Source organism: Flagellimonas sp., from assembly GCF_965222555.1.
Lineage (GTDB): Bacteria > Bacteroidota > Bacteroidia > Flavobacteriales > Flavobacteriaceae > Flagellimonas.
The window spans coordinates 691,590-749,260 of sequence record NZ_CBDCUG010000004.1; the positions used below are offsets into that span (position 1 = coordinate 691,590).

General features: G+C 39.8%; 31 protein-coding genes and 1 tRNA gene (2 of these 32 cut by a window edge). 20 read left to right on the forward strand and 12 right to left on the reverse strand.

Features of this window, described 5'->3' with window-relative positions; translation table 11 throughout:
• Nucleotides 1-1,281, forward strand: the 3' portion of a protein-coding gene (locus ACOQO1_RS07535; protein ID WP_420602253.1) for an arylsulfatase. Its footprint begins 333 nt before the window's first position; the window shows 1,281 of its 1,614 coding nt (coding positions 334-1,614); its start codon lies beyond the left edge, outside the window; the stop codon is at nucleotides 1,279-1,281.
• A gap of 12 nt (nucleotides 1,282-1,293) precedes the next feature.
• Here the strand turns inward: ACOQO1_RS07535 and ACOQO1_RS07540 are convergent, their stop codons facing one another.
• The 6 genes from ACOQO1_RS07540 to ACOQO1_RS07565 all read right to left on the reverse strand — a co-directional run bounded on the left by ACOQO1_RS07540 (nucleotide 1,294) and on the right by ACOQO1_RS07565 (nucleotide 14,025).
• Nucleotides 1,294-4,623, reverse strand: a complete 3,330-nt coding sequence (locus ACOQO1_RS07540; protein WP_420602254.1) for a VCBS repeat-containing protein — start codon at nucleotides 4,621-4,623, stop codon at nucleotides 1,294-1,296.
• A 12-nt stretch (nucleotides 4,624-4,635) separates the two neighbouring features.
• Nucleotides 4,636-6,939 carry a TIM-barrel domain-containing protein gene (locus ACOQO1_RS07545; protein ID WP_420602255.1) on the reverse strand — a complete coding sequence of 768 codons (2,304 nt, stop codon included), beginning with the start codon at nucleotides 6,937-6,939 and terminating at the stop codon, nucleotides 4,636-4,638.
• A gap of 115 nt (nucleotides 6,940-7,054) precedes the next feature.
• Complete coding sequence (locus tag ACOQO1_RS07550) at nucleotides 7,055-8,575, reverse strand: RagB/SusD family nutrient uptake outer membrane protein (protein ID WP_420602256.1); 1,521 nt, start codon at nucleotides 8,573-8,575, stop codon at nucleotides 7,055-7,057.
• 30 nt (nucleotides 8,576-8,605) lie between these two features.
• Nucleotides 8,606-11,962, reverse strand: coding sequence for a SusC/RagA family TonB-linked outer membrane protein (locus ACOQO1_RS07555; protein WP_420602257.1), 3,357 nt, complete (start codon nucleotides 11,960-11,962; stop codon nucleotides 8,606-8,608).
• A 108-nt stretch (nucleotides 11,963-12,070) separates the two neighbouring features.
• Complete coding sequence (locus ACOQO1_RS07560; protein ID WP_420602258.1) at nucleotides 12,071-13,207, reverse strand: FecR family protein; 1,137 nt, start codon at nucleotides 13,205-13,207, stop codon at nucleotides 12,071-12,073.
• Nucleotides 13,208-13,446: 239 nt separating this feature from the next.
• Nucleotides 13,447-14,025 carry an RNA polymerase sigma factor gene (locus tag ACOQO1_RS07565; RefSeq protein ID WP_420602259.1) on the reverse strand — a complete coding sequence of 193 codons (579 nt, stop codon included), beginning with the start codon at nucleotides 14,023-14,025 and terminating at the stop codon, nucleotides 13,447-13,449.
• Nucleotides 14,026-14,291: 266 nt separating this feature from the next.
• Between ACOQO1_RS07565 and ACOQO1_RS07570 the strand changes: the two genes are divergently transcribed.
• From ACOQO1_RS07570 to ACOQO1_RS07580, 3 genes are read left to right on the forward strand one after another with little or no spacing between them, the layout of a single operon-like run.
• Entirely contained in the window at nucleotides 14,292-16,322 is a 2,031-nt protein-coding gene (locus ACOQO1_RS07570; RefSeq protein WP_420602260.1) for an MGH1-like glycoside hydrolase domain-containing protein, read from the forward strand.
• Between the two features lie 2 nt (nucleotides 16,323-16,324).
• On the forward strand, nucleotides 16,325-19,354 hold the full coding sequence (locus ACOQO1_RS07575; protein ID WP_420602261.1) for an aminotransferase class III-fold pyridoxal phosphate-dependent enzyme: 3,030 nt from the start codon (nucleotides 16,325-16,327) through the stop codon (nucleotides 19,352-19,354).
• A 22-nt stretch (nucleotides 19,355-19,376) separates the two neighbouring features.
• The gene (locus tag ACOQO1_RS07580) at nucleotides 19,377-22,508 is read left to right on the forward strand and encodes a glycoside hydrolase family 2 TIM barrel-domain containing protein (RefSeq protein WP_420602262.1); all 3,132 of its coding nucleotides are present in this window, start codon (nucleotides 19,377-19,379) and stop codon (nucleotides 22,506-22,508) included.
• A gap of 8 nt (nucleotides 22,509-22,516) precedes the next feature.
• Here ACOQO1_RS07580 and ACOQO1_RS07585 read toward each other — a convergent pair whose 3' ends face one another.
• Nucleotides 22,517-22,978 (reverse strand): Lrp/AsnC family transcriptional regulator, encoded by a 462-nt coding sequence (locus tag ACOQO1_RS07585; RefSeq protein WP_420602263.1) that lies wholly within the window; start codon nucleotides 22,976-22,978, stop codon nucleotides 22,517-22,519.
• A 176-nt stretch (nucleotides 22,979-23,154) separates the two neighbouring features.
• On the opposite strand from ACOQO1_RS07585, the gene ACOQO1_RS07590 reads away from it, so the two are divergent.
• The 11 genes from ACOQO1_RS07590 (at nucleotide 23,155) to ACOQO1_RS07640 (ending at nucleotide 43,442) form a co-directional block, all read left to right on the forward strand.
• The gene (locus ACOQO1_RS07590; protein WP_420602264.1) at nucleotides 23,155-24,105 is read left to right on the forward strand and encodes an NAD-dependent epimerase/dehydratase family protein; all 951 of its coding nucleotides are present in this window, start codon (nucleotides 23,155-23,157) and stop codon (nucleotides 24,103-24,105) included.
• 89 nt (nucleotides 24,106-24,194) lie between these two features.
• Nucleotides 24,195-24,809: an RNA polymerase sigma-70 factor gene (locus tag ACOQO1_RS07595; RefSeq protein WP_420602265.1), complete on the forward strand. Its 615-nt coding sequence runs from the start codon at nucleotides 24,195-24,197 to the stop codon at nucleotides 24,807-24,809.
• Nucleotides 24,810-25,034: 225 nt separating this feature from the next.
• The gene (locus ACOQO1_RS07600; RefSeq protein ID WP_420602266.1) at nucleotides 25,035-26,150 is read left to right on the forward strand and encodes a FecR family protein; all 1,116 of its coding nucleotides are present in this window, start codon (nucleotides 25,035-25,037) and stop codon (nucleotides 26,148-26,150) included.
• 487 nt (nucleotides 26,151-26,637) lie between these two features.
• Entirely contained in the window at nucleotides 26,638-27,753 is a 1,116-nt protein-coding gene (locus ACOQO1_RS07605; protein WP_420602267.1) for a FecR family protein, read from the forward strand.
• A 185-nt stretch (nucleotides 27,754-27,938) separates the two neighbouring features.
• The gene (locus tag ACOQO1_RS07610) at nucleotides 27,939-31,415 is read left to right on the forward strand and encodes a TonB-dependent receptor (protein ID WP_420602268.1); all 3,477 of its coding nucleotides are present in this window, start codon (nucleotides 27,939-27,941) and stop codon (nucleotides 31,413-31,415) included.
• A 7-nt stretch (nucleotides 31,416-31,422) separates the two neighbouring features.
• On the forward strand, nucleotides 31,423-33,294 hold the full coding sequence (locus ACOQO1_RS07615; RefSeq protein ID WP_420602269.1) for a RagB/SusD family nutrient uptake outer membrane protein: 1,872 nt from the start codon (nucleotides 31,423-31,425) through the stop codon (nucleotides 33,292-33,294).
• 163 nt (nucleotides 33,295-33,457) lie between these two features.
• Entirely contained in the window at nucleotides 33,458-36,700 is a 3,243-nt protein-coding gene (locus ACOQO1_RS07620; protein WP_420602270.1) for a VCBS repeat-containing protein, read from the forward strand.
• A 231-nt stretch (nucleotides 36,701-36,931) separates the two neighbouring features.
• Nucleotides 36,932-38,758 carry a glycoside hydrolase family 36 protein gene (locus tag ACOQO1_RS07625; protein ID WP_420602271.1) on the forward strand — a complete coding sequence of 609 codons (1,827 nt, stop codon included), beginning with the start codon at nucleotides 36,932-36,934 and terminating at the stop codon, nucleotides 38,756-38,758.
• 10 nt (nucleotides 38,759-38,768) lie between these two features.
• Nucleotides 38,769-40,742, forward strand: coding sequence for a glycoside hydrolase family 97 protein (locus tag ACOQO1_RS07630; RefSeq protein WP_420602272.1), 1,974 nt, complete (start codon nucleotides 38,769-38,771; stop codon nucleotides 40,740-40,742).
• A 10-nt stretch (nucleotides 40,743-40,752) separates the two neighbouring features.
• Nucleotides 40,753-42,369: a sulfatase gene (locus ACOQO1_RS07635; protein WP_420602273.1), complete on the forward strand. Its 1,617-nt coding sequence runs from the start codon at nucleotides 40,753-40,755 to the stop codon at nucleotides 42,367-42,369.
• A gap of 65 nt (nucleotides 42,370-42,434) precedes the next feature.
• Nucleotides 42,435-43,442 carry a metallophosphoesterase family protein gene (locus ACOQO1_RS07640; RefSeq protein ID WP_420602274.1) on the forward strand — a complete coding sequence of 336 codons (1,008 nt, stop codon included), beginning with the start codon at nucleotides 42,435-42,437 and terminating at the stop codon, nucleotides 43,440-43,442.
• A 28-nt stretch (nucleotides 43,443-43,470) separates the two neighbouring features.
• Here ACOQO1_RS07640 and ACOQO1_RS07645 read toward each other — a convergent pair whose 3' ends face one another.
• Nucleotides 43,471-44,184: an NUDIX hydrolase gene (locus ACOQO1_RS07645; RefSeq protein ID WP_420602275.1), complete on the reverse strand. Its 714-nt coding sequence runs from the start codon at nucleotides 44,182-44,184 to the stop codon at nucleotides 43,471-43,473.
• 283 nt (nucleotides 44,185-44,467) lie between these two features.
• Between ACOQO1_RS07645 and galK the strand changes: the two genes are divergently transcribed.
• Genes galK through ACOQO1_RS07660 form a run of 3 tightly spaced genes read left to right on the forward strand, consistent with a single transcriptional unit; the run spans nucleotide 44,468 to nucleotide 47,670 of the window.
• Nucleotides 44,468-45,619, forward strand: coding sequence for a galactokinase (galK, locus tag ACOQO1_RS07650; RefSeq protein ID WP_420602276.1), 1,152 nt, complete (start codon nucleotides 44,468-44,470; stop codon nucleotides 45,617-45,619).
• A complete protein-coding gene (locus tag ACOQO1_RS07655; protein WP_420602277.1) occupies nucleotides 45,603-46,649 on the forward strand; it encodes a UDP-glucose--hexose-1-phosphate uridylyltransferase in 1,047 nt (348 codons plus the stop codon). Before galK ends, ACOQO1_RS07655 begins: the two co-directional genes overlap by 17 nt.
• A gap of 10 nt (nucleotides 46,650-46,659) precedes the next feature.
• Nucleotides 46,660-47,670, forward strand: a complete 1,011-nt coding sequence (locus ACOQO1_RS07660; protein ID WP_420602278.1) for a LacI family DNA-binding transcriptional regulator — start codon at nucleotides 46,660-46,662, stop codon at nucleotides 47,668-47,670.
• Between the two features lie 78 nt (nucleotides 47,671-47,748).
• Here ACOQO1_RS07660 and ACOQO1_RS07665 read toward each other — a convergent pair whose 3' ends face one another.
• The 4 genes from ACOQO1_RS07665 to ACOQO1_RS07680 form a co-directional block, all read right to left on the reverse strand.
• A complete protein-coding gene (locus ACOQO1_RS07665; RefSeq protein WP_420602279.1) occupies nucleotides 47,749-49,230 on the reverse strand; it encodes an alpha-L-fucosidase in 1,482 nt (493 codons plus the stop codon).
• A 40-nt stretch (nucleotides 49,231-49,270) separates the two neighbouring features.
• Complete coding sequence (locus ACOQO1_RS07670) at nucleotides 49,271-51,565, reverse strand: beta-N-acetylhexosaminidase (protein ID WP_420602280.1); 2,295 nt, start codon at nucleotides 51,563-51,565, stop codon at nucleotides 49,271-49,273.
• A 20-nt stretch (nucleotides 51,566-51,585) separates the two neighbouring features.
• Nucleotides 51,586-52,434, reverse strand: coding sequence for a fumarylacetoacetate hydrolase family protein (locus ACOQO1_RS07675; protein WP_420602281.1), 849 nt, complete (start codon nucleotides 52,432-52,434; stop codon nucleotides 51,586-51,588).
• Nucleotides 52,435-52,622: 188 nt separating this feature from the next.
• A tRNA-Pro gene (locus tag ACOQO1_RS07680) sits at nucleotides 52,623-52,696 on the reverse strand.
• A gap of 210 nt (nucleotides 52,697-52,906) precedes the next feature.
• Between ACOQO1_RS07680 and ACOQO1_RS07685 the strand changes: the two genes are divergently transcribed.
• Both ACOQO1_RS07685 and ACOQO1_RS07690 read left to right on the forward strand, forming a co-directional pair.
• Nucleotides 52,907-55,651, forward strand: a complete 2,745-nt coding sequence (locus tag ACOQO1_RS07685) for a T9SS type B sorting domain-containing protein (RefSeq protein ID WP_420602282.1) — start codon at nucleotides 52,907-52,909, stop codon at nucleotides 55,649-55,651.
• 208 nt (nucleotides 55,652-55,859) lie between these two features.
• A protein-coding gene (locus ACOQO1_RS07690; protein WP_420602283.1) for a T9SS type B sorting domain-containing protein crosses the window boundary here: on the forward strand, nucleotides 55,860-57,671 show its 5' portion. 933 nt of this gene lie beyond the right edge of the window; 1,812 of the gene's 2,745 nt are visible here — the first part of the coding sequence; its start codon is at nucleotides 55,860-55,862; its stop codon lies off the right edge, out of view.

The following is a 57,671-nucleotide window of genomic DNA, read 5'->3' on the forward strand; positions in this document are numbered from 1 at the left end:
ATCAGGGGGAATGATGAATGGAGGGAAAGAGGAAATGTTTGGGACTACAAAGCAGCGGTTTTGGATTCAACCTTGGAAGGGCAAAGACCTATTCCTTCATCAACCGTATTGTTCCCGCAATTATTGAAAAAACAAGGTTACGCCACGGGAATGGTTGGTAAATGGGGCCTTGGAGCACCACATACCGATGCCATACCAACAAAAATGGGCTTTGACTTTTTCTATGGATACAATTGTCAGCGACAAGCGCATACGTATTACCCCGTTCATTTGTACCGAAACGAGAATAGGGTTCACCTTAACAATGACACCATTCCTCCAAGCAAAAAATTACCAGAAGGAGCCGACCCGAATGATCCGGCCAGTTACAAGGAATATAATTTGAACGATTATACCCCGGACCTCATGTTTGATGAAATGCTGGGTTTCATCTCTGAAAACAAAGAAAACCCCTTCTTTTTCTACTGGGCCTCACCTATACCCCACAACCCAATTCAAGCTCCAAAAAGATGGGTGGATCATTATGTAGAAAAATTTGGCGAGGAAGAGCCTTATTTGGGAGGAGCCGGTTATTATCCCCATCAAAATCCAAAGGCTGGATACGCTGCCATGATTTCATATTTGGATGAAAATGTGGGCAAACTTGTGGATTATTTAAAGGAAAACGGGCTTTATGAAAACACCATCATCATGTTCACTTCGGACAATGGGGTAACTTTTTCTGGTGGAACCGATGGAGAGTTTTTTAACAGCTCAGGAATTTTTGGTGAGGAATATGGAAGAGGCAAGGGTTTTGTATATGAAGGTGGAATCAGGGTGCCTATGATCGCCTCCTGGCCCAATCGTATAAAACCGGGTAGTAGAACCAATCACATTTCCGCACATTATGATGTAATGGCGACATTGTTGGACTTGAACAACATGGAAAACCCAGAACAAACTGATGGCATCAGTTTTTTACCCACCCTTTTGGGAGAAGAAAACCAGGAGCAACATGATTTTCTATTTTGGGAATATCCGGAGTACGGGGGACAAGTTGCGATACGTATGGGTGATTGGAAACTGATCAGACAAAACCTCAAGAATCCAAAGAAAGATCCAACCGTGGAACTGTACAATCTTAGTACTGATCCAGAAGAATTGAACAACGTTGCACAAGAGCATCCTGAAATTATTGAAAAAGCGGTCAATATTTTTATGGAGGAACACAACAACGCCGAGGTGGAAAGATTCAGGATTCCACTGGTTGAAAATGGGCTATTATCGGATGTACAAGATTAACATAGACAATGGTTAATCTGATGTTGAGGCAATAACCGTTAATTTATCACTGTTTCTAGCTACCAGAATTGCCTTTGAACCTGATTTTCCCAATTTAATGGAGCTCATTTTCTTTACATCTCCGTTTAGGAATATCCCGCTCTGCTTAAAAGGAACAGTGACTAAATTGGATTTCGAATCCATTTGCATCAGCATTCCAATGCTCGCGTCATTTCTGGGTGTTTCTACCTCAGATTGGTACAAATTACCGGCCACTAGAACATCTTTGGTTCCATTTTGGTCAAAATCATCAACGCAAATGTCATTGATTGAGGATACTTGAACTTCGTTGGGCAACGTATTTAGGTCAAAGCTACCACCTCCTTTATTCTCCAAATACACGGAACCAAATATATTCGCTTTTAGATGTAGCGCTTTTTCCAATTTTTCCTCTCCATAGACTTGAACAAGATTGGCAGAGCCAAAGCTGGCGTATGTTGGAAATTTCTTCTTTATAAATGGCATTTGCTGGGACGAGCACTCCCTTCCCCGAAGGGGAAACAAACTCCCTTGGTTATAATACCCCAACACAATGTCATTGGTCCCGTTTTCATCAAAATCATTGGAATAAACTTCAAAAGGCTCATTTTCTGAAGCTTTGTACTTATAGTTCAATCCAAGATTGCCCACGATATAATCCATATCGCCATCTTCATCCAAATCCATCTCTTCAACACTGTTCCACCATCCATATGCGTTGGGCAATATGGAATCATCTTTGGTCAAATTCCCTCCTGAGTTCTTAAAAAAAGTGATTTTCATCCACTCCCCTACCACAATCAAATCTTTTGAGCCATCACCATTAAAATCTGTCCAAATGGCGTCGGTAACCATGCCCATTTGTAAAAATCCCGGTCCTTTTTCGGAAGTTACATCCTTGAACTTCCCTCCTACATTCTCCCACAAATAGCTTGATTGGGCATGTGGATACTTTTGCGGAAGCATTCTGCTCCCAACAAATAGGTCCAAATCACCATCGGCATCAAAATCAAAAGGCCTAACACAACTTCCACTTATGTTGCTTTTTGGCAATCTGTGAAGCTCTTTTTTAAACTTGCCTTCGGTATTAATGTATAAACGGTCCTGATATCTAGGGTGGTTAGGGTTCCATTCATTTCCCCCGCTTACCACATACAAGTCCAGATCTTGATCGTTATCGACATCAAAAAACACAGCATCAATATCCTCATATCCCTTATCCTTTTGCCATACAGCACTGTTTGAAGCTCTAAAACCGCCATCTTCACTTTGCAGATATAAGGTGGCCGAATGATCCTTAGCTCCTCCTACAAAAAAATCTTCCAATCCGTCATTGTTTATGTCCCCAACGGCCAATGCTGGCCCAAATTGAGACATTTTGTGGGGCAATAAACTTTCTTTTGCAAAATCGTCGTAATCATTCTCTTGATGCACATGATCAATCCCCAACTGCTTTGTCATATCAAAAAATATTGGGGATTCCTCTTTTCCAAGAGTAGTTTCCAGAGATTTGGCATTGTTATAATCCAAAGTAATTCTTTGATTGGCCTGCACATCACTCAATATTTGTTGTTTTCCATCTGGCCAGGTAACGGTTATTTCATCAACTTTTTCATTTGTAGATAAACCCAAATGTACCAGTGGTTCCATTGAGGATTGATATCCTCGGGTCATATAATTATCAACGAGTTGGTGAACTTCTTTTGTTTTTGCTCCAACGCGAGTACCTATGCCCAGAGGATTGTCTGTACTTCCCCTGAACTGAAATTGAATGTAATTTTTATCAGAATTGTTTTTTAAAACCGTAGCCTTTTCATCAATGTTATTTATGATGATGTCCAAATCTCCATCTGCATCCAAATCTGCATAGGCAGCACCATTGGAAAAAGTAGATTCAGAAATTCCCCAATCTTTTGAACTTTTAGTGAAGGTTAAATCGCCATTGTTTTTGAAAAAATAGTTTAGTGTTTTTCTTTGCGGCGTTTCTTTGACCAATTCTTCGACCACTTGGGATATTTTTTCTCCATTCCTTTTTGCTTCTTCCAGTCGTTTCAACTTATGGTTTCTGAAATCATTGTTCCTGAAATCTCTTTTGAGTCCATTGGTAATCAATAGATCCTTGAGTCCATCATTATCAAAATCGGCAAAAAGAGGTCCCCAACTCCAATCGGTATTGGATACTCCCGCCAATTGGGCTATATCTCCAAAAGTGCCATTACCATTGTTCATTTGCAGGGCATTGAACATATACTGATAATGGAATCCATGGGTAACGGCATGTCCAAATGCTTTAGGGTTCATACCGCTCATACTGGTCTTGATTCCAAAATTATCTTCGGCCACCATATCCAGGGTCATAATATCCAAGAGTCCATCATTATTGAAATCGGCGATATCCGTTCCCATAGAAAAGTTGGATATATGTGGAATTGATGACTTTAACTGTTCAGAAAAAGTGCCATCACCATTATTGTAATACAGGTAATCTTGCTCCACATAGTCGTTGGCCACATAAATATCTGGCCAACCATCTTGGTTAAGATCACCTATGGATACTCCAAGTCCAAATCCCAATGAATTGTTTATTATCCCTGCATTTTTTGAAACATCAACAAATGTATTGCCATCATTTCTGTACAACCTGTCTCCAACCCACTCATTTTCTTGGGTCTTAAATTCCTCTGGATTATTGGTGTTAACAGGGGCAACATTGTGATTTAACAAAAACATGTCCAAATCTCCATCTTTGTCGTAATCAAGGAAAGAGGCCTGGGTGCTATATCCTGGAAAATTCAATCCATATTGGGCAGCAGCCTCGGTAAACGTGCTATTTTTATTGTTGATGAAAAGCTCATTTTCCCTGTTCTCGGCTTTTCCTTTTCCCGATTTACACACATAAATATCCAGCCAGCCATCGGAATTGATATCAACCATGGTCACACCGGTAGTCCAACCAAAAGAGCCTTTTACATGAGCAGTTTCTGTAATATCCTCAAACTTAAAATCTCCTTTGTTTTTGTACAGTTTATTGCTTTTAAGGTTGGATGTGAAATAAATATCAGGTAACCCATCGTTGTCAATATCACCAACCGCTACTCCGCCACCATTATAAAAATACTCGTAGACCATGCTATTCATGGCACTGCTCTCCGGTATTTCGTTAATGAAATTAATTCCCGTTTGAAACGAAGGAACATTGGTGAAAAGCGTTGACCCTATAGCATCTTTCTTTTTGATTTTGGAACTGGGCTTTTCATGACAAGAAATAGCCAACAGGCCACTCATGAGCCCATAAAATGCAATAAATTTGAAGTTCCTAGTCATGAAAGGTCTCTTTTATTCAAAAACAACAATTGTTTTAGCGTTTAACGCAGAGGTTAGGGTAATTTCCTTAAAACCAATTTCATTGGCCAAGCCTGTAGCGTCAATTTTTGAAATGGAATCGAATGAAATTTCCTCACCATTAACCTTAGCTGTGGCATAGCTATTGTCCAAATCCAATACCCTGATTTTCCAGGTTCTTTTGTCCAATTTATTTTTAAACTCACCTTGCGCTTTTCCAATTTCCACTATCAGCTCGCCATTTTGTCCGTTACGTTGTTGGATTATGGTCTTGGCATATTCCCCGTTTTGATATGCAATGGACTGCGCATCATCTTCATAGAATGTTGTTTTCCCATTTTGTCCAGGATACACCTCAAGCCACAGTATCTCTTCTTGTTCCCCTGGTATAATCCAATTGCGTTCTTTCCCATAGCAAAGCAATCCTCCTTCTGGAACGAACAACGGTAATTTATCAGGATCACTTGTATCGTATTTCAATACCTGTCCCCCTTGTATTTTTTCTTTGGACCAGTAATCAAACCAATTTGAATCTGAAGGTAAATAAATTTCATGGGTACCCAATGCATGGTATACGGGTGCAACCAGAATTGATGAACCAAACATGTACTGGTAAGGCCATTGATTTTTATTACATTCATCATCATTGGGATATTGCAATAACAAGGGCCTGCTCATTGGCATCCCTTCCAAATAGTTTTCATATCCGAGCGAATAAATGTAAGGTAAGAGTCGGTACCTTAATTTTCTGTGGCGTCTGATACTTTTCTCTGCGGTATATTCTCCTTCTTTTGCCAATCTTTCGGCATTCTCCTGTGTTGGACTCTTGACCTGATCTCGTTCAATTACAATTCGTTCTTTCCATTGGTTTATGTCTGAACTAATGGCCCATGGTTTCAGGTTGTGAGATCGGGATACGCCCAGAAAATCCACAAATTGGTTCATTCTTGCCTGAATCAAAGGTGTTTTGCCATACACATCCCATGTAAGGTATGATATTCCTTTCATTGAGCCATGGGTGTTGGTGATACCATTTATTTGCCATTTCATTTCGGACCAGGTGAAATCCGAATCACCCACCCACCTAAACGGGTATCGTCTTTGGCCAATCATTGCGTTAACAGGAATTTGTGTCAGTCCATCATCCCACGGGTTGGTTTCCTGCATTCTTCTACAACCTAAAAACATTACTCTATTGTCTTTGCCAATATACTCTTGGGTACCATTCCATATCTCGGCATCCGTAATGTTGTTTCTACGTGTATCCTGCCATGTACCGGCAATTCCCATATCCAACTCCTTTTTATAATTTTCCCACCAGGTCTTTTCATCGAATAACACTTCCGTCCAGCCATGGTTTACCCTATTTTGGTGATCTGGTGCATTATGGTGTATGAGCATCAAGTCAAAATCACTCGCTTTTAAAGAATCTATCATCTGTTTTGGCGATAAGGGACTGGTATAATTTTCAGACCATTCCATACTACTCCCCCAGGTTATTTCCTTGCCTCCAACACAGGCATCCCCCCATCCAAAATCCAGAATAAGGTTGTCACATGGGATATCCCTATCCCTAAATTCTTCAGCGACTTTCATGAAATCCTTTTGATTTCCTGTGCAACTTAAATGTTGGGTCTGAAAAAAGCCATAAGCTTTTTTGGGGAGTAAAGGTTCTGGCCCCACTAAATCATTGAATTGTTTAAAAAGACTCGGGTAATCAGGACCGTAAATGAAATAGTTATCCAGCAACAGACCTTCCTCTAAAAAGGTATCTGTGTAACTCTTGGTTTTCTTATTATAGAACCAATGGGTATATCTACTATTAAGATTGGTTTCGTTAAATGCACTGGCATTGTCAAAACGGGTGTATCCATCTTTGAACATCCCATAAATAGTTCCATCCGAAGGATATATCTTTTTTTCGTCAATATCAAAAATAGTCCAATCCAAAGATTGTTTGTCGACCACCAATTTAATTGCCTCAGTTTGAATCTGATAACTTTCCTGATTTTCTTCAAAACTGCATTCCACCTTTTCCCATGGTTCCAAGTGGCCTATTAAAAAAGGAAGTTCATATTTATCCGGAAATTTCACACTATCCAAAGCGGAGGTACGAAAACGGAACATTGTAGGTGAATAAAAGGATACCTCTATGGAATCTGAAAGATATACCTTGGTAGCATACCCATCATATTGAACGTTTTCTGCCGATTTTTTTTGCTGACAACTCCAAAAAAAGATGGCGCACAAGGAAATTGCGATGCTTTTGTGCAAGATATGAAGTATACTTTGCTTCATGATTTATTTGTAAATATTCGAAAGAAAAATACCCAAAGAAGAAACATTATCAGCTTTGGGTATTTAGAACTAAAAAAACTCAAACTAACTTAAACTATCTCGTCATCTTGGATTATTACCATCCTGGATTCTGATTGAGATTTTCATTGATGTTCAACTCTTGTAAAGGAATAGGGAACACAATATGCTTTTCTTGGAAATTATCTGCAAAAGGCTTGTTATGTGCCTCTAGAGTGGCTTTGATAGACTCTGTAGCAGTACTTCCTTTTTGCCATCTGTACAAATCGAACCAACGAATTCCGTATTCCATGGCCAATTCAACAGGTCTTTCGTGGTGGCGTATTTGTGTTCTGAGTTCATCTTTAGACAAAGCACCTAAAGGAGCTGCTCCACCTCTTTCGCGAACCTTGTTAACCTCAGCAATAGCTTCTGTGGTCTTATTGTTCTCATTAAGGGCTTCAGCATACATCAACAACACATCAGCAAATCGAATTACAGTAATATTTGTACCGTTATAGAAATTGGTGTCTTCGTTGAAGGAATACTTTTTGAAATACTTAGGATGGTTCAATGCATCTGCCACATCACTATAAGGTCGCACTGCATCATCCGCCCTGCTATACATTTCAGAATTGGGGTCGTCAAAGAAAATGCTTTCATATACCCTTTCACTTATGTTTCCTCCTCCATCAAGGTCGGTCTTCATTTCATCTACCAACCATTGAGAAGGGTAGAACAATTCCCAGCCACCAAATTCATATGGAGAAACCTGGAAATTAAGTACCTGCCGTTCGTCATTATCGTTAGATCGATCTCCAGTGAACTGGATTTCAAATACGCTTTCAGGGCCATTCTCAGCGCTACCATTAAAGTTATCAGCAAAATTCGGCAATAGTGCATAGTCCATTGCAACAACCTCCGCTAATTTGGTTTCTGCTTCTGCCCATTTTTCCTGAAACAAATACACCTTGCCCAACAATGCTTTTGCAGAACCTATAGTAGCTCTTCCTTTCCATTCTCCTGTATGACTCGCGACCATATTGGCCTCGGCTTCCTGAAGGTCAGTTTCTATTTGTGCCCAAACTTCAGCTGATGATGCCTGGCTTGGAAATAGTTTTTCTGGATCCGTCTCAAAAGTTGTCACTAACGGAACATTCTCAAAACCAGTTACCAACCAGAAATAGTAAAACGCTCTTAAAAACTTGGCCTCAGCAACAATAACATTTTTATCAGCCTCAGAAACAGCCTCAATTAATGGTACATTTTGTATTACCTGATTCGCTCTTCCTATCCCCGCATAGCTAGCTCTCCATATATTAAATGGTCCACTGTCCTCAGTAGTGTTGTTAAAGCTTGCAACCGATCTACCATAAATCTCGGCAGTATTGTTAGTAACATCATCCCCTCGATATGCCAATGCCGTATACATTTCTTCAAAAAAGGCCCACTTGCTTCCACTAGAACTATGCATTGCTGCATAGGTTCCCGTTAAGGCCTGTAAAGCATGTTGCTCTGTTTGCCAAAAACTAGCCTCTGTCAAAGTTTCTTTATTGGGAACATCAACAAAATCATCGCTACAGGAGTAGGTAAATGCTAGAACTAATCCTATCAATATTAAATATCTATATTTTTTCATTGTTTGTCTTATTAAAATTAAACACGTGCATTACAAGGAAATATTAACACCAAGTACAAAAGATCTGGTTAAAGGATAATAGCCTCTATCCACACCTCTTGTAAAAGTACCTCCGTTTCCTAGTCCTGGGTCAAAACCTGAATAATCTGTAAAAGTCAATAGATTATTGGCCGTAAAATACAGTCTGGCACTATTGATAAAAGTCTTATCAACTATGGATTCTGGTAAGGTATAACCAATCTGTAGGTTCTTCAATCGAAGATAATCCCCATCTTCCAAAAAGTAACTCGAGGGACGGATATTGTTATTGGGATCCCCAAACACATTACGTGGAACATTACTTCCTGAGTTACTTTCGGACCAAGCGTTCAACAAATCAGAAGACATATTGTTGCGGTCTGTTCGGTACAACCACATTTTAACCCCATTGTAAATTTTATTACCAGATACTCCCTGGAAAAACAAGCTTAGGTCAAAATTCTTATACTGGGCATTAAACGTAAGTCCGTACTCCAGTTTGGGCAGGCCGCTGCCAAAGTATTTTTTGTCGTCATCTCCTAAAGATCCATCTCCATTTACGTCTACAAACCTTAAATCTCCCGGAGCTGCATCCGGTTGTACTCCATGGGCATCAATCTCAGCTTGATTCTGAAAAATACCATCTGCTTCAAACAAATAAAATCGGCCAATCTCACCACCAACCTCAGTACGTGTGGTTGGGAAGTTGTTAAACTCTATAAATCCATCGGTAAAAGCCTCATCGGCAATACCCAATTTTGTAATCTCGTTTTTAGATCCACTAAAATTGGCTGTAATGTCAAAATTGAAATCTCCTTCATTTTTGAAGTAAGATGCAGATACTTCCCAACCTTTATTTTCCAAATTACCTCCGTTCGTCAAAGGAAAAATGGTAATACCAGAACTTGCAGGAATAGGTACATTCACCAACATTCCATCGGTTTCTGAAGTAAAGTAATCAAAGGTCAGTTTAAATCTGTTGTCCAGAAAGCCCAAATCCACACCAAAGTTGGTTGTCGTGGTTTCTTCCCATTGAATATCTGGTGTAGGCAGCGATGTACTAAGAGCTCCTACCAACACACCTTGGCTTACTCCTTCTCCAAACGGATAGTTCAATCTTTGACCACCAGAACCAATCCTTGTCAAGAAAAGATGATCTCCAATAAGCTGATTTCCTAAAATCCCATAACTGAATCTTGGTTTTAGCTGACTTATCACTTCTGAATTAAAGAAGTCTTCATTATGAACTGCCCAACCCAAGGATACAGAATAAAAAGTTCCGTATTTATTATCAGGTCCAAAACGTGATGATCCATCACGACGGATACTGGATTGCAGGTAATATTTATTCGCAAAATTATAGTTTAAACGCCCGAACAACGATTGTAGAGTACTGGTTGAATTGAACCCTGTTATGGACTGATCACCTATTCCAGCAGACAATGCGTCCAATTGATCAGATGATAACTCATTGTTTTCACCTTGAATAGATCTAAAATGGCTTTCTTCCCGTGATGCACCCAATAAGACTCCTAAATCATGATCTCCAAATTGTTTTTGATAATTCAACATATTATTCAATGTCCACTCGTTGGTCCGTGATCTACGTTCAAACAAAGAAGGTCTATCGTTGTTGGATTGAGGACCAAAGTCATAAAGTGGCACAAATACGGCGCGGTGAACATTTTCTACATTACCACCATATTGAAATTGGTAACTTAAACCATCAAACAATTGAAGCTCCGCGGATAGTGTAAACTGTAAATAGTCGTCTTGATTATTATTATCGATTATAGATCGTAGTCCCACTGGATTTTCAGATCCCAACTCGGATGGAGGGGTAGCAAAACCATTTGTGGCATTAGCATCAAAAATGGCTTTATGAGGCAATTGTGTGTATACGCTTAAAAGTGGTGAAAAACCAGCATTTCCACCTCCAAGGGTTTCAGAAAAATTTTCTCGGTTCTTTCTTGTGAATCCAATACCTGGTGAAAGTTTTAGACGGTCATTGAACAGTTTAAAGTCCATGTTCAATCGTGTGTTGATACGATTGTAATCTGTTTTTATAATGGTTCCGGTGTTGGAATAATATCCCCCAGAAAAATTATAGTTCATTTGCTCCGTACCTCCAGAGACACTTATATCATGTTTTTGTTCAAAACCACTTTTTAAATAAGCGTCTGCCCAATCACTATCCGCATATTGTGTTCCGTTGGTCAAATAAGGCGCCGGGGTCTCACCAGCATTTGCATAGGCCTCCAATCTTATTTGGTTATGCTGATCTCTGTTGGCCACATCTAAATCATTGGTGATAGAGTGTGCACTTATAAAGGAATTAACTGTTACTTTTGGTTCTCCAGACCTACCTCTCTTGGTAGTTACAATTACAACACCGTTGGATGCCCTGGAACCATAAATGGTTGCCGCAGAAGCATCTTTTAAAATACTGATATTTTCAATATCCGCAGGGTTTACGTAGGACAAATCACCAGGAATACCATCAATAACAAATAGTGGGTTATTGTTTCCAATAGTTCCCAAACCTCTAATTCGGATAACCGGGTCACTACCGGGCACCCCACTGGCAATAGCAATATTGAGACCTGCAACTTGTCCTTGCATGGCAGTAGCAATATCCGCCGTTGGTATTTTTTGGATTTCTTCTACATCAACAGAAGTAATTGCAGCGGTCAACTCTTCCTTGCGCTGAGTACCATACCCAACAAGCACTACCTCTGCAAGGCTTTCGGCATCTTCTTGCAAAGAAATTCTAATATTGGTTTGTCCGGCAACTGAAATTTCCCTTGTGGAAAATCCAATATAGGAAACTACCAGTACCGCATTTTCATCAGCTATATTGATGGCGAAATTCCCGTCAAAATCGGTTTGGGTTCCATTTGTGGTTCCTTTTTCCAAAACATTGGCGCCGGGCAAGGGAGCTCCATCGGCATCAACAACAGTTCCACTAACGGTTTGCTGTACTTCAATTTTTGGTGTACTCGGTCTTTTCTCCAACAGAATGGATCCATTATCCGAGAACTTAAAATCAAAATTTCCAAAGGAAAGGCTTTTTTGAAGCAGATCGTTTGCTCTTATCTTTCCTTTTTTCACCGCTACTTTGGGAGCATCGACAAACAAATCGGACCTGTAGATAAAAGTGTGGTCGGTTTGTTGGCGTATAAGTTCAAAAACTTGTTCTACGGTAATGAGATCATCAGCATCAATTTTAATCTTAGTTTTTTGAGAGAAACCTGTTTTTGGGCCAAAACCAAAAGCCACCATACAGAATAAGAAAATAAATGCCCTCATAATTGCAATAGAAATCTTTTTCCTACAATATATAGGAGTTCTGCTAAATTTAGTTTTCATAAATTTGTGCGTTAGTTAGTTAATATTTAATTGATTAATTAATGGTACTTGGGAATGGAGGTTTAAATTGTCCAAGTCTAAATTCCATTCCCTTTTTTTATTTTGTTTTTACTTCATAAGCACTGCTTTTCCGTTTATTTTATATGTTGTTTCATTCGTATTCTCAATAATTGACAGTATTTCCTCTATGCTTTGTTTTTTGCTGAAAACCCCGTTGAATGTCACATCTTGGATTCGGTCATTCTCAAAAAACACATCAACGTCATACCATCTGGATAGCACGGTCATAATATCTTTTAAAGGCATATTCTGAAAACTGAAGAAGCCACTTTTCCATGAAACTTCGTTGTAAATATTCACCTTGAGTGTTTCTATCTCGTTGGTCAGCTTGTTAAGCTTGGATTGATGCCCAATGGCTAAGTTTGTTTTAGAGCTATTGTTGTTAACGGATACTTTGCCTTCCACCAAGGTGGTGGAGATAACATCCTCTTCCTTATATGCCTTAACATTAAATTCGGTTCCCAAGACCTCAACTTCTTGATTTTGTGTGGTGACGATAAAATTTACACCGTTATTTTCACTACTGGGGGAAACATCAAAATAGGCTTCACCATACAAAAGTTCCACCCTTCGTGAAGTATTTGCACTGAACGAAACCGGATATTTCAATTTAGAATCCGAATTCAGCCAAACTTTGGTACCATCCGACAGCTCAATAAAAAATTGTCCACCCCGTGGAATAGTAAGATAGTTATAGGCCACTTCAGTGTTTTCCTGTTCGGATTTATTCTGATACACCAACTGCTCTCCATTACTTTTTATATGTCCTGTTTCATAAGATTCTCCTTTTTTCAGGAAAACATTAGACCCATCTTCCAAAGTCAAAGTCGCTTTGTCACTTCCAATTTCAATGGTCTCAGTTTTTTCCGTAACTACCGGAAGGTTTGTATTCTGCTCCGGTGCTCCATTCAAAATATAATAGGTCAGAGATCCAGCAATGAGAATAGCAATAGCCGCAGCATACTTCCAAAGTACCTTGTTCTTTTTCTTAGAATCGATGCTTCGCAAAACGGTCTCCCATCCTTCTTCAAGATCAACGGATTCTTTTTCGCCATCATACTTTTCCTTTACCAATTCGAAATAGGCCCTGTGGTCTTCAGATTCTGAATACCACTCATTGAACACCTCCGTTTCCGCCTTGGTAAGCGTATTGTTTATCTTTTTTAGAATAAGTTTAAATTCCATTATTGCATATCAGTTTAGGGGCGCAATCATTATATAGACAATTGTAGAATTAAAATGGGTGACAAAAAATGCAGAAAAAAAATAAAATTTTGATAGGATTCATAAAATTTACCCTGTTTTATTGACTCCCCGCTCCTTATTTTCTGGAATATCTATGAAATCTATAATCTTTATTACAACAGTTTAGCAGCGTTTTTCTTGAAGTCTTCACCTCAGTTCTTTTGTAGAATGCCCACTTTTTAAGAATAAAAAAGGACAAAATAGGTAGATACGAGCATGATAACTGAAACAATCAACTGCCCAATTTTGATTTTGGCTCTTTTTAATTGGGTTTTTACTGTATTCACCGAAATACCCAGCTCATCTGCAATCTCTGAGTATCTATAATTACTCACAAATCGCAATTTCACTATGGTCTGCATTTTTGAAGGCAAGGCATCCACAATTTCTATCACACGGGCATAAATTGCTTTTTTATCTGAAGTGGAAAAAGCATCAAGGTTGTACTCTTCTGAAACCACTGCATGTAGTTCCAGTAGGTTGACTTCATCCGTAATTTTAATGGATTTTAAGAAATTCAAACATCTATTTCTAACCATGGCATACATATAACCTTTCAGAGAGGTCTGAATAGTTATAGTATCGCTTTTTTCCCATAAGTAAATAAAAACCTCCTGAACTATATCTTCACTAGGACTCTTATCAAAAAGATACCCATGGGCATATTGTACCAAGTCCTCATAAAAATCATCGAAAAGCTTTTTATAAACAAACCTGTTTTGATTTTGTATTTCTTCTAAAATTGAGATAGAATCCAATTTAGTTTGGCTTAGCTGTATGGCTATACAAAAGTAGTAACTATGATATTATCAAAACAACCCAAAAAAAACTAATATTTTCGCATTTTTTAGGATAATTCTTACCTAATTATTTAAAAATTCACTTTTTGTTGTAAATTGGCAGCGTCCAAAGATATGGCAGCAAAACACCCTTTGTTGCTTTTCACATTATTTACTTTTAAAAAAAGAACTGTTTCAAAAACAAACATGACCTGTTTATTTTAGACAATAAATCTCTGCAAATTATGTGCAACAAAATCATTTTGGTATCACTTTGTATTTTAAGTTTAAGCATTGGATGTGATAACAAAAAAAACAAAGCAAAACCCTCAAACAAATTCATAATCGAGTATCTTGAATATTCTACGGATATTTTAAATTATGGAGGCGTTCCCAAAACCAAGGCAGATCGTGACATGCTAATGTTTTCTGACCAAGGAGCTTGGTTTGCCTATAGTTTGCATGATTCCATCAACTCCAGTATTGGTTTTTCAGGTCCATTTTTAATGACCCAGGAGAATGGCATATGGTCCAGTTCTAGCTTGACTGAATTAGAACTGCTAAATACCAAGAACAACGAAATTTTCAAATGGGAAAATCACCCAAAGCATAGAAATTATTCAAGCCACCTGGACCAGATATACGAAAATGAACACCTAAAAGTGCAACAACAGCTTGTCTATATGACTGGTCATACAGCATTGCAAAAGACTACGATCACCAACCTGACATCTGAGGAAATTTCTATATCCCCAAAAATGAAGGGAGATCTATTCCAATCAGGAATCCGAGTTTCCAAAAAAGGAAATATTATCACACTTTCTTCATCAAAAAGTCCAGCGGTCGGCTATATACAATTCTCTAACACTAATATTCTTGAAATTGCTACGGATAGTACCTCGTATACTGTAAAAGCCGGTTCCTTGATTTTGTCTTCCGGTGAATCAACCTCATTGCTAATTTCCCAAACCTTCATTTTTCCCGAGTATTCTTGGGAGGAGGAAAAACAGAAAATTGACAAAATTGATTTCGATTCGATTTTACAAGCCCGTCAATTAGAAAAGGAAAATGAATTAAAAGCCTTGATTCAAAAAAGAAGGTCCAATTTTACCGATGAAGTTTACTCCCAGGTTCTGGCCAAATCCCATCTTACTTTACAAAACAACTGGCGCATTCCCGCGGGTGAATTAAAACACCAAGGACTTTTTCCAAGTTATCATTATGAATGGTTTCACGGGTTTTGGTCATGGGATTCATGGAAACATGCTGTAGGATTATCCCATTACAACCCTGAACTGGCCAAAGACCAGATAAGGGCCATGTTCGATTTTCAAAAGGACAATGGATTTATTGTGGACTGTGTTTACCGAGATACTACCATAGAAGCCCATAATTTTAGAGATACCAAACCTCCACTTGCTGCTTGGGCAGTAGCAAAAATCATGGAAAAAGATACTTCGGCAGATTTTGTCAGGGAAATGTACCCCAAGTTGAAAAAATACCATGACTGGTGGTATGCTGAACGAGATCATGATCAAGACGGGTTATGTGAATATGGTTCCACTGATGGAACACTCATTGCCGCCAAATGGGAAAGCGGAATGGACAATGCCATACGTTTTGATGATTCCAAAATAGTAAAGAATTCCGAAGGAGCATATTCTCTGGACCAAGAGAGTGTTGACCTAAATGCCTACCTTTTTGCTGAAAAAATGTATATGGCCGATTTAGCAGAAAAATTGGGTGAAAAAGAGGATGCAGCCATGTTTAGAAAAGATGCTGAAATCTTAAAAAAGCGTATACAAGATCAATTTTATGATTCAGAGGATGGATGGTTTTATGACACCAATCTAGACGGCTCAGTTTTCATTAAGGGTGCGGGTAGTGAAGGGTGGACAGCGCTTTGGGCAACGGCAGCCACGGAAGAACAGGCCCAAAGGGTAAAAGAAAAAATGATGGACCTTGAAAAATTCTTTACCACGGTACCCTTTCAGACCATGTCCAAAGATCATCCTAAATTTAACCCAGCCAATGGATATTGGCGGGGTCCCAATTGGCTAGACCAAGCATATTTTGGTGTAAAGGGATTGCGCAATTATGGTTTTAATGAAGAAGCGGACAGAGCAACCGTACAAATCTTAAAAGGAGCAGAAGGCCTCTTGGATAAAGGGAAATCAATACGTGAAAATTACCACCCAATTACAGGTAAGGGGCTATATGCCAAAAATTTTAGCTGGAGCGCAGCACATATCATTATGTTATTAATGGAAGAATAAAAATGCAGTACAACACTATAAAGATAACCACTGAACAAGCGGAGCAAATTGCCTTGGATTTGTTTTCTATAAACGGAAAAGCAAAACCCCTTCCTGGTGAACTTGATTTTAATTTTAGGATTAAGGATGGGGGTGACAAAAGCTATATCCTAAAAATTTCGCGTCCGGATGAGGATGAGGATTACTTGGATTACCAACAGCAGTTATTGCTCCACATAGAAAAAAAAGGAAAGGATATAGTTTCACCTTTGGTAATCAAAGACAAAAACGGACATGCGATTTCCAATTTTAAGGATGATTCAGGAAATCTTCGAATGGTTCGTTTACTTACATGGGTCTCAGGCAGGGTCTGGAGCAGTGTAAATCCACAATTGGACACACTACGTTTTTCCTTAGGGGAACAATGTGGAAAAATCACCCAAATACTAAAGGATTTTGACCATCCCAATGCCCATCGGGATTTTGAATGGGATATTGTACAATCCCTTTGGACCAAAGAGCACCTACATTTATTTAAGGGTGAGGAAAAGGAAATCATTGCTTTTTTTCAATCTGGATTTGAAAAGGATGCTTCTACGTACACTGACCTTCGAAAAAGTGTGGTACATAATGATGCCAATGATAATAATGTAATTGTATCTCCAGATTTGGTCCAACCAAAAACAAGTGCGATCATTGATTACGGAGATGCGGTATACACTCAGGTCATAAATGACCTTGCCGTTGCCTGTGCATATGCCATAATGCACCATAATGACCCTCTTGAAGCGGCACTGCCTCTGATAAAAGGATACCACTCAACCTTTCCTTTGGAAGAAGCGGAGTTGGAACATTTGTACAATGCCATTGCAATGCGATTGGTTATCTCAGTCACCAAATCTGCTATAAATCGGGTCAAGGAACCTGACAATGAATATTTATTGATCAGTGAAAAACCTGCTTGGGAAGTTTTAAAAAAATGGTATGCTATAAATTCTGGTTTTGCGAAATACAGTTTTAGGTCGACCTGTGGATTTGAAGCACATCCCAATACTAAAAAATTTGAAGATTGGGCTTCTACCCAAAACTTTGAACTTTCTGACTTGTTTCCAACGGTCGGTAAAAATGAAGTCCATCATTTAGATTTAAGTGTATCCAGTAAATGGATAGGGCATGAAAAGGAATTCAATGACCTGGATTTGTTCCAATTTAAAATTGATAGACTTCAAAAAGAAAAACCAAACCAGATTCTAGCTGGAGGGTACCTGGAACCTCGGCCGCTTTACACGTCTACTGAATATGATAAAATAGGGAACAGTGGCAGGGAAAGTCGAACCATTCATTTAGGGGTCGATTTTTGGTTGCCAGCACAAACTCCTGTACATGCCATATTGGATGGCGAAGTAATTATTGCTGTAAATGATGAAGGTGATAAGGAATATGGCGGATTGGTTATCCTAAAACATCAAGCGGAGAATTTTAGTTTTTATACACTTTATGGACATCTTACTCCTGGTAGTGCTACCAGTAAAAAAAGAGGGGAAATCATAAAAAAAGGAGGATGTATTGGACATTTGGGTAACTATCCTGAAAACGGGAACTGGGCACCACATCTCCATTTTCAAGTGATGTTGTCTTTGTTGGGTCATACTATCGATTTTCCTGGTGTTGCCTATTTTAAACAATTGGACGTCTGGAGGAGCCTTTGCCCCGATCCAAACCTGTTGTTCAAGGTTGAAGGACTAGAAAATTCAAACAGAACTACAAATGAGGATTTGATTTCCTATCGGAAAAAGTATTTGGGTAAAAGTCTGAGCCTACAATACAAAATCCCAATACGAATGGTTCGTGGAGCTGGCCAATATCTAATGGATCAGTATGGTCAAAAGTATTTGGATACCGTCAATAACGTGGCCCATGTAGGTCATGAAAATTATGCAGTGGTCAAAGCTGGGAAAGAACAAATGGCACTTCTCAATACCAATTCACGCTACCTACATGAAAACATAAACGAGCTGGCCAAAGAATTGCTGGAGACTTTACCTCCAGAACTTAGTGTGCTCCACTTCGTGAATTCAGGAAGTGAGGCCAATGAATTGGCCGTACGTATGGTAAAAGCGGTTACCGGTGAACGCGATATTATTGCCTCAGAAGTAGGATATCATGGGAACTCAAACATGTGCATTGATATAAGCTCCTATAAATTTGATGGTAAAGGAGGCCAAGGAGCTCCTGAACATACCCATATCTTTCCCCTGCCAGACACTTTTAGGGGAAAATACCGGGACGAAAATGCAGGTTCAAAATATACTGAGGAAGTACAATATCAGATTGATTCCATCCATAAAAAAGGAAGGGGTGTTGGTGCATTTATCATAGAACCCATTATTAGTTGCGGAGGCCAAATAGAGCTTCCAAAAGGCTTTTTATCGCAAGCATATGCTACTATCAGAGCTGCGGGCGGGCTATGTATTTCTGATGAAGTACAGGTAGGATGCGGTCGTATGGGAAAAACTTTCTGGGGATTCCAGCTTTATGATGTAATTCCTGATATTGTTACTATTGGTAAACCTTTGGGCAACGGACACCCATTGGCCGCTGTTGCCTGTACACAAGAAGTTGCGGAGAAATTTGCCAACGGAATGGAATATTTCAACACTTTTGGAGGCAATCCCGTATCCTGTGCTATTGGAACTGCGGTTCTAAGAACAGTGAAGCGAGACAAGCTTCAGGAAAATGCCCTTGAAGTAGGTGAGTTCTTGAAATCCGAACTACAACTATTATCGGCAGAATTCCCAATTATCGGTGATGTGCGGGGCCAAGGTCTCTTTCTGGGCTTTGAATTGGTGGATGGAAAAATGAATCCGTTGGGCGACCATGCAGATTATTTGGCCAACCGTATGAAAGACCATGGTATTTTGATGAGCACTGATGGTCCAGATTATAATGTACTCAAAATCAAACCTCCCATTGTCTTTACCAAAGAAAATGCCAAAGAACTGATTTTCTATCTAGGAAAAATTTTGGCTGAAGACTATATGAAATCCTATTGAATTCAAGACATCTAAAAGTACCATGAAACTAAAAATAACTTTTGTTTTAATCCCCTTTTTCATTCTTAGCTGTAAAAAAGAGCCTTTACCGACAGTATCGGAACAGACCTATCACTACAATCATGAAATTTTTGAGGAAAACAAATTACCTCCAAGAGCTACATTCTTTGCTTCTGAATCTCCTTCAATTCAAAAGAAAGAATCATCTCAAAGATTTATGGACTTGAATGGGGATTGGAAATTTCATTTTGTAAAAGACCCCAAGCAGCGGCCCACAACGTTTCAAAATGTGAATTTTGATGATAGCAAATGGGAAACTATTCCAGTGCCGGCCAATTGGGAAGTGCAAGGGTACGATTATCCCATCTATTTGGATGAACGATATCCGTTTGACACCAAATGGCCAGATGCACCCGCCGATTATAACCCAGTAGGAACGTATAGAAAAGAAATAGTTTTAGATAAAGAATTTCTATCGGAGGATGTTATTCTTCATTTTGCCGGGGCTAAATCCGCCATGTACGTTTATGTAAACGGTGTTTATGTGGGTTATTCCCAAGGCAGTAAAACTCCTGCCGAGTTCAATATCTCCTCGTTTCTTCAGCCTGGAAAAAATCTGCTAGCCTTGCAAATGTTCCGATGGAGTGATGCCAGCTACCTAGAAAGTCAGGACATGTTGCGTATGAGCGGCATTGAAAGGGACGTATATCTCTATTTAAGACCCAAAGTGTTTGTTTCGGATTATTATACGTACACCAATTTGGACAACAATTATACCGATGGTGTTTTCAAGGGGACCATAGTCCTTAATAACGATTCAGATACAAGCTCCTCCGGAAATATTACATTGGAACTTCTTGATGATCAAAATTCAGTTTTCAAAGAAACCTCTCCATTTGAAGTTCCATCAGGACAAACCACTGAAGTCAACCTAGAGCATATAATAAAGGGAGTCAAACAATGGTCGGCGGAAATTCCAAATTTGTATACCCTTCAAATTAAGTTGGAAGATTCCCAGAATCCAAAAAACAACCAATACATAAAAAATCATGTTGGTTTTAAGAGTGTGGAGATAAAAAACAGTCAGGTGCTCATCAACGGAAAACCAATTTATATAAGAGGTGTTGATCGCCATGAAACAGACCCATTCACTGGTCATGTGGTTTCAAGGGAATCCATGGAAAAGGATATCAAACTCATGAAACAAAACAACATCAACGCGGTACGAAGTTCCCACTACCCCAACGACCCTTATTGGCTGGATTTATGCGACAAATATGGTTTGTATGTGGTTGATGAGGCCAATATTGAAAGTCACCCCCTGGCCATAGATGAAAAAACACAGATTGGAAATGAGATGAGCTGGCTACCTGCCCATATGGCTCGAACACAACGAATGTATTACAGGGACAGAAACCATCCATCTATCTATTCCTGGTCTTTGGGTAACGAAGCCGGTGAAGGAGAAGTTTTTAGAACCACCTACAAGTGGTTAAAGCAACAAGACGATAATCGTATTGTGCAATACGAACCTGCAGGAAAGGAAGATTACACAGACCTTTATTGTCCTATGTACCCCAAACCCGAATATTTAATCAATCATGGAAAATCAGATTCTGACAAACCTTCCATTATGATTGAATATGCCCACGCAATGGGAAATTCTGTTGGGAATTTGCAAGACTATTGGGATATCATTGAAACTTACCCCAACCTTCAAGGTGGTTTTATTTGGGACTGGGTAGATCAAAGTTTGGAGTATAAGGATGAAAATGGAAAACCTTATTTGGCCTATGGCCATGACTATCATGCTGATTTACCAACTGATGGTAATTTTTTAAACAATGGTCTAGTAGACCCGTATCGAAATCCCCACCCGCATTTGTTTGAAGTTAAAAAGGTGTACGAGCCTGCCCAGTTTAGTTATTTGGGCAATGGAACTATCAAAATTGAGAACAAAAACTTCTTTACTGATTTTTCAGATAAAGAGATTCGAATAAAACTATTGGTCAATGGAGAAGTTAAGCATGAAGAGGCCAATATTTCTGTTGATGTACAACCCCAACAATCCCAAACAATTGCACTGAATGGGATACCTGATTTATTTATTCCGGAAGATGAATTTATTTTGGAGGTAGGATTGTTTCAAAAGGAAGCCACACCTATAATCCCAAATGGCCACGAAGTGGCATGGGACCAATTTGTATTGAATAAAGGAGTATTTGCACACTCATCCACATCGGGTAATATGTTGAAAATTACACCTAACGAGAAATTTATTGAGATTGCAAACGATAAAACCAGCCTTAAAATCAACAAGGAGTCCGGTGAAATTACTTCATGGGCCTTTGAAGGAAAAAGGATAACCGATTATCCAATTAAACCCAACTTTTGGCGCCCACCTACCGACAACGATTTAGGAAATGGAATGGACAAATGGGCAAAAGTTTGGCAGGATGCCACTTATAATTATACGGCCGTTTTAGTCGCTGAGCCTAAGGCAACCACAAATGGAGTTGCCTTCAAGACACAGTACTCACTTCCCAATGATGAAGCTGATGTAAAAGTGAACTATGAAATTACCTCAGATGGGGCACTTAAGGTTGATTTTGGTATTGCTCCAAAAAAGGAGGAGCTTTCGAACATCCCAAAATTGGGCATGTATTTGACGCTTCCAAAGGACTTTACTGATACGTCATGGTATGGAAAGGGTCCTGAAGAAAGTTATTGGGACAGAAAAACAGGTATGAAAACTGGATTGTATTCTGGGAAAATTTCAGAACAGTTCCACAGATATTCCCGTCCACAGGAAACTGGAAATAAAACAGACGTCCGATGGATGAAAGTTTCCTCCAAAGACTTAACGTTGGAAGTTACCGGAAGGACATTGCTAAATTCAAGTATCTGGCCCTTTGACATGGCCGAATTGGATTTTAGTAGTGAGGAGGGTGCTATTTCAGCCTCTGGATTGGTTCCAGTAACCAAAAAACATGGTGCGGATATCACATTAGGGGAAACTGTCCAATGGAATATTGATTATTTGCAGATGGGAGTTGGAGGAGATACTTCCTGGGGAAGATTGGTACATGAAGAATATACCATAGCTCCAAAAAAATACAAGTATTCATTTGTCATAAGCCCATTAAAAAGGTAGCCACGATTCTAAATATTAAATGCAGAAGTATGCTTAATTTCTTTAAGCACGAAAGAACTATTGAGCTCACCAATATTCTCCAGTTTCGAAAGTTTGTATTTTACAAAATCGTGATAAGCTTCCAAGCTTTCGGTGTTTACTTTTAATACAAAGTCAACTTTTCCCGCCATATGGAAGCATTCTTGTACTTCCTCAAGACTTCGAATCTGTTCTTCAAACTTCTCAATGAAAGAAGATTCATGGAACCGCATAGCAATCTGACAGAATGCCGTTACAGGAAGCCCTATACGCTTTTTATTCAACAAGGCTACATACTTTCTTATATACCCGAGTTTTTCCAATCTCTTGATGCGTTCATAAACAGGTGATACTGTGAGATTTAAATTTGCAGCAATTTCTTTAGCGGTCTTTTTTGAGTTTTCTTGTAGAATTCTAAGGATAGTAATGTCAGTCCCGTCAAGTTTTTCCATATCGTTATCAATAAACTTTACTGTTTTTAAACGTTAAAATAACATTTATTAAGTAATAAAAATGGTTTTTACACAAATTTCAATAAAAATAATGTATTTTAATCAATATCTCAATTATTTAATCTGTTTAATATAAATTTGGTAGTAACAAACGCTATAATATACTAACAAGTTACATGAGTCATTCTATTTTGATAACTGGGGCTAATGGGCAACTAGGTACGGTTTTGACCCAAGCACTTCAATTGAAGTATGGATTGGAAAATGTAATCGCATCCGATTTACATCCCTCGAAATCTTATGAGGGTATATTTGAGGTCTTGGATGTGACAAATGTTGAGCGTCTTGAGCAGGTTATCCTCCAATATGAGGTCAAACAGATTTACCATTTGGCAGCTATCCTATCAGCAAATGGGGAAAAGAATCCCTTAAGAACTTGGGAAGTAAACATGAAGGCATTGCTCAATGTTTTGGAAGCTTCCAGGATTAATCATGTCGACAAGGTTTTTTACCCAAGCTCCATTGCAGTTTTTGGTGAAAGCGCCCCCCAAACAAATACTCCCAATGACTCTTTGCTAGATCCCGTGACGTCTTATGGTCTAAGCAAGGCAGCTGGAGAGAATTGGGGGAAATATTATTTTCATAAATACGGACTTGATGTGAGATCTTTACGATATCCAGGGATAATTGGACACCAATCCAACCCTGGTGGTGGCACTACCGATTATGCAGTGGAAATATTCCATAAGGCTGTTAAACAACAACCGTTCACATGTTTTTTGGATGAAGAAACCACACTCCCCATGATTTTTATGGACGATGCCGTGAGAGCTACCCTGGAACTCATGGAGGCCCCGAGGGAAAATATCAAGATAAGGACATCATATAATATTGCCGGAATAAGTTTTTCTCCGGCACAGGTTGTGGATTCCATTAGAGAAAAATACCCTGAATTCAAAGTTGAATATGCTCCCGATTATAGACAGGACATTGCATCTAAATGGCCCAAAAGTATATTAGATAAAGAAGCTCACCGTGACTGGAGCTGGAAACCGCGATATAGTCTTTCTAAAATTACAAAGACTATGATTGATAAACTGGAAAACAAATATGCCATGTACAACTAAAACTGTTTTTCTCTGCTAGTAAAATAGCAAAACCAACTAACTCAAAAAACCACTTAACGGAAAGGCAGCCGTTAAAAATTATTAAGAAAATGGAACGTATATTACATGAACACGACGAATACCAGTTCCAACAATTTAAAAATGGTGACGAAAAAGCATTCAAATTCTTTTTTGAACAGCACCACAACCAAATTGTTGGTTTTTGCATACAGTTCATTGGCGACCATGACAAAGCCAAAAGTGTAACACAGGACGCATTCATAAACCTTTGGATAAGCAGAAGTAAAATAAAAGAACTAAAAGGAATACGATCTTTTTTGTATACTTCTGCCAAAAGCAATTGTTTAAATTTATTGAGACATAAAAAGGTGGTCTACAAATACTCCGATTCTTATATTAGGCGTAGAGAGCGTCAAATAAATCTTGAAGTGCTGCAAGCCATGGATTTTGACAGCGCAACACTTTCAGAATTGGAGAATTTGATACAAAACTCAATTAAAAAATTACCTGAAAAATGCAAGCATGTTTTTAACATGCGCCGTTTTGATAACAAGAAAAATCAAGAAATTGCCGAAGAACTCAGCATTTCAGTGAAAGCTGTTGAAGCTAATATGACCAGAGCCTTAAAAAGTCTTAAGCATAGCCTTTCTGATTATATGCCACTTCTTCTTTTTGGTATTTTTTGCCTCAACCTCAACGTGTAAAACAAAATAATAATTAGAATTGAGGTTCATCAAGAATCTCCAAATAATAAGCACCCATTAGCATACTTTGTAAGTTTTTATTTGAGTTAGTTTGAGTTAGTTGAAAGTTTCAAAGGGACGCCGACCCGTCCCTTTGACTTTTAAAGTCCTGGACAAGGGCACTGAACAACAAAGTTTACTACGGGACCAACACAAAATGGGGCAAGGCCAAATCAAAAGAAGACAATGGACAACAAGTTGATCAACAAATATCTTTCAGGAAAGGCATCCAAAGAAGAGACAAGGGCCATTTTTGATTGGATCGATGCCTCACCCAAAAACAAACATGAGTTCATGGAACTCAAAAAAATATGGAGCCTCTCCGTTGAGGTCGACGGTGACAAGGAAGGGGCATGGAAACTGGTCGAGAAAAAACTGAAGGACCTCAAAAGAAGAAAGCGCATCAACACCTCTTTGAAGTACGCCGCCGTCCTATTGATCGGCACCGGGGTCGCCATAGGACTCAAAAACGAGAAACCAGTGGAGCAACTGCCCCAGGACCAGATTATACTGGAGCTCAGCGACGGTACCAAAAAGATACTGCGAAACGACGGCAGCCAAGAAATCTTGGACCCGAACGGGGCCGTACTTGGCAAACATGACCAGAACGCCATCTCCTATGAAAATGCGAAGACAGGCAGCGACAATGGAGAACTGGCCTACAACACCCTTTACATCCCCTATTCCAAAAGGTTCAACCTAGTCCTTTCGGACGGCACGACCGTCCACCTCAATTCAGGGACAACATTGAAGTATCCCGTCAAATTTTCAAAAGAGGGCCAAAGGGAGGTCTTCCTGGACGGTGAGGCCTTCTTCGAGGTATCCAAGAACAAGGAAAGCGAATTCATCGTACGGGCAAACGGACTGGACACCAGGGTCTACGGTACAAGGTTCAACATCAATGCCTACCAAGATGACGACATCCAGGAAGTGGTCCTCGTGGAAGGATCTATAGGCGTTCAAAAAGAAGGGGGCGGCGGCAAAGAACTGTTGCTCGATCCCAACGAAAAGGCCGCCATCAACGATCGGGGACAGCTCTTCAGGGAATCCGTGGACATCTCGGGCTACATTGCCTGGATCGACGGGGTGCTCATATTTGAAAACGAACGCTTGGGCAACATCCTCAAAAAACTGGAAAGACACTACGATGTCTCCATACAGAACAACTACCACGCAATCAACGACAACAGGTACACAGGACACTTTGATATCGAGAGCGTGGATGACATCCTTAGAACTTTCAGCAAGCACAAACCATTTGTGTATGCAGTTGATGGACGAAATATTGTGATTAGTCCATAATTCAAAAAGTGTATTTCAAAATCAAAATTTCCCATTTTATGCTCCATACGAGCTTTGGGTTTTGCTTTGCACATAGAATAAACCTTGCTTCACTTTAGGTAAAGTAGGTTTCAACCATTCCTTAAATATTTCCATTATTCATTCAATCGGTTACAATAGGATATAAAAACTGGCCACAATCTGAACAGAGCATCGCAAAAACCTCCTGCCAATCATATATTCCTCTTTAATTGGCCCTTTTTTTTATCAAACTGTTAAAAATTTAAGATTTCGATATAGGGTAAAACAGGTTATGCGTGTACTTAATAGTAAACACCTAGTAGCATACTTTGTAAGTTTTTATTTGAGTTAGTTTGAGTTAGTTGAAAGTTTCAAAGGGACGCCGACCCGTCCCTTTGACTTTTAAAGTCCTGGACAAGGGCACCGAACAACAAAGTTTACTACGGGACCAACACAAAATGGGGCAAGGCCAAATCAAAAGAAGACAATGGACAACAAGTTGATCAACAAATATCTTTCAGGAAAGGCATCCAAAGAAGAGACAAGGGCCATTTTTGATTGGATCGATACCTCACCCAAAAACAAACATGAGTTCATGGAACTCAAAAAAATATGGAGCCTCTCCGTTGAGGTCGACGGTGACAAGGAAGGGGCATGGAAACTGGTCGAGAAAAAACTGAAGGACCTCAAAAGAAGAAAACGCATCAACACCTCTTTGAAGTACGCCGCCGTCCTATTGATCGGCACCGGGGTCGCCATAGGACTCAAAAACGAGAAACCAGTGGAGCAACTGCCCCAGGACCAGATCATACTGGAACTCAGCGACGGTACCAAAAAGATACTCCGAAACGATGGCAGCCAAGAGATCTTGGACCCGAACGGGGCCGTACTTGGCAAACATGACCAGAACGCCATCTCCTATGAAAATGCAAAAACAGGCACCGACAACGGAGAACTGGCCTACAACACCCTTTACATCCCCTATTCCAAAAGGTTCAACCTAGTCCTTTCGGACGGCACGACCGTCCACCTCAATTCAGGGACCACATTGAAATATCCCGTCAAATTTTCAAAAGAGGGCCAAAGGGAGGTCTTCCTGGACGGTGAGGCCTTCTTCGAGGTATCAAAGAACAAGGAAAGTGAATTCATCGTACGGGCAAACGGACTGGACACCAGGGTCTACGGTACAAGGTTCAACATCAATGCCTACCAAGATGACGATATCCAGGAAGTGGTCCTCGTGGAAGGATCTATCGGCGTGCAAAAAGAAGGGGGCAATGGCAAAGAACTGTTGCTCGACCCCAACGAAAAGGCCGCCATCAACGATCGGGGACAGCTCTTCAGGGAATCCGTGGACATCTCGGGCTACATTGCCTGGATCGACGGGGTGCTCATATTTGAAAACGAACGCTTGGGCAACATCCTCAAAAAACTGGAAAGACACTACGATGTCTCCATACAGAACAACTACCACGCAATCAACGACAACAGGTACACAGGACACTTTGATATCGAGAGCGTGGATGACATCCTTAGAACTTTCAGCAAGCACAAACCATTTGTGTATGCAGTTGATGACAACAGAATAACCATTAATCCATAACTCAAATAAAAATGCCTATGTAGAAACAACCTTTTAAAGCTAAAAAAATCAGGAAATGCTGCAACATTCCCTGATTGGAAAACAATTTAAATAATCAAACAAAATATCTAAATCAACTCAAAATTATGAATAATTATTTGTGTTTTTTAGGGAAGGTAAACTTCTTTCCTAGGATAGACTTAAAGATGAGATTGACATTTATTTTTCTTTTAGTGGCCCTTTTCAAAATTAATGCCAGCAGCTATTCCCAAGCAACCAAGGTTTCCCTTGATCTTGAGAATGTAAGTGTGGCAGAGGTCTTTAATGAAATAAAGTCAAAAACAGAATTCAAAATATTATATATGAATTCTGAAATCGACCTTGAACGTAAAGTATCGGTACGTGTAAACAAAAAACGTGTAGAAAGAGTTTTGGACATACTCTTTAACAATACCAACATACAATATGAAATTGTTGGAAAACAAATTGTATTGCGTCTGGAGTCTCAAAAATCTATTGTGAAACCAAAGGTTTCTATTCAACCCAATGCAAGCCTTGAAAATATCCAACAAGACATTCAAGGAAATATTACCGATGCGGATGGAGGTCCTCTACCAGGGGTAAACATTGTGGTTCAAGGAACAACCACAGGAACACAGTCGGATTTTGACGGTAATTATGCCATCAAAGCTTCTCAAGGTGATGTATTGGTCTTTACCTATTTAGGGATGCAAACGCAAACGGTTACCGTTGGTAGCAACACCACTATAAATGTAGTAATGCAAGAAGATGCCGAAAGCTTGGACGAAGTGGTTGTGGTAGGTTACGGCACCCAAAAGAAGGCTACATTATCAGGTTCTGTTGCTACAACTACCGGAGAAGCACTTGAAAAGTCATCTGCTCCCAACCTTACGGGAGCATTGTCTGGAAAAGTAGCGGGTGTATTTGTAGACACGGGAAGTTCTATTCCTGGATCTGACAATTCTGCTATTAGAATCAGGGGTACAAATACTTTCAGAAACTCTTCAGCGCTTGTAGTTGTTGATGGTATTCCTGATCGTGCAGGTGGTATCGCAAGAATAAATCCTGCTGATATTGAAAGTATCTCCGTATTAAAAGATGCCTCCGCGGCCATTTATGGTGCCAGGGCAGCAAACGGGGTTATTCTTGTCACTACAAAACGTGGTAAAAAAGGACCAGCAACTGTTAAGTTTACTTCCAATTATGGTTTACAAAGCTTCACTACTTTACCAGACATGTTGACTGGTGCAGAATATATGGATCTGGTAAATGTACTCAATGTGTATAAACTACCCGTTTCTCAATGGGAAGCTGCTCATGCTGGAAGGGGAGCACCTTATACCCGTACTGACAATGGAGATGTGGTAAATCCAACCTTTACCAATGAAAGAATTGAGAACACCAGAGCTGGAAACGATCCATGGGCATTTCCAGATACAGATTGGTTTGAAGAACTCACTCTTAAAAATGCTCCGGTTTCACGACAAAATTTACAAGTTTCTGGAGGTACGGAAAATGTTTCATATCTGGCATCCTTGGGTCACCTAAAGCAGGCTGTCAATTTCAGAGGAGCTCCAGATGGATTTGAACAATGGGATTTGCGTGTAAATCTTGATGCAAAAATTAGCGAACATCTTAAACTGGATGTGGGATTATACGGCAGACAGGAAAACAATCGTCTTGCTACTAGAAATATCATTCCTGACTTGATCAGACAATACCCTTGGTTCCCAGCATACTGGCCAACAGGTGAATTTGGACCTGATATTGAAAATGGAAACAACCCAGCCATACGTGCTACTGATAAACCAGGTTACAATGATACCGATCGTTCCTATATGCAAAGCAACATTGGCTTGACCTTTAAAGTACCTGGAGTAGATGGATTGGAACTAAGAGGAAATGTTTCCTATGACAAATTCAATCGAGATTTCACAAATTGGAACAGACCTTGGCAATTGTATACCTGGGATGGAGTCAATAGGGATTCTTCTGGCCTTACATTGGCTGATCGTGGTCCTCAAACACCCAATTTATATGAAGAACATAACACACGCACCGACTTCACGGCAACCTTCAATGCTTCCTATGAAAAAGAATGGGGTGATCATTACTTTAAGATTCTGGGAGGTATAACCCGTGAACAAGTTGATCGTAAAAGAATATTTGCATTTAAAGACTTTTTTGTATCCAGTGATTTAGCACAGCTATCTTTTGGTGGAGCAGAAAACCAGAACAATGGAGGAGATGCATCAGAAGTTGCTCGATTGAACTATTATGGCCGTGCCAATTATGCATATAAGAGCAAATATCTATTGGAGTTGTTGTTTAGGTATGATGGATCTTATCTTTTCCCAGAGGATAATCGCTTTGGATTTTTCCCTGGCGCATCCGCTGGTTGGGTACTATCAGAAGAACCATTCTTTAAGGAGGCCCTTCCATTCTTTGACTTCTTTAAATTAAGAGGTTCTTATGGACAAATGGGGAACGATAGAGTTGGTGCATTCCAGTTCAACTCAACTTATAGTCTTTCCTTTACAGGTTTAGATGATGTAACTACCACAGCGTTTGAAGATAACGTGGCTAACCCCGACATTACTTGGGAAAAAGCTACTTCAAAAAACCTTGGTTTGGATTTCAAAATTCTAAACAATAAGATTACTGTTGGTGTTGATTATTTCATCAATACTAGGGAAGATATCTTAACTCCACCGGATTTAACACTCCCATCCATAACCGGTATTGATCCGCCTTTCTTAAATATTGGAGAATTTGAGAATAAAGGTTTTGAAGTATCCTTGGGTATAAACGGAGGGAATGATAATGGGTTTAGTTATGATGTAACCTTTAACCTAAGTGATTCCAATAACAAATTGATATTCTTTGACGAACCGGCTTTGGAAGACAGACCATGGCAACGTCAAACTGGGGGAGAAATTGGAAGACCGCTTTTATACCAATTTGACGGTGTTTTCAGAACCCAGGCGGAAATCGATGCAGAGACTTTGGATTATAGCGGTGTAACCCCGGCACTTAAGCCTGGAGATGCAAGGGTTGTGGATATTAGCGGTGATGGTACTATTGGCCCTGAGGATAGAAGACGTACGGGAGGAAGTGCCTTTGCCGATACACAGTTTGGTTTAAATACGGCCATTACCTATAAAAATGTTGATTTCAACATGTATTGGGCAGGAGCAACTGGGGGTTACAGCAACTACGAGTGGTCCTTTATGTCCGGTACTTTGGCCAACGTACAGCGCGACGTTCGTGATCGTGCCTGGTCTTTGGACAATATAAACGCTCCCAAACCAAGATTGGCTGATAGGGGTGACCAGTGGTATTCTGGTCAAACGGATGCCTATTTGTTAACCCGGGACTATATTCGTCTAAAAACGCTAGAAATTGGTTACAATTTCGCTGATGATATCGTGAAGTTAATTGGTGCCAAAAGTATGAGGCTTTCATTTTCTGGTACAAATTTGTTAACTTTTACTGATTTTCCTTTTGATCCCGAAACCGTACAGGTCGGTAATGGAGACCTTTCGGATAACGGCATTAGAGTTAATGATGGTGCCCAAGGGGTTAGCGGTGGAAATGTTAACAATGGAAATGCCTACCCTTTGCTAAAAACATATAATGTAGGATTTCAAGTAACTTTTTAAAAAAAAAATGATGAAAAAGCATGTTTTAAAGATTACGACCTTATTTGTGTTCGCAGTCCTTGCTACAGGATGTGAAGATGAATTTTTGAGTACTACACCTTTGGATAAGATAGGTAGTACCAGTGTATGGGCGGATAAATCGCTCGCTGAAGCAGCAGTTTTGGATTTGTACCAAGGCACATGGGCCGGGGTGCTGTCCGATGAGATAACTACTGATGCGTTTACAGATCACGCCGTATTTACCCACCCTGGACGTGGTGTAGATGGTTATACTGAAGGTAAAATGAACGAGGCTGGAAATTACAAAGTAATGTGGTGGTTTGAATGGGATAACTTATATCCTTATATCCGTGCTGCCAACATTGCCATTCAGCAGTTGACTGCCAATGAGAATGGTTTTGCAGATGATTTTGTGACTCAAATGTTGGGAGAGGCCTACTATATGAGAGGTTATTTTTACACCCAATTAATGCGTCAGTATGGGGGTGTGCCGTTGATACTTGAGCCACTTGGATTGGACGCAGACCCTAACATACCGCGTAATACCTTTGAAGAAACCATCAATCAGATTGTTTCAGATCTGGATCAGGCCATTGTTCTTTTGGCAGATGCACCCTTATCAAAGGCAAGAGCCAACAGGTTTACCGCCATGGCTATGAAGTCAAGAGTATTGACCCACGCTGCAAGTGACTTGTACGAGCCTTCCAAAGCCTCTGCTGTATCTACTATTTCTTCATACAGTAACAAAGAGTTGATCGGCTATACAGGCGGTTCACAGTCTACAAGATGGCAAGCTGCCGAAGCTGCTTCCAAAGCATTATTGGATGCCACTACCGGTTATAAATTGGATTATTCGGCTCCAGCTTCCCAGGAAGAAGCCATTCAAAATTATGAAGACATATGGCTTCAGGGTGGTGACAACCAAGATTTCATTTGGGGAAGACTGGTACAAGAATTCGGTTTCAATTCAAGAACCTATGCTGGAGGTAATGGATGGTCTCAAGGTCCCGGAATGGTGGCCTTGTATCATGGTCCAAATGGATACCATGAGTGGGCTGGCACAACACCAACGGAAGCTTTGGTATCCAAGTATACCTTTAGCGATGGAACAGAGTTTGATTGGAATAATCCAGCACATGCGGCTGACCCTTATACCGATCGTGAAGCACGTTTCTATGCCACCTTCTTATTTGACGGAGCTTCTTGGAAGCAAAGAACCGATGACGTTGTCGTTCATGATAACTTTAATGAAATACAAACTGGATTCTATACGTTCTTGGATGGTACCATCAAAAACGGAGTGGATACACGACAAGGTCCTATTGAGGATTGGAACGGTTCCAGAACAGGATATTATTTCAAAAAGTATTCAGATCCAACATTACCTGCATCATGGCCAAGTAATCTTCAAAAAGTGGATGCTCCATACATTCGCTATACCGAAGTTTTGTTGAACTTTGTAGAAGCCAATATCAATTTAGGAGATGAAGCCGAGGCCATAGCTTGGTTGAATAGATTGCGATATAGAAATGGACTTCCTGCAGTGACCGTGTCTGGATCAGAATTGTACGAACTCTATAAAAGAGAGCGTGACAAGGAACTTGCCAATGAAGATGCCAGACTCTTTGATATGAAACGATGGTTGGAAGGTCCATATTCCTTAAACAAACCAGCGCAACAAATTGTTATTCAAGGAGCACAAAAACCAGGTACTACTGTTGACAACTATAGAAAAGATCCTGCTGTGTGGGATTACACCTATACGCCTACAGATTTGGTTTTTGAAAATAGGATATGGCAAGACCATGTTTATTTCACTCCTATTAGACAAGAAGAAATTGACAGGGATCCGGCTCTTATCCAGAACCCAGGGTACTAATTTCTGAATTTTACGTATGTTAATATGAATAACCCTTGGCATAAATGTCCGGGGTTATTCTTATTTTAAAACTTGTTTTACACCCTTATTGCTGATGAAAAAATTACCTTACCTCATTGTTCTATCTTTTTTGATTATTTCCTGCGAACAAAAACCAACCAAGTTGTTTTCTAAACTTGATGCTTCCGAAACAGGAATCGATTTTAAGAATAAGTTAACCGAGACCCACAAGTTCAATTACTTTACCCATCCATACATGTATTTGGGAGGAGGGGTATCTGTTGGGGATATTAACAATGATGGTCTAGAAGACATCTTTTTTACAGGCAATATGGTCCCAAACAAACTATACCTGAACAAAGGAGATTTGAAATTTGAAGACATTTCTGAAAGTGCAGGAATAGTGGGAGACGGAAGATGGTATACGGGTACCACTTTGGTTGATATCAATCAAGATGGATACTTGGATATCTACTGCTCGGTCAATGGTAAATATCCACCTCATAATAATGTACTTTATATCAATAACAAAGACAATACTTTTACAGAAAAGGCAGCTGAGTATGGAATAGATTGTGATGGTTACAGTATGCATTCTACCTTCTTTGACTATGACAGGGATGGCGACCTAGATCTCTATGTTGCCAACTACCCTCCAACTAGCTTTATAGCACCGGTGGAATATTATGCATACATGTTGGATAATCACAAATTGGCGGATTCAGACAAATTGTATCGTAACGACAATGGTCATTTTACTGATGTTACTGAAGAAGCCGGTTTGAGCTCTTTTGGTTTAAGCTTAGGAGTTGTTGCTTCGGACATCAACAATGACGGGTACACAGATATTTTTGTTTCCAATGACTTTAACGCACCTGACTTTTTGTTTATCAACAATCAGGATGGAACCTTTACCAATCAAATAAATACAAGCCTGCAACAAACATCCTTTTTTGGAATGGGTACGGACATAGCCGATTTCAACAATGATGGTTATATGGATATTTTTCAATTGGATATGTCCGCAGAGGACAATTTTAGATCTAAGGCCAATATGTCCTCTATGGATCCCGAAGCTTTTTACAATTCGGTAGGTTATGGGTTACACCATCAATACATGCAGAATTCATTGCAACTAAATAATGGTAATATAAATGGTGAGCTTCCAGTCTTTAGTAATATCTCCAGATTGGCAGGAGTCTCTTCCACAGATTGGAGCTGGGGCGGACTGCTGGCCGATTTTGACAACGATGGTTGGAAAGACCTGTTTGTGACCAACGGTATTCGCCGTGATGTCAACAATAAAGACTTCTACGCTGCTCACCGCGAGTTTTTCGATAAAATGGAAAACGACCCCAATTACAAAAACAAAGAAGAAGAAGTAGGTCTTCTGCAATATTTGGAAAAATTGCCTTCTGAAAAATTGAGCAATTATATGTTCCGTAATGAAGGTGATCTATCCTTCTCAAGAAAAACTAAAGAATGGGGTTTTGAGGAAAAAACATTTTCCAACGGTATGGCATTTTCCGATTTGGACAACGATGGTGACCTTGACCTTATTATTAGCAATCTGGAAGATACCTCAAGTATTTATCGTAATAATGCTTCCAATACCAATCAACTTAGCATTGACCTAAAAGGAAAAGATGGCGTGCTGCCCAATGAGAGCAAAATAACACTTTATACATCAGAGGGAGTGCAGGTACAAGAACACAATACCGTGCGGGGCTATCTATCATCAGTCTCCCCAATAATACATTTTGGCCTTGGAAAAGCGCAGAAAATCGATAGCATTTTGGTCAATTGGCCGAATGGAACAACAACAAAACTGGATGAACTTGAAGCAAATCAAAGAATAACCATCAATTATGATGCAACAGCTGCTTATCCCAGTCCATCGGTTAAACCAAAAGTTACTTCTCAAAAACGTTTTGTGACTGTTGACGAGCCCAATCTTCCCGTTCATAAGGAGAATATTTTTGACGATTTTAAGGAAGAGATTCTATTACCACATAAAAATTCCACTCTGGGACCAGCATTGGCCACTGGGGATTTAAATGGTGACGGTCTGGATGATTACATCATTGGAAGTGCAATTGGAGAAACAGCAGCTGTATATTTTCAGAATAAAACAGGTGGTTTTGATTCAATACCTGTCCCTGATCTTGAAAAGGATAAATTTCATGAAGATCTAGGTATTCTCATCTTTGATGCTGACAATGATGGTGACAATGATTTTTATATAGCCAGTGGGGGCAATGAGTTCAAATATAGGTCTTTGGGGTACCAAGATCGCTTTTATGAAAATTTAGGGGAGAACAATTTCAAACGTAACCTAACTGTAATTCCAAAAATGCTTACAAGTGGATTGGACATTACAGCGTCCGATTTTGATCATGATGGTGATTTAGATTTGTTTCTGGGTGGGCGCTTAATACCTCATAAATATCCAAACCCTGCAGATTCCCATTTATTGGAAAATATCAGTACTTCTTCTGGACCTAAATTTGTTGAAGTTACCGAAAAGGTATTACCGCAGTTAAAATCGCTAGGGCTTGTAACCGCCTCCTCTTGGGTGGATTTTGACAATGATGGCTGGGATGACCTTGTGGTTGTTGGTGAATGGATGCCCATTAAGTTCTATAAAAACACCAACGGAAGTTTTACTGATGTCACCGATCAACTGTTAACCGGAAATACTTCTGGGTGGTGGTACGATATCCAAAAAGGTGATTTTGACAATGATGGCGACCAAGACCTTATAGTTGGTAATTTGGGAAAAAACTATAAATATCAAGCTAGTGAAGAAGCACCCTTTAAAATCTATTTAAATGATTTTGATGGTAATTTAAGCCAAGATATTGTATTGAGTTATAGAAAGGGAGATAAAGAATTTCCTGTACGCGGGCGCCAATGTTCATCTCAGCAAATGCCTGCCATTAAATCCAAATTCAAAGATTATAATTCTTTTGCAAGTGCCTCATTAAGTCAGATTTATACCGATGAATATTTGGAGAAATCATTGAGTTATGAAATCAACTCCTTTTCAAGCGTGTATCTTGAAAACAATGATGGGCAGTTCACTGCAAAACCTCTACCGCAATTAGCTCAGTTGTCCAGCATCAATAAATTTATTGTTGATGATTTTGACAAGGATGGTAACCTTGATGCCATTTTAGCCGGAAATCTATACAATGCTGAAGTAGAAACCCCTAGAGGTGATGCCAGTTTTGGACTTTTTCTTAAAGGAAATGGCAAAGGAGACTTTAAAGCCGTAACAATGATGGAGTCGGGGCTTAAAATTGTTGGAGATGTGCGTGACATGGAAATGCTTTCCAAGAATGGCGAGGCTCATATTCTTGTTGCAAAAAACAATGCTCCATTACAATTGATTAAAGTGAATTAAAGCGCTTAAAACAACAAATACCTATATAAAACTACTCGATTAATTATAATGTAATCAAGCTAGCTTCACTTCTTATAAAAATGAGAAGAAATAAGGTAGTGTGTGGAAGTCTTTTGCATTAAAATAAAAACCTACCTCATTGCGGTTTACCCAGAGGAACAAAGGAATAACTGATACAAAACAAATTACAAAACAGAACCAATTATGAATATGACTTTTAACTTAAAACAGATGACAACAATTATGTTGTTCTTGATATGTGGAAGCCTAATATCCCAAAAAACCACCAAAGAATTTAAACTGGCCGGACAAGAGGTTCAGTTGACTGGTGATTTAGAGGGGTTTGACACCAAAATAGAGATAGAAAAAATTACAGAAGGATTGGAAATAGCCACCATTTCTTTATCCCATGAAACTGGCGCCCCTCCTCCAAAATTTTCGCTTACCTGGAGATTGCCATCCAGCGATGTTGCCGGCCATTGGGGCACAGGTAGTTTCAATGATAAAACCATTGGTCCAAGTTGGGGACCTTCCAAAACAAAATCCATGCTGGCTAAGCAAGCTCCGGTTATAGTACTCTTTGGACATGATGATATCAACCGACTTAATTTTTCGGCTTCCGAAGCTTTGAATACAGTTTTTCTTAGTACCGGAATCAAAGAAGAAGATGGAATGGTGTATAATGAAATGACCTTCTTTTCAGAAAAAAGTAGTGCCACAAAAAAATATGAGGTTAAAGTCCGTTTTGATAGCAGACCCCTGCCCTACTCCAAAGCACTAAATGAAGTTGCAGACTGGTGGGCCTCTTTTGACCTGTACACCCCTGCTCCTGTTCCTGAGGTTGCCAGATTGCCTGTTTATTCCACATGGTACAGCTACCATCAAAATGTAGCTATGAACGAATTGTTGAAGGAATGTAGATTAGCAAAAAAAATGGGGTTTGAATCCATTATTGTAGATGACGGTTGGCAGACCTTGGACAGTAACAGAGGCTACGCTTTTACTGGAGATTGGGAACCGGAGCGAATCCCTGAAATGAAGGAATTTGTACAGGCTGTTCACGATTTGGATATGAAGTTCATTCTTTGGTATGCCGTTCCCTTTGTTGGTGAAAAGTCGAAGGCTTATGAAAAAATGAAAGGCAAATTCTTGAAGTATTGGGATGGTCAAGGTACTTATGTGCTGGACCCAAGGTATCCTGAAGTCAGGGAATTTATTATCAAAACCTATGTTGATGCTACCAAGGATTGGAATCTTGACGGGTTTAAATTGGATTTTATAGGTAGGTTTACGGCGTATGATGATACAGACTTAACCAAGGAAAATGGTCGCGATTATGCTTCCGTGAACGAGGCTACCGATGTTTTGATGACCAATCTGATGAAGTCCCTACAAGAAATCAAGCCAGATATCATGATTGAGTTTAGGCAACCTTACATTGGTCCTGCAATGCGAAAATATGGCAATATGTTCAGGGCAACTGACTGCCCCAACCTATCTTCTGTAAACAGAATAAGGACTTCAGATTTACGTATGTTGAGCGGAAACACCGCAGTACATTCCGATATGCTCATGTGGCATTATGATGAACCTGTTGAAGTAGCTGCGCTACAGATGCTCAATGTAATGTACTCCGTACCCCAGATTTCGGTGAGATTGGAGGACATTCCCGAAGATCATTTTAAGATGATCAAGTTTTATACCGACTATTGGCTTAAAAACAGAAATGTTTTATTGGATGGGGATTTTCACCCTACAAGTCCGTTAACCAACTACCCTATATTGGAAGGAAGCAAGGGTAATAAAAAGATAACCGCTGTATACAATGACTTGAACGTCAAGGTTCAGACAGGAAAATATGCGCAAATTGATGTTTTAAACGCCAAACGCTCTTCCCAACTCGTGATTCTAGCTAAAGGTGAACCTAAAAACTACGAATACACAATCAAGAACTGTATGGGAGAAGAAGTGGATAAAGGAACCCTGGAACTTGCAGAAGGAGCCCATCTAATAGATGTACCCCCTTCGGGCCTTATCTCATTCATATTAACCAACTAAAACCAGCCTAATGATTTTTTCCAAATACAAAATACTGTCGTTTGCAGTCTTTGCGCTCCTTGCGACCGCCATAAAAGCACAGGATTATTCACTTTTATCCCCTAATGGAAGCATTGCTCTAAAAATTTCTGTAGGTGAAAACATAAACTATGCAATCACTGTTGATGGACAGTCCGTTTTAAAACCCTCTGCTTTGTCCATGACAGTCAATGATAATATTACCTTGGGAAAGAGCCCTAAAGTGATTAAAAGTGAAACTAGATCTGTTAGTCAAGTGCTCAAACCAGAAGTAAGGGTCAAATCAGAAACCATTGTGGACAATTTCAATGAACTTACATTATCATTTAAAGGGAGGTATGCAGTTGCTTTTAGAGCTTATGACAATGGAGTCGCGTATCGCTTTAAGACCAATTTCAGAAAAGAACTTACTGTGGTCAGTGAAACGGTAACCTTCAATTTTGAAGGTGGGAATGATATTTACTTTCCTAGGGAGAGTGAATTTCAATCCCACAATGAAAGGCTGTATGAATTTGGGAAATTGGATACCCTTTCCACTGAGGATTTGGCAAGCCTTCCTACCCTGTTGACTGCTGGAAAAAATAAACTGCTCATTACCGAAACAGGATTGTTGGATTATCCAGGAATGTGGCTAACAGGTGGAGAAGGAAATACCCTGCATGCCAAATTTCCACCTTTCGCATTGGAACAAAAAGTAGATAAAAATCGCTGGACGGATGACAGGACCATTCGTGTGTCCAAAGCCGCGGATTACATTGCCAAAACCACTGGAAAGCGTAGTTTTCCTTGGCGTGTAATTTGTATTGCTAAAAATGATGCGGATTTGCTCACCAACCAACTCTCCTATCAATTGGCCGAACCATCCAAAATAGAAGACATTTCATGGATCAAACCAGGAAAAGTTGCTTGGGATTGGTGGAACTACAACAACATTTATGGGGTTGACTTTGAAGCAGGTGTAAATACGGAAACCTATAAATATTATATTGACTTTGCTGCCAAATATGGCATAGATTATATTATGCTGGATGAAGGATGGTATGTTTTGGGAGATGCACTTAAAATTGTTGATGGCGTTGATGCGAAGGAAATCATTAGATATGGAAAAGAGAAAAATGTGGATGTGCTTTTGTGGGTAACTTGGAGTTCTCTAGATCAAAAGTTGGAAGAAGCGCTGGATGCCTATCGAGCTTGGGGCGCTAAAGGTGTAAAAGTTGATTTTATGCAAAGGGACGATCAATGGATGGTCAAATATTATGAACGTGTGGCAAAAGCCTGTGCAGAAAGGCAGTTACTCGTGGATTTCCATGGTTCGTACAAACCTTCAGGTTTACGGAGAACTTATCCCAATGTAATGACGCGGGAAGGTGTAAAAGGAGCTGAAAACAACAAATGGGCTAGTTATATAACTCCAGAACACAACCTTACCATTCCGTTTATTAGAATGGTAGCTGGACCAATGGATTATACGCCGGGCGCCATGATCAATGCCAATGAGCAGAACTATGCCCCCATTTTCAACAGGCCAATGTCTATGGGAACCCGATGCCATCAATTGGCCATGTATACCATATATGAAAGCCCTCTGCAAATGCTCTGCGACAATCCCAGTAATTATTTGCGTGAGCCTGAAACTACTGAGTTTATTGCCCAATTCCCCGCGGTTTGGGATGAGAGTATAGTCCTTGACGCCAAAGTTTCAGATTATGTGGCTATGGCCAGAAGAAATGGTAATAAATGGTTTTTGGGTGCAATGACCGATGGTGAGTCCAGAACAATGGACATTTCCCTATCTTTTCTAAAGCCGGGTACCTATTCCATAGAAATTTTTGAAGACGGCATCAACGCTTCCCGTTATGCCTGTGATTATATCCGAAGCGTTAAAAACGTAACCGAAAAAGACGTCCTCCCCATTAAAATGGCACCTGGAGGGGGATGGAGTGCAATCATAACACCTACAAACTAATATTTTCAGTATGATCTACATTAATTTTCACAAAGGAAAAAAAGCCGCATTGTTGGCTTTGTTGATATCGATTTGTTTGGGCACAACATCTTGTGCTGAGAAAAAGCAGCAGGATGAACCCAAAGAACAACCCAATATTTTGTGGATCTATCTTGAAGATACCGCTCCACTTATGGGAAGTTATGGTACCACCATTATCCCCACCCCAAATATTGATAGTTTAGCGCAGCTGGGAACCTTGTACAGTAATGTTTATATGCCTGCGCCGGTTTGTTCGGCCAGTCGTTCCAGTATTATTACGGGTGTGATGGCAACTACTTTTGGGGCCCATAACCATCATAGCTCTAGAACAAAGGAGTCGGCTATTTATTTGCCCGATAGCTTAAAGACAATTCCGGAACTTTTTAAAGAGGCTGGTTATTTCACCTTCAACAACGGAAAAGACGATTACAACTTTATGTACGATAGAAGGGATTTGTACAGTCAAGACTATAGATTGCATCCCTTATACGGAAAAAGTGGAATACGTTTAGATCTTACAACTTTGTCTGACAAACAACCTTTCTTTGGCCAAGTACAGTTGTATGGCGGAAAGGAAATATTCAACTCAAAATTCGAGGACAATGTTAAAAATCCTGTGGATAGATCTAAAATTGAACTCCCCCCCTATCTTCCAAACCACCCAACTATTGTAGAAGAATACGCTAATCATTTGGATGCCATTCAGATAACTGATGAAAAGGTGGGTGATATTATAAAGAAGTTGAGAGATAGTGGCATTTTGGAAAATACCATTGTTTTCTTTTTCTCCGATCATGGTATGCGCATGACCCGAAACAAGCAGTTTTTATATGATGGGGGGCTTCACGTTCCTTTGATTATTGCTGACTTTACCAAGAGTCAAGAAAGCATCCCTTCCGGAAATGTTGATGATGCTTTGGTAAGTGGACTCGATTTGGGAACAAGCTCCCTGGCTTTGGCCGGTATTTCCATTCCTGAATACATGGAAGGCAAAAATATATTTGATGATACTGGTGTTGAACGCGAATATGTGATTTCAATCAGAGATCGATGTGATTTTACCATAGATCGAATTCGTTCAGTGAGGTCTAAGGATTTTAAATACATCCGAAACTTTCTAACGGACAGACCTTATACCCAACCCACATATATGGATTATGACGGTATTGAGTTTGTAAAGGTGATGCATCAGTTACATAAGGAGAATAAGCTTAATTCTATTCAAGATCGTTTTATGGCCGATGAAAGGCCTTCTGAAGAGCTTTATGATATTAAAAATGACCCCTTTGAACTGAACAACCTGGCCGAGAATCCAGAATATGGCGATACACTTAAAAAATACGGTAATGTTTTAGATACTTGGATCAAAGAAACGGATGATCAGGGACAGTATCCAGAAAAAGAAGAAGGGCTTATGCTCATGCTGGGTATTTGGGGCAAACATTGCGTGAATCCCGAGTACGACCCTCTAAGAAAAAAATATCCAGACCTGGAAGGCTCATTATTCTATCTTAAAAGTGAATCTTCCAAGTTAATCGATTCAACCGTTACGGAAGCTCCAATATTAGAGTTAAAATTACCTTCCGCGGAAAAATCTGCGGAGTAATTTTTACCTGGACTTCGTAAGAATCCGTAATTTTATAAGCATTCATAGCATCTAAAAAATATAGCATGAATCGAAGAAAATTTATGGGTCAATTGGGCATGGGCGCTACGGCACTGTCTTTACCCACCACAATGTTGCCTTTTCAGTCTTCCAACTTAGTTGAGGCGGATTCAAAACCTTTGGTGTTTGGGATTATTGCGGATATCCACAAAGATTTAATGCCAGATGCCAACCAAAGGTTGGAAACATTTATCTCCGAAGCCCAAAAACGAAAAGCTGACTATATAATCCAACTGGGAGATTTTTGCATGGCAAACTCCAAGAACAAGGATTTTATGGCTATTTGGGAAACTTTCAAGGGTCCCAAATATCATGTCTTGGGAAATCATGACATGGATTTGAATTCAAAAGAGGAGATGCTCCAATACTGGGGTATGCCCAAAACGTACTACTCCTATGACTTCCAAAATTTTCACTTCATAGTGTTAGATGCAAATTTCCTTAATAAAGATGGTGTCTTTATTGATTATGAAAAAGCAAACTTCTATGTGGACAGCAAGTATCGGACTTTTATTGATGATGCTCAAATTGAATGGTTGGAAGTCGACCTAAAAGCAACCAAATTACCAACAATAATATTTTCGCATCAAAGTTTATGGCATTACCAATGGGGTGTAAAAAATAGGCTTGCTGTACAAAAGGTGATGGAGGCCCATAAAGAAAAAATCATTTGTTGTATGAACGGTCATAATCATATCGATTTCCACCATCACCAGAATGGCATAGATTATATTGAAATCAATAGCGCATCTTATCAATGGATGGAGGATAAGTATAAAAACACCAGCCGTTATCCCAAAGAAATGTATGATCAGTACAAATGGTTGCCCAATCTGGCCACATACAAAGATCCATTATTTGCCTTTGCCACAATTGACCCAAAAGGTAGCCTGATCATAGAGGGTGTAAAAAGTCAATGGGTAACCCCTTCCCCATTTGATACGGGGATGCCAAAAAATATTTACGGGAATCAGCTTTCTCCGGAAATTTCAGATTATAATCTCAAGTTTTAAAGCTAAAGAATCTACTCAGAACAGACATTTATAAAACATCCTGATTTTTAAATAATGGGATGGAGAACCCTTTTTTTCGTATTCTTTTGTATTTATTGGAATCGAACTGAAACAGGAATGCTCCTTTTTTGGAGGAAGACTTATCTTTTTCATCCAACTTTTTGAGTATCCCAAGAGAAAGTAATTTTTTTCTAAAATTTCTTGAATCAAATTCCTTTTGAAAGATTACTTCATATAGGTGCTGCAATTGCGGAATTGTAAATTTTTGGGGCAAAAGCTCAAAGCCAATTGGGTAAAATTGCGCATTGGTTCGTAGACGGTTCAGAGCATCTGCAACCATTCGTTCATGATCTAAGACCAAACTGGGCAACTCGTCCAAGGGATACCATTTGGCACCATAACTTTCAACAAGTTCCTTATCATGTTCATCTATTCTTATCAGTGCGTATTGACCTATGGAAATACATCTGGCACCAGGATCACGGTCAACTTCAGAATAGGCTCTCAATTCTCTCATGTATATGTTGTCCAATCCTGTTATTTCTTTGAGAACCCTCTGTGAGGCTTCACTTGAACTTTCATTAGGACGAACAAAACTACCTATAAGGGACCACCTACCTTCAAAGGGGGCAACTCGCCTTTTAAAGACCAAAAGTTTAAGTATTCCATTGTCGAAACCAAAAATTATACAGTCTACAGCCACATAGACCTTATCTCCTCCTTTGTACCAGTCTTTTACCAATTAGTTGTCTTTAAATGTTTACGGATGGCTTCATATTCCAATAATAATACTTTATATTCAAAATCTCCTTATCAATTGTAATGATTTTGGCCTTTAAACCGACCTTAAACCCATTGTTTAAGAAATAGTTATTGCCAATATGTTGACAAATCGATCTCCAAAAAATCCCAATAATACAAACAATCCTTTATGACTTCCATTTTTATCCTATTAAAACGTCTTTTTCTTAAAAAAAAGTATAAATGTAAATATTACATTTATTATATTTGATCAATACTTAAGAATGAAGAATATTTTGGACTTTCAGCCCGAACTTTTGGTGTCTTCACCAGGAAGGATCAATTTCATAGGAGAACACACCGATTATAATGATGGGTTTGTGCTTCCAACGGCCATAGATCGTAAAATTGTTCTAAAACTAAGAAAGAACCAATCCCAGCATATTTGTAATATTCATACAATTGAACTTGGTAAAACCTTGACTGTTGATCTTACGAATGTTTCTAAAAGTAGTGTTGAATGGGAAAATTATATTTTGGGTGTATTGAATCAGTTGCTTGCGGTTACCCAAAAGGTACAGGGCTTTGATTGCATTATAGAAAGTTTTTTGCCAGTAGGTTCAGGTATAAGCTCGTCTGCAGCGCTGGAATGTGGATTGGCATACGGGTTGAACGAATTGTTTGACCTAGAATTGAAAAAAAAGCAGTTGGCTTTGATGTGCAGGGATGCAGAGCATTCTTATGTTGGCACTAAATGCGGCATTATGGATCAGTATGCCTCCTTAATCAGCAAAAAAGGTAATGCCCTGCTCTTGGATTGTAGATCAATTGAACATGAATATGTTCGTCTTGAGCTCCTCCCCTATAAAATCCTTTTGTTGAACACAAATGTATCCCACAATCTGGCAACAAGTGAATATAATACCAGAAGGGCAGAATGTAAACAGGGTGTGGATTTTATAAGGCAAACTTTTCCCGAAGTGGATTCACTTAGAGATGTCTCCCTAAACATGCTTGAACAATTGGAAAAGGATATGGATCCAACTATTCATAAGCGTTGCCAATATGTGATTGAGGAAAACAATAGGGTCTTAAATGCAGTAAAAGCGCTAGAGGATGGTTTGTTAAAAAGTTTTGGAGCTTTGCTATATGGTTCCCATGACGGGCTTCAGAACAAATATGAGGTCAGTTGTCCAGAACTGGATTTTCTTGTTGATTATTCACGAAGTAAGGATTTCATCATTGGATCTCGTATGATAGGTGGTGGTTTTGGCGGATGCACTATCAATATCATCCATCAAGATTTTATAGATAAATATGTATTGGAAGTCTCCGATGCATACAAGAACAAATATGGTATTGATTTAAGCGCTTTTACCGTAGTTCCGGTAGATGGAACCACCCACAAATATGTTGAAAATGAACGAGCAGTTTAATAAGAATCCGCATAGAAGATTCAATATATTGACCGGAGAGTGGGTCTTGGTCTCTCCCCACAGGACCAAACGGCCCTGGCAGGGTAAACAGGAAGAGGTGAATAAGGAACAACTATCATCTTATGACGAAAGTTGTTATCTGTGCCCAGGAAATACAAGGGCCAGTGGAAGTACCAACCCCAATTATTCACAACCCTATTCTTTTATCAACGATTTTTCGGCGCTATTGGAAGATGCTCCAAATGAGGATTTTGAAGATGGTCTACTACTTGCAAAATCTGAAAAGGGCATTTGCAAGGTTGTATGCTTTTCGCCCAACCATTCTTTGACCTTGCCGCTGATGGAGGTTGAGGACATCAATAAAGTTATCACCTTATGGAAAGAAGAATATAAAACCCTTGGCGCCCTACCTCATATCAACCACGTTCAAATATTTGAAAATAAAGGGAGTATCATGGGATGTAGCAATCCGCATCCTCATGGGCAAATATGGGCGCAAGAATCCATTCCGCAGGAGGTCAAGAAAAAAAGTACTCAATTCAATAAGTATTGGGCATCAAATAAAAAGGGGTTGCTTGGCGATTATATAACGCAGGAACTATTGCAACAAGAACGAATTGTTCTAGAAAACGAACATTTTGTGGCACTAGTGCCGTTCTGGGCCGTGTGGCCCTATGAAACTATGATTGTGCCCAAACGTAAGCTAAGAGACATTACCCAACTTAGCGAAGAAGAAACTTTGGCGTTTGCTGCCATCATTAAAGGACTTACTACCAAGTATGACAATCTTTTCAATATTTCTTTTCCATATTCTGCTGGTATACACCAAGCGCCAACTGATGGGGAAGAGCATCCGGAATGGCATTTCCACATGACCTTCTATCCGCCATTGCTAAGATCGTCCACGGTAAAAAAATTCATGGTTGGTTATGAAATGTTTGCCAATCCGCAAAGAGATATTACGGCAGAGCAAGCGGCTAATACGCTTAAAGAGCTTTCTGATGTGCATTATAGTTTAAGAACAAACTAAAGAACTTAAAATGACGACCATTAAGGAACTTGCCCACATTTTGGATTTGGCCCCTTCTACCATTTCAAAATCACTGAACAACAGCCCTGAAATAAGTGACTGCACAAAACTAAAAGTTAAGCAGGCGGCCAAAGAATATGGTTACGTCCCCAACAATGCAGCCCGAAGCCTAAAATTGAAGAGGACCAAATGTATTGGCGTAATTATACCCAACGTAACGGATGCTTTTTTTGGAAAAGTGCTACATGGTATTGAAGAAGAGGCTCGTAAGCACAACTATACCATTATGGTAAGTTTTTCCAATAATAGCCATAGATTGGAAAGCAACCATCTACAGAATTTCATGAATTTTTGTGTAGATGGTGTTTTAATTTCCTTTTCAAAGGAAACCCAGTGCCAAAAGAATTACAAGCACCTTGAACATTTGGAATTAAGCCATATGCCCTTGGTAATGTTTGATCGTGTATTGGAAGATTCCGTTTTTAATAGCATTACCATAGATGATCTTGAAGGTGCCTACAATGCCACAACCCATTTAATCGAGACAGGATGCAAAAAAATTGCATTTGTATCTCCTATTGCGGAAACCAGTGTTGGCAAAAAGCGCAAACAAGGTTATTTAAAGGCACTGCAAGTACATGAATACTCCTCCCATCCTATTTGTATCGAATTCAGTAGTTACGATGATTTTAAGCCTATGCTCAAAGAAGCCATGAAGTCCAATGACATAGATGCTTTTGTTGCTGCTGACGAACTATCGGCAATCTGTTCTTTAAACACCGTTCAACAGTGGGGATATAAAGTTCCCCACCAAATATCAATAGTTGGGTTTACTGATGGGATTATGGGGCAATGCTCAAACCCTCCGCTATCCATGGTATCCCAAAACGCTGAGGAACTGGGTCGGGAAACGGTAAAAACCTTCATACAATGCGTTGAAAACCCCAACCTAGTACGAATACAGCATAAAGTAATCAAAACTGACCTGGTATTGAGAGACTCTACCAAATCACTTTCCTAATACAAAATATACTTGTCTTTTGACAAAGTAGCTGTTATTGGACTATGATTTAGATAAATCTAAGATCTCATAACCGCTTTACTTCACATCGGATACTTTAAAACTCCATGCATGTTGGCAGGGCAATTCATCATAGGTCAGATTGGGCACCTCAACGATAAGGTTTCCGTTTTTGTATTCATAAGATAGATCATCTTTATACCCTAAAAGTTCAATTTTGGTCTTTTTTGAGGGTTTTAAACTTTTGATCACCAATTGCCCGTTAGGAAATCTAGGCGTAATTGCAAACACATCATTTCCCTTGTTGGTAAAAAATATTTCTTTTACGGCCTTACCAGGAGCTGGGTCTATTGTTTGCTTCAAGATATAATCCCCTCCAAGGTAATGGGTAGTTTTATCCAATTTTCTATCACCAGCGGACCATTGTATAGCTATTTTCCATTTACGGGTACCATAGATGGCTTCCCCATTGACTTTTAGCCATTCTCCCATCTCAAGTAATCGTTGCTGCATAATAGGTGGTATACTTCCTCTTGCATCAGGGCCAATATCTAGCAACAAATTTCCTCCATTACTTACTATGTCGATAAGCATTAACAAAAGTGTTCGGGTACTATTATAGTCCGATGCATCTTCATTCTGATTGTATCCGAAAGAAAAGCCCATACCCCGGCATTCTTCCCAAGGTTTGTCAAAAGCCTTGCCTGCTTCATATTCAGTGGTATAATAACCTCCATGTTTTTGTCGAATCCCTTTCCCCCAACGATCATTGATCACCACCTTATCCTTTACACTTGACTCATTGAACAACCACGCCATAAGCTCAGGAGTTTTCCACTTTTCGTATTCCATGTCCCATTCTCCGTCGCCCCAAAGTAAATCAGGTTGGTATTTTTCCACTAAATCTTTGAATTGTGGATGAAAATGTTCTTTTACAAAGCGTTCCTTATCATTTTGCCACCACGGATGATACCATTCGTACAAAGAATAGTAGAATCCCATTTTTACATTTGTCTTTTTTACAGCTTCTGAAAGCTCTCCTGCCAAATCGCGCTTGGCCCCGGTTTCCATGCTATTCCATGCAAATCCTCTATCGTTGGCCTCCTTATTGGGCCACAAGGTAAATCCATCGTGGTGTTTAGACGTAAGCACAACGTATTTTGCTCCTGATTCTTCAAAAAGCTGTGCCCACTCCTCAGGTTCATAGAGGTCGGCAGTAAATTTGTCGGCAAATTCATAATAATCAAAGTGATCTCCGTAGGTTTTTTTATGAAATTGATAGACCTCATCTCCCTTAAAATTACCATTTCCAAAGAGCGCTTTGCTCTGCAACCAGTATTGGTACCATTCAGAGTATGTTCCTTTTGGTGACCATGCAGGAACCGAATAGGGCCCCCAATGAATGAAGATTCCAAATTTTGCATCTTCAAACCAATCAGCTACAGGACGCTGATCCAAAGATTCCCAATTGGCTTCATATTGCTGTGCATGAACTATGCTGCCCACAAAAAGTATGCACAGTATTAAAAGTTTGGTTTTGATTTTAGTTAATTTTCTCATATACCTATCTTTTTGTTATCCATTTTCATGATTTCCATTATTAATTTACCACAACCTCATCAATCAAAATGATGCTTTGCTGACCTGCCCTATGATGTCCCTCTGGTATAGGGTTTATTTCGATTCCTTTTATTTTAAGTGCTTTTAATCTAGATGGAGCGAACCTTAAGGTAAAAAGAACTTTACTTCTTCCCTGTGGGCTCATTCCAGTTTGATTTGTTTCGGCCAGTTTAATGAACTCCATTCCATCTTCCGAACCCCATATTTCTATATTTTTCGGTGGGTATATTGCTGAATTAGTGAAGCGGAGTGCATTGAATTTCACTTCATTGACCACTATCGACTCGTCAAATTCAAGAATTGCTTCCATACCATTTTCGAAACCTACCCAATTAGGGTCACTCCTATCTAATCTACCATAATTAAGATCGGTAAGGCTTTCAGTTTTTGTAGAACCTTTACCAACTCCTACAGCTTTGTGCACAGGGAATTCAAGACTTGAAAGATACCCAACGGGCTTTTCCCCCTTAAAAGCCCTTGCCTTAACAACCTTAGTTTCACCTATAGTAAATGGCGAGCTATATTTGGTGGATAGAACAGTAGGCTCAGAGTTATCCAAAGTATATCGAATACCCAATCCATGCACTTCGGTTTTTAGGGAAACCTCTACTTGTTCTCCATTTCCTTTGTGGTCTATCCAAGGGCTAAAAGCACTCACCGCGTATCGCACATTTTGTTTGTCAAGACGCTCAAATTGAGTTTCCAAACGATTGGTAAAACCATTCCAATTTTTATTTTCTTGGGTTGTCCAACCGTTCTCAGCTATCGCATACATCCTTGGAAAAGTCATGTAGGTCAGCTTACCCCAATCACTGATAGATTCAGTCCATAAATTAGCTTGAATGCCTTTGATTAGTTTTCCTTCCTCAGAAGTAAGACCATCTGGAATCACTTTATAGTTGTATGCTGTGGACAACAAAAGTCGCGAATATCCCAAATTAGGTTCTAGATCATCATGACCTTGTTTTAGGTCTATATAACAATAATTACTTGGGGTCATAATCGCTTCATGTCCAGCCTTAATTGCTTCAATTCCTCCTTTTTCGCCTCTCCAGCTCATAACGGTTGCATTGGGTGCCAATCCCCCTTCAAGGATTTCATCCCATCCTATCATAACACGACCACGGGCATTAATAATATTTTCAATTCGTTTTATAAAGTAACTCTGTAATTCAAACTCATCTTTAAGACCCTCCGCTTTTATTCTTTCTTGGGCATATGGGTCAATTTTCCATTGTTCCTTATTACATTCATCGCCCCCAATATGGACATACTTAAATGGAAACAGATCCATCACTTCATTAAGCATTTTTTCAGCAAACACAAAGGTCTCTTCCTTTCCCGGGTTATATGTATTATTCTTGGAGACTCCTCCCGTGGCGACGTAAGGCGAAGCATTCACACACCCAATCTCGGGATAGGCGGCTATTGTAGCCTGTGCATGACCGGGCATATCAATTTCTGGAATTACTTCGATAAACCTTTCTTTTGCATAGGCTATAATTTCTTTGACTTCTTCCTGAGTATAGAACCCTCCATAGGTTGGTTTTTCCCCTAGTTTTTGTACAGGACGCCCCCACCAATTGGAAACAGTTTCGTCCGTAGTATTGTGATCCACACGCCAAGCCCCTATTTCTGTAAGTTTGGGATAACTTTTGATTTCCAACCTCCAACCTTGATCGTCCGTTAAATGCCAATGAAAGCGATTGAGTTTGGATTCGGCCATAAAATCCAAGACTTCCTTGACCTGATCAACATCAAAAAAATGTCTGGATACATCCAACATGTAACCACGCCATCCAAAAGCAGGTTTATCCTTAATACTTACGGTTGGTACTCCCCATGTTATGTTGGACTGTAATTTTGTACCATAGAAGGAAGTTGGCAACAACTGTTTTAGCGATTGCAAGGCATAGAAAAAACCAGCTCCAGAAGATGCTTTTAAGGTAATTGTCGATGTCTTTACCTCCAGTTCATAGGCTTCTTCCTCCAAGGTGGAATCCGTGACAAACAAAATATCTCCGGTTCCACCCCTATTTATGGATGGTGCCCATCCAGAAACTGCTTTAAATTGATTAAAAAATCTCTTGGCCACAGCTTCCTGTTCTTCATTTTCTACTAAAACTTTGGTGCTTTTATTAATTTCAAAATACCCTTCACCAACCACCTGTTCAGCAGGTTTAGGGATAATGGCCACTGAGCCTTTGAGCATTTCCTTTTGCTGACAGGCAAACAGTATGGTAATCATAAAGAAAAGCACTCCCTTTTTCATCATAAACATGCCATTACATTTTTTTAGATAGAGCTTTCTAATTTATAAGCCACTGTATTTACCAAAGTTCCAATATGACCAATTGTAATTCTTATTTCATCATTGGGTTGAAGGGTAAAATCATCGGGAGGTACAATTCCTGTTCCTGTCATGAGATAACATCCATATGGAAAATCACATTCACGGAAAAGAAACTCGACAAGTTCAGCATGCCTTCGTTTCATATTGCTAATAGGTACCGTGCCGTAGAAAACCTGTTTATTTTCCCTTAATATCTCTATCTCTATTTTCGTTTTAGGGTCAATGGGGCTTTCAGTAACATATACACAAGGACCCAATCCAGCACAACGCTCAAACATCTTGGCTTGCGGTAAATACAGCGGGTTTTCACCTTCAATACTTCGAGAACTCATATCATTACCCACAGTGTATCCTTCAATAGTTCCCTTTGAACTTATCCAGAGTGTAAGTTCCGGTTCTGGAACGTCCCATTTGGAATCTTTCCTGATATTCACATAGTCATTCGTCCCTACAGTTCGATTTGCCAAAGCCTTGAAGAATAACTCAGGCCTCTCGGCATCGTATACTTTATCATAAAAGGTGTCGCCCCCCGCTTTTTTGGACTCTTCCATTCTAGCTTCCCGACTTCGCATATAGGTGACACCGGAAGCCCATATTTCTTGGCTTTCTATGGGAGCCATAATGGTAGATGAATCAAATCTAGATATGGGTTCTAGGTTCTTAATCTCTGAAGTTAATCGCTGGAACAGATGGGTGCGGTTCATAAAGGTATCCCAACTTTCTGAATCAACCCGATAGAAAACATCATTTTCAGCTATTACTATACCTTTCGTTGTTTTATAAACTTTCATATACCTCAACTTCGATTAACCAACCTATTGAACAAATCTATTGGTAATCAAAGGATATATCAATCACAGAAATGACATGATCCAATACTTTTTTTGCTTTTAAGATGAATAAACCCAAAGGAAAGAAATAAAAAGCACCATCAATCAACTAGTTGACGGTGCTTTGACACCCACTGAAAAGTGGTTCGTCGGGATGACAGGATTTGAACCTGCGACCCCACGCCCCCCAGGCGTGTGCGCTACCGGGCTGCGCTACATCCCGAAACTACCGTATTTTCCGTAGTCTCCTTTAAAAGAGAGTGCAAATATACAATTTGGGCGGATTTATCAAACTATTCATTTCATCCATTTTTTTGGGCTTCCAGCTTTTTTTATGATAGTATTTTCGCGCCATACCCTGAAATCACTATATTTAATCCGATAGCTACTTATTATCAGGATTTTACGAAAATTATAGTCGTCTAACTTGGCCATGAAAAGAACACTATTTATCATAATGGCATTTTGGATGGGCTTGGCGAGTGCCCAAGACCGTGAAGCTGCCATATGGCATTTTGGGCAGTATGCCGGACTTGATTTTAATAGTCTGGTTCCACAATCACTATCTGGAGCTGTTAGCGATACTTTTGAAGGAACCACCACCATTGCCACAGAAGAGGGACGTTTGATATTTTATGCAGATGGAGAAAATGCATACAACAGTTCCCATAGACCGCTATCAGGAAGCAGGTTTCTGGTGGGCAGCACTACAAGTACCCAATCTGCAATTATAGTCCCTGATCCGTCCAACCCTACCAACTATTTTTTATTTACTACGGACGATTATGAAACGGCGGACACCATAATTTGGACAGGTTCAGGCTTAAACTATTATAATGTGGGTATGGCAGGCCCAGGTTCTATCAGGGATGAAGTCAACCACTTGATAACCTATGATCCCAACAATCGATTTGAAAGGGCTTTGAAATGCTCTCAAAAGTTAACCGCCATCAAAGATCCCTGTGAAGAAATCTATTGGCTCATCACCCATTTTAAAGATGCATTCTATGCTTTTAAAATTGATGAAAATGGAGTCAATGAGACAGCTATTGTATCCCATGTTGGCCCTGTAATGGAATTGGGAAAACCTTTGCTGAATTTTAAAGGTCAGATTAAGATGTCACCTGATGGAACCAAATTGGCCATGGCCAATTTTCAGAACGGTGTTGACAAAGAAAGTCATTCGCCCGGCAGTTTATACCTGTTTGATTTTAATGTTGCAACCGGACAAGTATCCAACGCCCAAAGATTAATGGATGACGATTTTGTTTTTGCCTATGGTGTGGAATTTTCTCCAGATTCCAAAAAGCTGTATGCAACGGTCAGTAGTTTCAAAAATGGGAATGTACCCCCAAGTGGTTATTTTAATGATGGTAGTGTTTTGGTTCAAGTGGATTTGGAGAATAACAACCGCTATCAAAAAATCGCAGATTCTCCTGTTGACCCTACGGCCCTACAATTGGGTATTGATGGTAAAATCTATCATGCACAAACACAAAGGCGCTATCTAGGGGTTATCAACAACCCCAAGGAAGTTGGAGTAGCCTGCAACTACGTAGAGGATGGACTTTCTCTAGGTAGAACTAGTCTGAAAGGACTTCCGGCCTTTGTCCAATCCTTTTTTCAAGTCAGAGTGGAGTACGAAGAAGCTTGTGTCAATGATGTCACCAAACTTTCAACTAATTATCTTCCTGATCCAGACAATATAGCATGGGATTTTGGGGATGGCTCCCCAATTCTGAACACGGTGGACAAGTCACCGGAGCATGTATATTCCAGCGCTGGAACTTATAGTGTTACAGCCACCATTACAAAGGGTACTGATGTTGAGACCTATACCAAAGAAGTAGAGGTAACGGCCATTCCTCCGGCAAACCCAGCAGAATTGGTACAATGTGATCTTGATGGCGATGGAATATCAGATTTCAATCTATTTGAAGCAGCATCACTAATAAATGCCGGACCAGACCTGACCTATAGCTTCCATTATTCGCTGAGGGAAGCCAGAGGAAGTTCCAACCCTATACCTAATGCACATGCATACTCCAATGACTTGGGCTCCCAACTTTTCGTTAGGGTCCAAAATGAACTTGGTTGTTATAATGTAGCTACTTTAGATCTTAGAATTGTAAGTACAGCAATTCCGAGCGATTTCAACTTAGAAGTAAGGGCATGTGATGATGGAGTTGACAATAATTATTCCGATGGTATAGGGACCTTTGATTTTAGCGGTGCAACCGCCACCGTTTTATCATTATTTCCATCCAACAGTAATTTTGAAGTAAGGTATTTTACATCTTCTGAAAATGCACTATCAGAACTGGACCCAATAGACCCGACCGCCTATAGAAATGTAAGTTCCCCAGGGCGGCAAGATATTTGGGTACGGGTTGATGGTACCAATCAAAATGCCTGTATTGGACTTGGCCAACATATTTCCCTTGTTGTTGACGACGGACCCATCTTTGACCTGGACCCTCACCTAGAAGTTTGCCTAAAGCAGCTACCCTATACCGTAAGTCCCAGAAATCAGCAGGGCATATACACCTATGAGTGGATGGATTCCGGTGGAAACATTTTAGGTACGGACCAAAGCTTTGGCATTCCGCAAGCGGGAACCTTTACCCTAAAAGCTACCATGACTGACGGAACAGGCTGTGAAGCTTTTCGTACAATTGAAGTCGCTACCATAGATCCCCCTGAAATATTAGGCGTAAAGGTTGATGGCCTGATAAGCTTGCAGACCACTGCAACTGTTGAAATGGCAGAGTACGAAGACTTTGAATTTTCTCTGGACACCCCCCTTGGTCCTTTCCAAAGTAGTAACATATTTCAGAATGTACCCCCAGGTGTACACAAGGCTTATGCAAGAGACATCAATGGCTGCGATGTGGTAGAGGCAGAATTTTCGGTTATTGGGCATCCGGCTTTTTTCACCCCCAACAATGATAATATTAATGACTATTGGCAGATTCAGGGTATAAGTGAAGACATCCAGGCACAATCCATCGTCTTTATTTATGATAGATATGGCAACTTGCTTGCTCAAGTCAATCCTGCTTCCTCTGGTTGGGACGGAAGCTGGAATGGGCAACCCCTACCCGCTTCGGATTATTGGTTTAGTGTTTCTCTAGAAGATGGTAGATCCTTCAAAGGACATTTCACCCTGAAGCGGTAAAACCACATCTTCTAATTTCTTGATTATCTCAGCAGATATTACACTTCTTATAAAGAACATGGCACATAATTCTTTTCATCTATAAAAGGGGATATAAAAACCGATTTTATTGAAACATTTTCGCTCAATACCCTGAATTCATTATATTTAGAGTTGATAGCTATTTACTTTCATTATTTTACGAAAGCAGTAATACTCCATTTTCGCTATGAAAAGAGCACTTACATTGCTAATGGCATGTTGGTTTGGATTGGCATATGCCCAAGATCGAGAAGCCGCTATATGGCATTTTGGGCAGTTTGCAGGGTTAGACTTTAATAGTCTTGTGCCACAATCATTGAATGACGGTGTTATGGACACCGATGAAGGTTGTGCCACCATCTCCACTGAAGAGGGAAACTTACTTTTTTATACTGATGCGGAAATAGCATACAACAGATTGCATAGACGCATGCCGGGCAGCAGAGCTTTATCAGGAAGTAGTTTTAGTACGCAATCCTCCATTATTGTACCAAAACCGGGTTTTCCCAACTTTTATTATCTGTTTATAACAGATGATTATGATACCGTGGACACGATACTATGGAAAGGGGATGGCCTTAATTATTTTGAGGTCAATATGACCGGTCCGGGTTCAATAAGCAGCAGAGGCGAACATCTAATCACGTATGATACAACCGATAGATTTGAAAGGGAATTAAAGTGTTCCCAAAAACTTACCGCAATCAAGGATTCCTGTGAGGATATTTATTGGGTAATTACCCACTTCAAAGATTCATTTTATGCATTTAAGGTTGATGAAAACGGGGTTGATGAAACTCCTGTGGTTTCCAAGATAGGACCTAATATTTTTCTTGGGGCTTATGCAGGAAACGCAAAAGGGCAAATAAAGATGTCCCCAGATGGAACCAAATTGGCAATGGCCACCTTTATGAACAACGTTGATCCCAGTGGACATTCCCCAGGAAGTCTTTACCTCTTCGATTTTAACATTGCCACAGGTGCAATCTCAAACGAACAAAAATTAATGGACGATGATTTTGTTTTTGCCTATGGGGTAGAGTTCTCACCAGATTCCAAAAAGTTGTATGCTACGGTTAGCAGCTATAAAAACGGAAATGTCCCTCCAAGTGGACATTCCAATAATGGTAGTGTATTGGTTCAGGTAGACTTGGAGAACAACCTTTCTTATAAAAGAATATATGATTCCCCAGACGACCCTACTGCACTCCAGCTAGCCATTGACGGCAAAATTTATCACGCGCATGTACAACGACGTCATTTGGGTGTAATCAACAATCCAAAAGAAGTAGGTGCGGCTTGCAACTATGTGGAGGATGGTCTAGCCTTGGGCAGGTCAAGTAAAAAAGGGCTTCCTTCTTTCATACAATCTTATTTTCAGGTAAGGGTTGAATATGAAGATGCATGTGAGGGTGATGGCACCAAGCTATCCACAAATTACCTGCCCGAACCAGATAACATAAGATGGGAATTTGGAGATGGCTCCCCTCCCTTGGATACAACTGACAAAGACATTGAGCATATCTATACCGTTGCGGGCACCTATATTGCCACAGCTACCATAACCAAAGGTACAGATGTAGAAACATACACAAAAGAGATTAAGGTAACGGAACATCCCTTTGTTAGAACAGCAGAACTTACCCAATGTGACTCAGATGGGGATGGTATCGCGGATTTCAATCTTAATGAGGCAGCCTCCCTTATTAATCCAGACCCTACACTGACCTATGGTTTTTTTATAACCGAAAGACAAGCTATTGGTAACTCCAATAAAATTGAAGATGCCCATTCATTTTCCAATGCTATGGCTTCTCAACTCTTTGTAAGGGCAGAAAATGAGCTTGGTTGTTTCAATATTACTACCTTGGATTTAAGAGTGGTGAGTACTGCCATACCTGATAGTTTTAATCTGGAGGTAAAGGCATGTGACGATTCTGTGGACGGAGGCTATGCCGATGGAATTGGAACATTTGACTTTAGTGGAGCTACGGCTTCT

Coding starts and splice junctions, on each gene's coding strand:
- ACOQO1_RS07560 (WP_420602258.1), bottom strand. CDS start 13,207: ATGGAATTTAAACTTATTCTAAAAAAGATAAACAATACGCTTACCAAG.
- ACOQO1_RS07600 (WP_420602266.1), top strand. CDS start 25,035: ATGGACAACAAGTTGATCAACAAATATCTTTCAGGAAAGGCATCCAAA.
- ACOQO1_RS07635 (WP_420602273.1), top strand. CDS start 40,753: ATGATCTACATTAATTTTCACAAAGGAAAAAAAGCCGCATTGTTGGCT.
- galK (WP_420602276.1), top strand. CDS start 44,468: ATGAAGAATATTTTGGACTTTCAGCCCGAACTTTTGGTGTCTTCACCA.
- ACOQO1_RS07665 (WP_420602279.1), bottom strand. CDS start 49,230: ATGAGAAAATTAACTAAAATCAAAACCAAACTTTTAATACTGTGCATA.
- ACOQO1_RS07655 (WP_420602277.1), top strand. CDS start 45,603: ATGAACGAGCAGTTTAATAAGAATCCGCATAGAAGATTCAATATATTG.
- ACOQO1_RS07570 (WP_420602260.1), top strand. CDS start 14,292: ATGTGCAACAAAATCATTTTGGTATCACTTTGTATTTTAAGTTTAAGC.
- ACOQO1_RS07590 (WP_420602264.1), top strand. CDS start 23,155: ATGAGTCATTCTATTTTGATAACTGGGGCTAATGGGCAACTAGGTACG.
- ACOQO1_RS07675 (WP_420602281.1), bottom strand. CDS start 52,434: ATGAAAGTTTATAAAACAACGAAAGGTATAGTAATAGCTGAAAATGAT.
- ACOQO1_RS07605 (WP_420602267.1), top strand. CDS start 26,638: ATGGACAACAAGTTGATCAACAAATATCTTTCAGGAAAGGCATCCAAA.
- ACOQO1_RS07670 (WP_420602280.1), bottom strand. CDS start 51,565: ATGATGAAAAAGGGAGTGCTTTTCTTTATGATTACCATACTGTTTGCC.
- ACOQO1_RS07595 (WP_420602265.1), top strand. CDS start 24,195: ATGGAACGTATATTACATGAACACGACGAATACCAGTTCCAACAATTT.
- ACOQO1_RS07555 (WP_420602257.1), bottom strand. CDS start 11,962: ATGAAAACTAAATTTAGCAGAACTCCTATATATTGTAGGAAAAAGATT.
- ACOQO1_RS07615 (WP_420602269.1), top strand. CDS start 31,423: ATGATGAAAAAGCATGTTTTAAAGATTACGACCTTATTTGTGTTCGCA.
- ACOQO1_RS07630 (WP_420602272.1), top strand. CDS start 38,769: ATGATTTTTTCCAAATACAAAATACTGTCGTTTGCAGTCTTTGCGCTC.
- ACOQO1_RS07660 (WP_420602278.1), top strand. CDS start 46,660: ATGACGACCATTAAGGAACTTGCCCACATTTTGGATTTGGCCCCTTCT.
- ACOQO1_RS07610 (WP_420602268.1), top strand. CDS start 27,939: ATGAGATTGACATTTATTTTTCTTTTAGTGGCCCTTTTCAAAATTAAT.
- ACOQO1_RS07685 (WP_420602282.1), top strand. CDS start 52,907: ATGAAAAGAACACTATTTATCATAATGGCATTTTGGATGGGCTTGGCG.
- ACOQO1_RS07575 (WP_420602261.1), top strand. CDS start 16,325: ATGCAGTACAACACTATAAAGATAACCACTGAACAAGCGGAGCAAATT.
- ACOQO1_RS07585 (WP_420602263.1), bottom strand. CDS start 22,978: ATGGAAAAACTTGACGGGACTGACATTACTATCCTTAGAATTCTACAA.
- ACOQO1_RS07550 (WP_420602256.1), bottom strand. CDS start 8,575: ATGAAAAAATATAGATATTTAATATTGATAGGATTAGTTCTAGCATTT.
- ACOQO1_RS07640 (WP_420602274.1), top strand. CDS start 42,435: ATGAATCGAAGAAAATTTATGGGTCAATTGGGCATGGGCGCTACGGCA.
- ACOQO1_RS07545 (WP_420602255.1), bottom strand. CDS start 6,939: ATGAAGCAAAGTATACTTCATATCTTGCACAAAAGCATCGCAATTTCC.
- ACOQO1_RS07580 (WP_420602262.1), top strand. CDS start 19,377: ATGAAACTAAAAATAACTTTTGTTTTAATCCCCTTTTTCATTCTTAGC.
- ACOQO1_RS07540 (WP_420602254.1), bottom strand. CDS start 4,623: ATGACTAGGAACTTCAAATTTATTGCATTTTATGGGCTCATGAGTGGC.
- ACOQO1_RS07625 (WP_420602271.1), top strand. CDS start 36,932: ATGACAACAATTATGTTGTTCTTGATATGTGGAAGCCTAATATCCCAA.